Consider the following 53558-nt stretch of genomic DNA (forward strand, 5'->3'; position numbering starts at 1 on the left):
ACGTCCGAAAACGCCCGCCGAGCAGCCCTGGCAGGATGGCTGCACCAGTACAACCACCACCGGCCCCACTCAGCCCTCGCAGGCCAACCACCCATCAACCGGTTGAACAACCTGGCTGGGCATCACAGCTAGGGCGTGGGGGACGCCGGGCCCGGCGGGTAGGGCGGCGGCGGGCCCTGCGGGTACGACGGGCCCTGCGGGTACGGCCCGCTCTGCGGGTGCTGCGGTCGCATCGAGTCGGCAGCGACGACGTCCTTGTGGAAGCGCCGGTGCACGTAGAGCGGCTCGCCGAGGGACTCGCACTTCCACCACAGGCCGGACGGCGGGCCGATCGGCGTCGCACGGGGCAGCTCGGCGAGCACGCCGGTGACCTTGCTCTGCGACATCCGGGTGCCGGCCAGCACCAGGATGCGGCGGTCGGTGGCGACCACGACCCGGTAGCGGTTGGCGATCAGCAGGACGAGCGCCGACAGCATGATCCACCACTGCGTGATCTTCTGGCCGCCGAAGACCACCTGCACCTGCTCGCCCGGCTGCAGCCAGGGCTGGGCCCGCTCGCGCATCGTGTCGCGCAGTGCCATGTCGGGGCTCCTCTCGTCGCCGCGCACACTAGTTTCGACGCATGCAGCTGGGCCAGCACCCCCCACCGCGGCACGTCGTCGCGCACCTCAGCGACCCGCACCTGCTCGCCGGCGGGCGCCTGCAGTACGGCCGAGTCGACACCGAGGGCAACCTGCGACGGGCACTCGACCGGCTGGCCGGGCTCGACCCCGCGCCGCAGGCCCTCGTCTTCACCGGCGACCTCGCCGACCGGGCCGAGCCGGCCGCCTACGCCCGGCTGCGGGCCCTGGTCGAGCCGGCCGCCGCCGCCCTCGGCGCCGAGGTGGTCTGGACGATGGGCAACCACGACGAGCGGCACGCCTACGCCGACGCCCTCTTCGACGAGCACGACGGCGGCGCCCGCCCGCAGGACCGCGTGCACGACGTCGACGGCCTGCGCATCGTCGCCCTCGACACCAGCGTGCCCGGCTACCACCACGGCGAGCTCGAGCCGGCGCAGCTGGCCTGGCTGGCCGACGTCCTGGCCACGCCGGCGCCGCACGGCACGCTGCTGGCGATGCACCACCCGCCGCTGCCGGTGCCGATGCTGCGGGCCGCCGAGATCATCGAGCTGCTCGACCAGCCGGCCCTCGCCGAGGTGGTGGCCGGCACCGACGTGCGGGGAGTGCTGGGCGGCCACCTGCACCTGACGACGTGGTCGACGTTCGCCGGCGTGCCGGTCTCGGTGGCCTCGGCCACCTGCTACACCTCCGACCCGGCGCCGGTCGACCGGTTCGTCTCCGGGGTCGACGGCCACGCCGCCTTCACCATGCTGCACCTCTACGACGACCGCCTCGTGCACACGCTGGTGCCGGTCGCGGCCGCCCCCGAGCTGCACGGCTACCCGGCCGATGTCGTCGCGCAGCTCGAGGCGCTCTCGGTCGACGAGCGCCGCGACCTGCTCTCGCGCAAGGACTCCCCCTTCAACGCCGACGAGGAGGCCGCCTCGGCCGGCGAGCCGCACGGCACCTGGCCGCCGTGAGGCGCCAGCCCCGCGTCTCGCGGCTGCGCACGTACACCGACGCCGCCGCCGCGACCGGACGCAGGGTGCTCGTCGCCGCCGGCTACGACGGGCTCGACCTCGACCGGGTCGCCGAGCAGGCCGGGCTCGACGCCGCCGTCCTGCGCCACTACCTGCCCGACCGCGACGACCTCGTCGCGCTGGTGCTCGAGCGGTGGCCGGACGACGACGACCCGGCCCTGCGTCGCAGCGTCGTCGCCGAGCTGCCGGCCCACCTGCGCCCGTCGGGCTGAGCCGGCCTACTTGTCGGACGTGGCGCTGCGCTTGACCAGCCAGTAGCCGGCCGCGAGCGTGACGGCGGCCAGCAGCAGCATCACGAACAGCGCGAGCGCGAACGGCCCGCCGCCGGCCTCGATGATGCCGTCGTCGCTGAACCGCTCGTCGGGGATGCGGCCCATGCCCATCGCGCCGGCGGCGACCGCGAAGGCCCACCGCGACGGCGCGAGCCAGGCGACCTGCTCGAGCAGCACCCGGCCGTGCACCTGGAACAGCGAGCCCGAGAGCACCAGCTGCACCATGATCATGCCGACCAGCGCCGGCATCGTCTGCTCGGTGCTGGTGACGACCGCCGACAGCGCGAGCCCGGTGGCGGCCATGATGAAGGCGAGCAGCCCGATCACGAACGCCACCCGCAGCGCGCCCGCCTGCCCGTCGGGGCCGGGCAGGCCGACGGTCGCGATGAGCGTGACGAGCAGGCCCTGGGCGAACGCCGCCGTCCCGAGCACGATCACCTTGCTGGCGAAGTAGATGCCCGGCGAGAGGCCGACGGCGTACTCGCGCCGGAAGATCGCCCGCTCCCCCACCAGCTCGCGGATCGAGATCGCGATGCCCATCAGGCAGGCCGCGACGATGAGCACGATGAGCCGTTGCGTGGCCTCCTGCGGCGAGAACACCTTGAGGATGAGGTCGCCGAAGGGTTGGCCGTCCTGCACCGGCTGGCAGCGCCGCGGACCGACCGACTGGCTGGCGCCCGGGCAGCTGAGCGAGGCGTCGAGCGACAGTCCGGCCCCGCCCGGCACCAGCCGGCTCAGCAGCCCGAGGACGACGGGCAGCGCGAGCAGCATGGTCAGCAGCAGCCGGTCGGCCATGACGACGGCGACGTTGCGCCGCACCATGGTCGAGAGCTGCTTGCCGAACGACTGCCGCGGCGGCGTGGGGACGCCGGCCGCCACCGCCTGCAGCCGGCCGGTGTCGGCGCGCGGGGTCTGCGCGGGGATGCGCGACCACAGGTCGGGCTCGTCGAGCAGGTCGAAGACCTGCGGGTAGTTCGAGACGCCGAAGTGGGCGAGCACGCCCGAGGGCGGGCCGAAGTAGGCGACCCGACCACCGGGCGCGAGCACCATGACGTTGTCGCACACGTCGAGCGCGAGCACCGAGTGCGTCACCACCACGACGACCCGGCCCTCGTCGGCGAGCGTCCGCAGCTGCTTCATCACCTCGAGGTCGAGGCCCGGGTCGAGGCCCGAGGTCGGCTCGTCGAGGAAGAGCAGCGGCGGCGCGGTGAGCAGCTCGGTGGCGATCGAGACGCGCTTCTTCTGCCCGCCCGAGAGCTGGGTGCCGATGCGGTTCTCGAGGCGCTGCTGCAGCTGCAGCTGCCCGGCGACCATGTTGACCCGCTGCTGGCGCTCGGGAGCGGTGGTGTCGGGCGGCAGCCGCAGCTCGGCGGCGTAGCCGAGCGCCTGCCGCACCTTCAGCTGCGGGTGCTGGATGTCCTGCTGGGGCACCAGGCCGATCTGGAAGCGCAGCTGGTCGTAGTGCGCGTAGAGGTCGTGGCCCTGCCAGATGACCCGGCCGTGCGTGGCCGGCCGCAGCCCGGTCAGGGCGCCGAGCAGGGTCGACTTGCCGGCGCCCGACGGGCCGATCACCGCGGTCAGCGACGACGGGTCGAGGGTGCACGAGAGGTTCTCGAGCAGCCGCTTGCCGCCGTCGACGACCACCGAGAGCCCGTCGGCGTACAGCGTGAACTCGTGCTGGGTCGCCGACGAGAGCAGCTGCGCGCCGTCCCAGCGGAAGGTCTGGTTGCCGAGGATGACCTCGACGCCCGGGTCGAGGCGCGCCGAGCCCTGCACCCGCTGCCCGTCGACGAAGATCCCGTTGAAGCTGCCGAGGTCGTGCACGACGGCGACCGGGCCGACCTCGAGCCGGCCGTGGAACCGCGAGACCAGCGGGTCGTCGAGCACGATGTCGTTCGACAGGTCGCGGCCGATCGTCAGCGCCCGGCCGGGCGCCACGTTCGGCGGGAACATGGTCTGGCCGTGGGCGAGCTGGCCGGGCGGCACCACCGGCTGCGCCACCACCGGCACCGAGCCGGACGGCGGAGGCGGCTGCGGCACGTAGGCCGGCGGCGGCAGGACCTGGCCGTGCTGCGGCGCCGTCATCGCGCCCGTCGGCGGCACGGGGTGGTGCTGGGTGGCCGGCTGCGGCGGAGGCGGCGGGGGCTGCGGCGGGAGCGGCGCGGCGACCTCCACCACCTGCCAGGCCTCGAGCACCTGGCCCTGGGGGTCACCGAGCGCGAGCGGCGTCGGGCCCGGGCCGAGCGCCTGCCGGGTGACCCGGGTGCCGCCGACGTAGGTGCCGCCGCTGCTGGAGTCGACGGCGTACCAGCTCTGACCCTGTCGCTCGAGGACGAGGTGGTGGCGCGAGGCGCGTGGGTCGTCGACGACGACGTCGCAGTCGAGCTCGCGACCCACGACCACGCGGTCCTGGTCGAACTCCCTGTGGCCCTGCGGCGTGCGGACGTGCAGGCGGGCCCGGTTCTGCTCGGTCATGGTCCTCGCGGGTCGGCGACTGGTCGGAGGAACCCTAGTCACAATCGGCCGCTCCGCGGGCCGAGACGCATGACAAACCGGTGACCCCCGGACGCGGACGACGATCCGGAACTCTCCGCCGCCGACGGTGCAGACGCGCCGCCGTGCGCCGTCCTAGCGTGACGCCACCGTCGGCCGACCACCCCGGCGCCACACCACGACCCGGCGACACCCCCGCCGCGAGAGACCAGGAGGGCCCATGGCCGGCTTGCTCGGAGCCGACGTCGAGGCGCTCGAGCGCCTCGCGACCGACGTCGACCGTGGGGCGCAGGAGCTGCGCGAGCTGAGCGCCCAGGTCGCCGGCGCCATCGAGGCGGCCCGCGACTGGCACGGCCCCGACGCGGTGCGGTGCAAGGAGGAGTGGGGCAGCTTCGCCCAGCAGCGGATGACCGGCGTGGCCGACGCGCTCTCGACCGCCTCGCGGCTGCTCGCGCAGAACGCCGAGGAGCAGGAGCGGGCCAGCGGCGCGGAGTCGGTGGCGGCGGCCCCGGCGACCTACGGCGTCATGCGCTTCATCGACGACGTCAAGGCGCTGTGGAGCACGCTGAAGAAGCCGATGACCGCGTTCACCAAGGCGAAGGCGCTGCTCGCGTTCGTCAACGCCATCCGCGCGGCGGGGCTGCCGGCGGCCGCCACCTCGGTCAAGGTCGCCGAGGCGCTGCGGGTGCTCACCCACGGCGGCGCGCCCGGCTGGCTGGCCACCAAGCTCGGCCTCGGCGGCGCCATGCGCACCGCGGGCAAGGCGTTCCTCCCGATCACCTTGGCCACCGGCCTGTGGGACGGCATCACCGGCGGCAACCAGGAGGGCTGGCACAAGGTCGCCACCCACGGCTTCGGCCTGGCCGGCGCGGCCGGCGCCGGCGTGCTGCTCGCCTCGGGCGCGGGCCTGATCGCGGCGGCGCCGGTGACCCTCGCCGTCGCGGGCGGCGCCGTCGTCCTGTACTCCGCCTGGTCGGCCTACACGACCGTCCGCGACAACTGGGGCACCATCACCGACCGCGTCGGCCGGGTCACCTCGGCGATCGGAGACACCGCCGACCGCGCCTGGCAGGGCGTGAGCAGCGGCTACCAGCAGGCGATCGGGTGGGCGCGCGGCCTGCTCGGCGGACCCCGCACGGCAGGAGCAGGAGCATGACGACCGTGAGCGACGTGAAGCCCGACGCGACGAGCGGCGGGCCCGAGACCATCCCCCTCGAGGTGCTCACCGACGAGGAGCTCTCGGTGCTGACCCCCGACCAGGGCGTGGTGGTCTCACCGGCCCTCGCCGAGGTGCCGGACGCCGAGCGCGACGCGGTGCGACGCACCGCCTTCCGGGGCCTGATCGCCCGCGGCATCGTCGACCCGCCGGACGACGTGGCGCTGGCGGCCGCCCGCGGCGCCAAGAGCCCGACGGGCGACGTCGCCCTCGACCTGCCGGTGCGCACCGACGTCCTGTCGGCGCTGACGCTGCGGCAGAGTGCGTCGGCCGTCGTGGCGGTCGCCCGCACCGCGGCCACCCAGCAGGACTTCTGGTACGCCCACGTCGTCGAGGAGGTGGTGCTGCTCGAGAACGTCACCTCCGACGGGCTGCACCGCTTCGCCCTCGGCCACGGGCGTGACCTCGCCGCCCTGCTCGTCGCCGCCGTGGTGCACCCCGAGGCTGCCGACGGCACCGGCGACGACGTCGAGCTGCCCGTGGCGCCCGACTCCGAGCCGCCCGCCGAGCTGCTCGCGCACCTCGGCAGCGCCTACCTGCGCGCCGACGTCCTCGTCGTGACGCGCGAGGAGGGCCGGCCCGTCGAGCGGCCGACGATGACGGGACTGTTCACCGGACCGCAGGGGTCGTGGTCGATCGTGGCGCGGCCCGGCTCGCAGCGGGCGCACGCACAGGCCGAGACGGTCGCCTCGATCACCGAGCGCGCCCGCGCGCTGGCCGCGGAGGTGACGCCGTGATCCTGGGCATGGACACCGAGGCCGTCGCGGCCCTCGCCGGCCAGCTGGCCGACGTCGCCGAGCGGGTCCGCGGCATCGAGCAGCGCCTCACCTCCGGCCTCGCCGCCACCGAGTGGGTCGGCAACGACCGGCAGCGCTTCGACGCCGAGTGGGGCTCCCAGCACGTCGTCGCGCTCCGCCAGGCCGCCGAGGCCCTCGACGACGCCTCCCGCGTCGCCGCCGACGAGGTGCGGCAACAGGAGTCGGCCTCCCGCTGACCCACCCCGACCCACGGTCCACGGTCTCAGGCGTGAGGGCGCCTCGGGGCCGGACCCGGTCGGACCACGTCGTAGGCGCCCCGACCCCACGACGACCTGGCCACACGGCGCACGGAGCGGAGGGTCGGCCCGTGCGCCGGACCCCTCGCGATGCCGAGCCGGCGGCAGCCCTCGACGATGACGCGAGGGGGCGGCGCAGGCCGACCCGGAGCGACCAGACGACTCAGCGGGCGGCGCAGGCCGACCCGGAGCGACCAGACGACTCAGCGGGCGGCGCAGGCCGACCCGGAGCGACCAGACGACTCAGTCTCCGCCGTAGTCGGCGCCGAGCTCGGCGAGCCGGGCCCGGCCGCCGTCGAGGGCGGTCAGCACCCACGGGCCGTCGTCGGTGATAGCCACGGAGTGCTCGTAGTGGGCGGCCCACGACCCGTCGCGGGTCACGACGGTCCACTCGTCGGCGAGGACGTCGGTCTCGGCGCCGCCGAGGGTCACCATCGGCTCGACGGCGAGGGCCATGCCGGCCACCAGGCGCGGACCCCGGCCGGGGCGGCCGCGGTTGGGCACGTCGGGGGGCTGGTGCATGGCGGTGCCGATGCCGTGCCCGGTGTAGTCGTCGAGGATGCCGTAGCCGCCGCGGCTCGCGAGGTGCGACTCCACGGCGTGCGAGACGTCGCCGAGCCGGCCGCCGACGCGGGCGGCGGCCAGGCCGCGCCACAGCGCGTCGTCGGTGTCGCGCATCAGCGCCTGCACCTCGGGCGGCACCTCGCCGAGGGCCACCGTCAGGGCGGCGTCGCCGTGCCAGCCGTCGACCTCGGCACCGCAGTCGATCGAGACGACGTCGCCCTCGCGGAGCAGCCGCGCGCCCGGGACGCCGTGCACGACCTCCTCGTTCACCGAGACGCACAGCGAGCCGGTGAAGCCCTGGTACCCCAGGAACGACGGGACGCCGCCGAGGTCGCGGATGTGCTTCTCCGCGGCCGCGTCGAGGTCGCCGGTGGTCAGGCCCGGGCGGGCCAGCTCGGCGAGCATCTCGAGGGTGCGCGCCACGACGAGGCCGGCGCGGCGCATCAGCGCGACCTGGTCGGGTGACTTCAGCTCGATGCCGCGATCACGCCAGCGCATCAGGACCCACCGTCACGCCTCGCGGCGCTCATAGCCTCAGGACTCGGGGATGATGTCGAGCGCCGCGAAGATCCGCTGCGTGACCTCGTCGACCTCGCCCATGCCGTCGACCTCGACGAGCACGCCGCGGCCGCGGTAGGTCTCGATCAGCGGCGCGGTCTGGTCGGCGTAGATCTCCTGGCGCCGACGGATGACCTCTTCGGTGTCGTCAGCGCGCCCCTCGGTCTGCGCGCGCTGCAGCAGCCGCGCCACCAGCTCGTCGGCGTCGACCACGAGGACGACGGCCGCGTCGAGCTTGTGACCGGTGAAGGAGATCATCCCGTCGAGCTCGTCGACCTGGGCCGTGGTGCGCGGGTAGCCGTCGAGCAGGAAGCCGGGCTTGGCATCGGACTCGTCGATGCGGTTGCGCACCATCTTGTTGGTGATCTCGTCGGGCACGTACTCGCCGGCGTCCATGTAGCGCTTGGCCTCGACGCCCAGCGGCGTGCCCTTGGAGACGTTGGCGCGGAAGATGTCGCCGGTCGAGATCGCGGGGATGCCGAAGTGCGCGGCGACGGTGGCCGCCTGGGTGCCCTTGCCGGCGCCCGGGGGGCCCATCAGGATCAGTCTCAACGCAAGAAGCCTTCGTAGTTGCGCTGCTGGAGCTGGCTCTCGATCTGCTTCACCGTGTCGAGGGCGACGCCGACCATGATCAGGATCGAGGTGCCGCCGAACGGGAAGTTCTGGTTGGCCTCGATGAGCACGATCGCGATGAGCGGGATGAGCGAGATCAGACCGAGGTAGATCGCTCCGGGCAGCGTGATGCGGGACAGCACGTAGGAGAGGTAGTCCTCGGTCGGCTTGCCCGCCCGGATCCCGGGGATGAAGCCGCCGTACTTCTTCATGTTGTCGGCCACTTCCTTCGGGTTGAAGGTGATGGAGACGTAGAAGTAGGTGAAGAAGATGATCAGCGCGAAGTAGGTCGCCATGTAGTACGGGTGGTCGCCGTTGACGAAGTGCGCGCTGATCCAGTTGATGTACCCGGGCGGGTCGTCGTTGCCCTGGTTGAACTGCACCGCCATCGCCGGGAGGTAGAGCAGCGAGGAGGCGAAGATGACCGGGATGATGCCGGCCTGGTTGACCTTGAGCGGGATGTAGGTCGAGGAGCCGCCGAACATCTTGCGGCCGACCATGCGGCGGGCGTACTGCACCGGGATGCGGCGCTGCGCCTGCTCGATGAAGATGACGGCCGCGACGACCACCATGCCGACCGCGATGACGATCCCGAAGGTCCACCAGCCCTGGGTCTGGCCGACCTGCCACAGCGCGATCGGGAAGGTGGCGACGACCTGGGTGAAGATCAGGATCGACATGCCGTTGCCGACGCCGCGCTCGGTGATCTGCTCGCCGAGCCACATGATCACCGCGGTGCCCGCGGTCATCGTGACGACCATGACCACGAAGGTGCCGAGGCTGTTGCTGAACAGCAGCGGCTCGGGGCAGTTCTGCAGCAGGTTGCCCGACTGGGCGAGGGCCACGATGCCGGTGGCCTGCAGCAGCGCGAGGCCGAGCGTCAGGTAGCGGGTGTACTGCGTGATCTTCGTCTGCCCGGCCTGGCCCTCCTTCTTGAGGGCCTCCAGGCGTGGGATCACCACGACCAGCAGCTGCAGGATGATGCTCGCCGTGATGTACGGCATGATCCCGAGCGCGAAGATCGTCAGCTGCAGCAACGCGCCACCGGAGAACAGGTTGATCAGGTTGTAGATGCCCTGACTGTTCTCGGCCTGGTTCAGACAGGCCTGCACGTTCGCCACGTCGACACCGGGCGCGGGGATCTGCGAGCCGGCCCGGAAGATCACGATGATCATCAGGACGAACAGCAGCTTGCGCCGCAGGTCCGGGGTCTTGAATGCGTTGGCGAACGCCGTGAGCACGTGTCCTCTTTCTCCAGCGGGATGCGACCGGAACCGGCGACTCCCCCGCGTCAGGGCGGGGGAGTGCACGGCCACGTGGCCGAGATGAGCCTAACAGGCCGGGCGAGGCCTGATCGGGGCCCTCAGACGAGGGTGATCGACCCTCCGGCCGCTTCGATCTTCTCCTTGGCGGAGGCCGAGAACGCGTCGACGGTCACGTCGACCTTGACGTCGATCGTGCCCTGGCCGAGGACCTTCACCGGCTGCTTGCGACGGACCGCACCCCGGTCGACGAGGTCCTGCTTGCTGACCTGGCCGCCCTCGGGGAACAGCTTCGCGAGCCGGTCGAGGTTGACGACCTGGAACTCGACGCGGAAGGGGTTCTTGAAGCCCTTGAGCTTGGGCAGGCGCATGTGGATGGGCATCTGGCCACCCTCGAAGCCCACCGGGACCTGGCCGCGGGCCTTGGTGCCCTTGGTTCCGCGACCGGCGGTCTTGCCCTTGGAGCCCTCACCGCGGCCGACGCGGGTCTTGGCCTTCTTGGCGCCGGGCGCCGGCTTCAGGTTGTGCAGCTTGAGCGTCATCTCAGTCCTCTCCCACGACCTCGACCGTCACCAGGTGACGGACGGTGTTGACCATGCCGCGAACGTCGGGCCGGTCCTCCTTGATGACCGAGTGACCGATGCGCTTGAGGCCGAGCGAGCGGATGGTCTCGCGCTGGTTGGCCTTGCGTCCGATGGTCGACCGGGTCTGGGTCACCTTCAGCTGCGCCATCAGGAGCTCACCCCTGCGGTCGCCGCCTCGGCGGCCTCGCGACGACCCTCGGCCTGCGCCTTGAGCAGCGCGGCCGGGGCGACGTCCTCGACGGGCAGACCACGGCGCGAGGCGACGGCCTCGGGCTGCTCGAGCATGCGCAGCGCCTCGACGGTCGCGTGCACGATGTTGATCTGGTTCGAGGAGCCGAGCGACTTGCTCAGCACGTCGTGGATGCCGGCGCACTCGAGGACGGCGCGCACCGGGCCACCGGCGATGACGCCGGTACCGGGCGAGGCCGGCCGCAGGAAGACGACGCCGGCCGCCTTCTCACCCTGCACCGGGTGCGGGATGGTGCCCTGGATGCGGGGCACGCGGAAGAAGGCCTTCTTGGCCTCCTCGACGCCCTTGGCGATCGCCGCGGGCACCTCCTTGGCCTTGCCGTAGCCGACACCGACCAGGCCGTCGCCGTCGCCGACCACCACGAGGGCGGTGAAGCTGAACCGGCGGCCGCCCTTGACGACCTTGGCGACGCGGTTGATGGCCACGACGCGCTCGAGGTACTGGCTCTTCTCGGCGCCCTGACCGCGACCGCCGTCGCGGCCGCGACCGCGACCGCCGTCGCGCTGTCCGCGCTGGGGTCCACTCATGTCTGGTTCTCCCTAGTCCTTCTCGGTCTGCCGGCTCAGAACGCCAGCCCGCCGGAGCGGGCCGCGTCGGCCAGGGCCGCGATGCGGCCGTGGTACTGGTTGCCGGCGCGGTCGAAGACCACCGACTCGACGCCCTGGGCCTTGGCGCGCTCGGCGATGAGCTCGCCGACGCGCTTGGCCTTGGCGGTCTTGTCGCCGTCGGCGTTGCGCAGGTCGGCCTCCATGGTGGAGGCCGAGACCAGCGTCTTGCCGACGAGGTCGTCGACGACCTGGACGGTGATGTGCTTGGTGCTCCGCGTGACGACCATGCGAGGCCGGTCGGCGGTGCCGCTGATGCGCTTGCGACCACGCAGCTGGCGGCGCAGGCGCGAACGCAGCCGCGCGGAGGCGTGCTTCTTGTGCTGCAGGGCGATGCCCATGACTACTTGCCTGCCTTTCCGACCTTCTTGCGGACGACCTCGCCCGCGTAGCGCACACCCTTGCCCTTGTAGGGCTCGGGCTTGCGCAGCTTGCGGATGTTGGCGGCGACCTCGCCGACCAGCTGCTTGTCGATGCCGACCACGCCGAGGCGGGTGGGTCCGTCGGTGGTGAAGGTGATCCCTTCGGGGGCGTCGAAGACGATCGGGTGGCTGTAGCCGAGCTGGAACTCCAGCTGCGTGGGGCCCTTGGGCAGCACGCGGTAGCCGACGCCGACGATCTCGAGCTTCTTCTCGTAGCCGTCGGTGACACCGACGACCATGTTGTTGACCAGGGTGCGGGTCAGTCCGTGGAGCGCCTTGCTCGTGCGCTCGTCGTCGGGACGACGGACGTCGAGGACGCCGTCACCCTGCTCGACGGTGATGGGCGAGGCGACCTGGTGGCTGAGGGTGCCCTTCGGGCCCTTGACGGTCACGAGCGGACCGTCGAGGGCGACGTCGACGCCCGCGGGGACCGGGACCGGCAGCTTGCCGATGCGCGACATTTACTCGTTCTCCTTTGTCTCGAACCGGGCCGTCACCAGACGTAGGCGAGCACTTCGCCGCCGACGCCCTTGGTGTTGGCCTGACGATCGGTCAGCAGGCCCTGGCTGGTGGAGATGATCGCGACGCCGAGGCCACCGAGCACCTTCGGCAGGCCGGTGTGCTTGGCGTAGACGCGCAGACCGGGCTTGCTGATGCGGCGGACGCCGGCGATCGAGCGCTCGCGGTTGCGGCCGTACTTCAGCGTGATCGTGAGCGTCTGGCCCACGCCGCTCTCGGCGTCGGCGACGTCGAAGGAGGTGATGTAGCCCTCCTGCTGGAGGATCTCGGCGACGCCCTGCTTCAGCTTGCTGTAGGGCATCGAGACCGCGTCGTGGTAGGCCTGGTTGGCGTTGCGCAACCGGGTCAGCATGTCGGCGATCGGGTCGGTCATCGTCATGGGTGTCGAACTTCTCTCTTCTGTGGTTTCCGCAGCCGTCCGGGTGCGGACCTTCAGCGGTCGTAAGGGTGCTGGATCACCAGCTGGACTTGGTGACGCCCGGCAGCTCGCCGCGGTGCGCCATCTCGCGCAGGCAGATGCGGCACAGGCCGAACTTGCGGTAGACGGCCTTGGGCCGGCCGCACCGCTGGCAGCGCGTGTAGGCGCGCACGGCGTACTTGGGCTTCCTGGCCGCCTTGACCTTCAGCGAAGTCTTAGCCATGTCGCTTCCTCACTTCTCCGCTCGGTGCAGCTTGGTTCGCTCCGCGCTGGGCCGAGCTGTGGTTGTCGTGGGCACGCCGATCAGCGCTCCGCGAACGGGAAGCCGAGCTGCTTGAGCAGCGCGCGTCCCTGGTCGTCGTTGCTGGCCGTGGTGACGACCGTGATGTCCATGCCGCGCTGGCGGTCGACCTTGTCCTGGTTGATCTCGTGGAACATGACCTGCTCGGTCAGGCCGAAGGTGTAGTTGCCGTTGCCGTCGAACTGGCGCGGGCTCAGGCCGCGGAAGTCGCGGATGCGGGGCAGCGCGAGCGACAGCAGCCGGTCGAGGAACTCCCACATGCGGTCGCCGCGCAGCGTCACGTGGGCGCCGATCGGCATGCCCTCGCGCAGCTTGAACTGGGCGATCGACTTGCGGGCCCGGGTCACGGCGGGCTTCTGGCCGGTGATCTGGGTGAGGTCGCGGATGGCGCCCTCGATCAGCTTCGAGTCGCGCGCGGCCTCGCCGACGCCCATGTTGACCACGATCTTGACCGGGCCGGGCACCAGCATGCGGTTCGGGATGTCGAACTCGGCGGTGAGCGCCGGCACGATCTCCTCGCGGTAGCGCGTCTTGAGGCGCGGCGTCGGGGCCGGCGTGGCCTCCGTCGTCTCGGTCGCCTCGGTCGCGGTGTCGGTCATCTCAGATCTCCTTGCCGGTCTTGCGCGAGATGCGGACGCTGCGGGTGCCGAGGTAGGTCGAGCCGTCGGGACGACGCTTGGTCACCTCGTCGCGGCGGAAGCCGACCCGGGTGACGCCGTCACCCTCGACCAGCATCACGTTGGAGACGTGGATCGGGGCCTCGCTGGTGATGATGCCGCCGGTCTTGCCGTCGCGGCCGCCCTGGTTGACGACCTTGGTGTGCCGCTTGACGCGGTTGACGCCCTCGACGATCAGCCGCTGCTCCTCGCGGATCACGCGGATGACCTTGCCCTCGGCGCCCTTGTCGCGACCGGCGATCACCTTGACGGTGTCGCCCTTGCGGATCTTGATCTTGGGGGCCTTGCCGGCCTGGGCCTGCTTCTTGGCGTTCTCAGCCATCACAGCACCTCCGGTGCGAGCGAGATGATCTTCATGAACCGCTTCTCGCGCAGCTCGCGACCCACGGGGCCGAAGATGCGCGTGCCGCGCGGCTCGCCGTCGGACTTGAGGATCACCGCGGCGTTCTCGTCGAACTTGATGTAGGAACCGTCGGCGCGCCGGCGCTCCTTGACGGTGCGGACGATGACGGCCTTGACGACCTCGCCCTTCTTGACGTTGCCACCGGGGATGGCGTCCTTGACGGTGGCGACGATGACGTCACCGATGCCGGCGTAACGCCGTCCGGAACCGCCGAGCACGCGGATGCAGAGGATCTCCTTCGCACCGGTGTTGTCGGCGATCTTGAGTCGCGACTCCTGCTGGATCACTTCGCCTTCTCCAGAATCCTCACGAGCCGCCAGCGCTTCGTCGCCGACAGCGGCCGGGTCTCCATGATCAGGACGCGGTCGCCGATGCCGCACTCGTTGCTCTCGTCGTGCGCCTTCAGCTTGCTGGTGCGGCGCAGGACCTTGCCGTAGAGCGCGTGCTTGACGCGGTCCTCGACCTCGACCACGACGGTCTTGTCCATCTTGTCGCTGACCACGAGGCCCTCGCGGGTCTTGCGCGCGTTGCGCTGCGGGGTCTCGGTCTGCTCGGTGTTCTCGGTGGTCTCACTCATGCGTTTGCCTCGTTGCTCTCGGGCGCGGTGCGGATGCCGAGCTCGCGCTCGCGGACCACGGTGTAGATGCGCGCGATGTCCTTCTTGACGCTGCGCAGCCGGCCGTGGCTCTCGAGCTGTCCGGTCGCGGCCTGGAACCGCAGGTTGAACAGCTCCTCCTTGGACTCGCGCAGCTTGGTCTCGAGGTCGATGTCGTTGAGGTCGTCGAGCTCGTGGGCCTTCAGGTCGCTCGCCATCAGAACTCACCGGCCTCTCGGGTGATGAAGCGGCACTTCATGGGCAGCTTGTGGATCGCGCGGCGCATGGCCTCGCGGGCGGTCTCCTCGTCGACACCGGAGAGCTCGAACATCACGCGTCCGGGCTTGACGTTGGCGATCCACCACTCCGGCGAGCCCTTGCCGGAGCCCATGCGGGTCTCGGCGGGCTTCTTGGTCAGAGGGCGGTCGGGGTAGATGTTGATCCACACCTTGCCGCCACGCTTGATGTGACGGGTCATCGCGATACGGGCCGACTCGATCTGCCGGTTGGTGACGTAGTGACCCTGGATCGCCTGGATGCCGTAGTCGCCGAACGCCAGCGTGGTGCCGCCCTTGGCGGTGCCGCGGCGCCGGGGGTGGTGCTGCTTGCGGTGCTTGAGCCGTCGGGGCATCAACATGGCTCAGCCCTCCGTTCCGGGTGCGGTGGCGCCGGCCTCGGACGTGGGAGCCGGGGCCGCCTCGGTGGAGGGGGTGGCCTCGGCGCCGCCGTCGCGGTCGGCGCGGGTGGGACGCGAGCCCCGGGTGGGACGCTCGCCGCCGCGGCCGCCGCCGCGGTTGCCACCGCGGCCGGGGACGCCGGCGCGAGCAGCGGCCTGGGCCTGGCGCTCGGCGCGGGAGCCGGCGACCTCGCCCTTGTAGATCCAGACCTTCACGCCGATGCGGCCGAAGGTGGTCTTGGCCTCGTAGAAGCCGTAGTCGATGTCGGCGCGCAGCGTGTGCAGGGGCACGCGGCCCTCGCGGTAGAACTCGGTGCGCGACATCTCGGCGCCGTTGAGGCGGCCCGAGCACTGGATGCGGATGCCCTTGGCGCCGGAGCGCATGGTGGTCTGCATCGCCTTGCGCATCGCGCGGCGGAACTGCACGCGGCCGGCGAGCTGCTCGGCGACACCCTGGGCGACGAGCTGGGCGTCGACCTCGGGGCTCTTGACCTCGAGGATGTTCAGCTGCACCTGCTTGCCGGTGAGCTTCTCGAGCTCGCCGCGGATGCGGTCGGCCTCGGCGCCGCGGCGACCGATGACGATGCCGGGACGCGCGGTGTGGATGTCGACGCGCACGCGGTCACGGGTGCGCTCGATCTCCACCTTGGAGATGCCGGCGCGCTCCATGCCCTTGCTGAGCAGACGGCGGATCGCGACGTCCTCACCGACGTAGGACTTGTACAGCTTGTCGGCGTACCAGCGGGACTTGTGGTCGGTGCTGATGCCGAGGCGGAAGCCGTTGGGGTGGATCTTCTGTCCCATCAGGCGCCCTTCCTGTTCGAGGTGCGGCTGGAGCGGACGACGTCGGCCGGCTGGACGACGAGGGTGATGTGGCTGGTCCGCTTGTTGATGCGGGTGGCCCGGCCCTGGGCCCGGGGGCGCCAGCGCTTCATCGTGGGGCCCTCGTCGACCATGGCCTTGGAGACCACGAGCAGGCCGTCGAGGCCCTCGGTGGTCTCGGCGTTGGCGACGGCGCTCTCGAGGACCTTGAGCACCGTCTCGGAAGCCGACTGCGGGGCGAAGCGGAGCAGGTCACGCGCCTCGTCGACGGGCAGGCCGCGGACGAGGTCGACCACGCGACGCGCCTTCATCGGCGAGATGCGGGTGAACCGCGCGGTGGCGTAGGCACCGGGCTCCTCGCCCAGCAGCGAGTCGCGGCGGGCGCTGACGCGGTAGCGCTCGGAGGTGGCCATCAGCGACGACGTCCTTTCCGGTCTTCCTTGACGTGACCGCGGTAGGTGCGGGTGGGGGCGAACTCGCCCAGCTTGTGACCGACCATCGCGTCGGTGATGAACACCGGCACGTGCTTGCGACCGTCGTGGACCGCGATGGTGTGGCCGATCATGTCGGGCACGATCATCGAGCGGCGCGACCAGGTCTTGATCACGTTGTGCGAGCCCTTCTCGTTCTCGGCGTCCACCTTCTTCTGAAGGTGGTCGTCGACGAAGGGGCCCTTCTTCAGGCTGCGAGGCATGTCGGTTACTTCCTACCCTTGCCGGTGCGGCGGCGACGGATGATCTGGCTGTCGGAGGCCTTGCGCTTGCGGGTGCGGCCCTCGGGCTTGCCCCACGGCGAGACCGGGTGACGACCGCCGGACGTCTTGCCCTCACCACCGCCGTGCGGGTGGTCGACCGGGTTCATGACGACACCGCGGACGGTCGGGCGCTTGCCCTTCCAGCGCATGCGGCCGGCCTTGCCCCAGTTGATGTTCGACTGCTCGGCGTTGCCGACCTCGCCGACGGTGGCGCGGCAGCGCACGTCGACGAAGCGCATCTCGCCCGAGGGCATGCGCAGCGTGGCGCGCGAGCCCTCACGGGCGACGAGCTGGGCGCTGTTGCCGGCCGAGCGGGCGATCTTGGCACCGCCGCCGGGCCGCAGCTCGACGCAGTGGATCGTGGTGCCGACGGGGATGTTGCGCAGCGGGAGGTTGTTGCCCGGCTTGATGTCGGCGTTGGGGCCCGACTCGACGCGCGTGCCCTGGCCGAGGTCGCGCGGCGCGATGATGTAGCGCTTCTCGCCGTCGGCGTAGTGCAGCAGCGCGATGCGCGCGGTGCGGTTCGGGTCGTACTCGATGTGGGCGACCTTGGCCGGCACGCCGTCCTTGTCGTAGCGACGGAAGTCGATGATCCGGTAGGCGCGCTTGTGGCCACCGCCCTGGTGACGGGTGGTGATGCGTCCCTGGTTGTTGCGGCCGCCCTTCTTGGGCAGCGGGCGGGTCAGCGACTTCTCGGGGGTGGTGCGGGTGATCTCGACGAAGTCGGCGACCGAGGAGCCGCGACGGCCCGGGGTGGTCGGCTTGTACTTGCGAATGGCCATCAGGAAACCGGTCCTCCGAAGATGTCGATGCGGTGACCCTCGGCCAGGCTGACGATGGCGCGCTTGGTGTCCTTGCGCTTGCCGGTGCCGTAGCGGGTGCGACGGGTCTTGCCCTGCCGGTTGAGGGTGTTCACCGAGGTGACCTTGACGCCGAAGATCTTCTCAACCGCGATCTTGATCTCGGTCTTGTTGGCGTCGGGGCGCACCACGAAGGTGTACTTGTTGGCGTCGAGGAGGCTGTAGCTCTTCTCGGACACCACCGGGGCGATCAGGACGTCGCGGTGGTCCTTGTGGATCGTGCTCACTTGGCGTCCTCCGTCTCGGTCCTGGTGTCGTCCTTGGTGTCGTCGGCGTGCTGGGCGGCGCCGGTCTGGCCGGTCTGCACGGCGACGAACGCGTCGTAGGCGCCGCGGGTGAACACGACGTCGTCGGAGGCGATCACGTCGCGGGTGTTGAGCTGGTCGACCGCCACGATGTGCACCTCGGGCGCGTTGCGCAGCGAGAGCCAGGTGAGGGTGTCGGTGCGCTCGAGCACGACGAGGAACTTGCGGCGCTCGACGAGGCCGCGGAGGGCGCCGAGCGCCGTCTTGGTCGAGGGCACGTCGCCGGTGACCAGCGCGTCGACCACGTGGATGCGGTCGTTGACGGCCCGGTCGGACAGGGCCGAGCGGAGAGCCGCGGCCTTCATCTTCTTGGGCGTGCGCTGGTCGTAGCTGCGCGGCTGCGGGCCGTGGACGACGCCACCGCCGGTGAACTGCGGCGCGCGGGTCGAGCCCTGGCGGGCGCGGCCGGTGCCCTTCTGCTTGTAGGGCTTGCGGCCACCGCCGCTCACCTCGCCGCGGGTCTTGGTGGCGGCGGTGCCCTGGCGGGCCGCGGCCTGCTGGGCGACGACCACCTGGTGGATCAGCGGCACGTTGACGCGCTGGCCGAAGATCTCGGCGGGCAGGTCGACCTTCTGGGTCGTGGTCTTGGCGGCCATGCTCAGCCCTCCTGCTTCTTCGCGGCCGAGCGCAGCACGACGAGGCCGCCCTTGGGGCCGGGGACGGCACCCTTGAGCAGGATCAGGCCCTTGTCGGTGTCGACGGCGTGCACGGTGACGTTCTGGGTGGTGACGGTGTCGGAGCCCATGTGGCCGGCCATCCGCACGCCCTTGAAGACGCGGCCCGGCGTGGCGCAGGCGCCGATCGAGCCGGGCTTGCGGTGGTTGCGGTGCGCGCCGTGGGAGGCGCCGACGCCGGAGAAGCCGTGACGCTTCATGGTTCCGGCGAAGCCCTTGCCCTTGCTGGTGCCGGTGACGTCGATGGCCTCGCCGGCGGCGAAGGTGTCGACGTCGATCTCCTGACCCACGGTGTAGGTGGAGGCGTCGGCCGTGCGGATCTCCACCACGTGGCGGCGCGGGGTGACGCCGGCCTTGGCGAACTGGCCGGCGCGCGGCTTGGTGACCTTGCGGGCGTCGATCTCGCCGAAGCCGACCTGGATGGCGTTGTAGCCGTCGGGCTCGGGGAGTCGCACCTGGGTCACGACGTTGGTCGTGGCGCGCACGACCGTGACGGGGACGACGCGGTTGTTCTCGTCCCACAGCTGGGTCATGCCGAGCTTGGTGCCCAGCAGGCCCTTGACGTTGCGTTCGGTGGTCATCTGATGGCTCTCCTCGGTCTCCGGGCCCTCAGAGCTTGATCTCGATGTCGACACCGGCCGGCAGGTCGAGTCGCATGAGCGAGTCGACCGTCTTCGGCGTGGGGTCGATGATGTCGATCAGGCGCTTGTGGGTGCGCATCTCGAAGTGCTCGCGGGAGTCCTTGTACTTGTGGGGCGAGCGGATGACGCAGTAGACGTTCTTCTCGGTGGGCAGCGGCACGGGGCCGGCCACCTGCGCGCCCGTGCGGGTCACGGTGTCAACGATCTTGCGCGCCGAGGTGTCGATCACCTCGTGGTCGTAGGCCTTGAGCCTGATGCGGATCTTCTGTCCCGCCATAGGTCTCTCTCGTCCTTCTCGTCTGGTCTGCGTCCGACCCCCGCGGTCGGGCGTGTCGCCTGGTGTTCACGACGGCGTACCGCCATCCACGGGGGATTGATGGGGTTGTGTGCTCAGGAATCGGGTCTCACGGTGCGGTGCGGCCGGCGGTGCCGGGCCTCGGACCCGCACCACGCCACAGGCGCGAGGCCTCGAACGAGACGAGACCGGCGCGACGGAGACGCGATTCAGGAGTCAAGACGTGCCGCACCCCGGCAACCCGTGCCGGAGCAACCGGAACATCCTGACAGAGTTCGCAGGTCGCGCCAAATCGCACGCGCAGGCAGGGCTCAGGCCGGCATCACGCCGGCGAACCGTTCGACGAAGACTCTCACGCCGGCCCGCTCCGAGAGCTCGCGCTCGAGCCCGCGCGTGTCGGCCGGCGGCTCGGCGACCCCCACGAGCACGCCGGCACCGTCGGGGCACGCGCCGGAGATGCTGTTGACGTCCTGAGGACCCTGACCGAGGGGAATGCGCCGCATCCCGGCCTGCAGCTCGGCGCGGCCGTAGCGCGTGGCGACGACCCTGATCGGCACCTCGTCGACCACGGTGCCGTCGAGGGCGAGCACGTCGGCCGGCACCGGGTGACGCCACAGGACCGCGACGCCCAGGTCGCCGACGTGCTGCACCGCCTGCCACCCGTCGCGGTCCTGCAGCTGGGCACGCAGGCGCGCGCGGACCTGGTGCGGAGGGTCTCCGAGCAGGTCGACGTCACCGGGGCCGAGCCCGGAGACGTCGTCGCACGCCGCCGGCAGGGACGCGACCTCGCGGGCCTCGGCGACGGCCTGGCCGGCCGACCGCAGCAGGTCGTCGTCGGCGGTGCGGACGACCACGACCGCGCCGAGCGCGACGACCGGGACCAGGGCGAGCACCGTCACCAGGACGGAGCGACGGGTCGGCATCGCGCCTCCTCGGGGTCGGCGGGACGCCGACGCTACGCCGGATCGCTGGCGTCCGCAGGCTAAGGTCGCGCAGACGACCGCCACCCCGCCCGACCAGGCACGGTCACCCCAGGAGCCCGCCGGATGACGGACCACTTCCCCCCGCCGGGGTCGCCGCCGCCACCGGGCGCGGGGTCGCCGTCCGGCTACGGGCGGCCGCATCGTCCGGGGCCGTGGCAGGTGCCCGCCCCTCCCCCGCAGCTGGCCGCCCAGGCGGCGCGCGGCGGTCCCGAGCGCGGGATGCTCGGCGCCGCCCACAAGCCGGGGGCGATGCCGCTGCGCCCGCTCGGGCTCGGCGACATCTACGACGCGGCGTTCCGCATCATCCGGTTCAACCCCACTGCCACCGTCGGGTCGGCGGTGCTCGTCGCCGCGATCGCGATGCTGGTGCCGATCCTGGTCACGAGCGTGCTGACCTTCGCGGTCGGCATCACCTACGACCCGAGCAGCAGCTCGGTCGACGACAGCCAGCTGGCCGGCGTCCTGGCGACCTACGGCGCGCTCGGGGCCGGCGCGGTGCTCAACAGCCTGGGCCTGGTCTTCGTGACCGGCATGCTCGCCCACGTCACGATCGCGGCCGCGGTGGGCAAGCGCCTCACCCTCGGCCAGGCGTGGGAGGCCACCCGTGGTGCGCGGTGGCGGCTGGTGGGGCTGGCGCTGCTGCTCGGCGCGGCCACGGTGCTGCTCATCGCCGCCTACGTGCTGCTGTGGGTGGTGGTCGTGGTCACCGCCGACCTGCTCGTGGTGGTGCTGTGGGGCATCGTGTCGGTGCCCGGGTTCGTGGTGCTGCTCTGGTTCTTCTGGATCCGCGTCTACTACCTCCCGGTCTCCGCGCTCATGCTCGAGCGCACCGGCATCGGCGGCTCGATCGCCCGCGGCTGGCGCCTGACGTCCCGCGCGTTCTGGCGCACGCTCGGCATCGCGCTGCTGACCTGGCTGATCACGGTGATCGCCGGGCAGATCCTCGCCTTCCCCATCGGGCTGATCGGCAGCGGCGGCGCGCTCGCGGTCGGCCCCGACCACGCGCTCCTGGTGGTGGTGGCCGCGCAGGCGCTCGGCCAGGTGGTCTCGACCGCGTTCGTGGCGCCCTTCACCGCCGCCGTCACCACGCTGCAGTACCTCGACCAGCGCATGCGCAAGGAGGCCTTCGACGTCGAGCTGATGTCGCAGGCCGGGGTGCTCGGCTCGTGACGCCGCCCGTGGCGCTGCTCGTGCTGGCGGCCGACCCGCCGCTCGACCCCACCCCCGACGAGGCGCGCGACCTGCTGCGCCGCGAGCTGGCCAAGCCCGAGTACTACACCGACAACGTCGTGCAGCGGCTGCTCGACTGGCTCGGCCGTCAGATCGACGGCACCGTGAACGGCACCCGCGACGTGCCGGCGCCCATCTGGTTCCTGGTCACCGTGGTCGTGCTCGGCCTCGCGGCCGGCATCGCCTACCTGGCCTCGCAGGCCCGCACCACCGCACGCCGGCAGAAGGACGCCGCGGGCGACGTCCTCGACGACCGCGCCGTCACCGCCGACGAGCTGCGGGCCGCGGCCGAGCGGGCGCTGGCGGAGGGCCGCTGGTCGGACGCCGTGGTCGAGGCCTACCGCGCGCTGGCGCGCCGGCAGGTCGAGCGCGGCCGCCTGGACGACGACCCCGGCGTCACCGCCCACGAGGTGGCCCGGCTGCTGGCCCGTGAGTTCCCGCCGCTCGGGTCCCGCACCGCCGCGGGCGCCGACCTCTTCGACGCCGTCATGTACGGCGAGCGCCAGGCCACCCGCGACCAGGCGACGAGCGTCCTCGACCTCGACCGCGAGCTGGCGGGGGCCCGATGAGCACCACGAGCCCGACCGCCCCCGCGGCCGGGGCGCCGGTGCCGTCCGCGCCGTCGGCGCCGTCCGCGCCGTCGGGTGGCGCACGTCGTCCCGGACCGCTGCGGCGCTACCGCACCGCCCTGCTGCTGCTCGCCTTCCTGGTGCTCGCGGTGGTCGTCGTGCTGGCCTTCGGCCGCGACGAGTCGGGCACCGGGGTGGCCTACGACCCGCGCGGCGCCGGACCCGACGGGTCGCAGGCGGTGGCCCGGGTGCTGGCCGACCAGGGCGTCGACCTCGAGGTCGTGCGCGGCGCCGACGCCTTCGACCGCGCCGACGTCGACGCCGGCACCACCGTGGTCGTCACCTCGACCGAGCAGCTGGGCGAGAGCACCCTCGAGCGCCTCTTCGACCGCACCGTGAGCAGCACCGTGGTGCTGGTCGACCCGCCGCCCTCGCTGCTTCAGGCCCTCGACGCGCCGGAGGCCACCGGGGCCGACACCGACGGTCCGATCGCCGACGGCTGCGACGACCCCCGCTTCGACGGCCTCGAGGTCGAGGTCGACGACGCCGGCGGGTTCGACGCCCCCGGCTGCTTCGACGACACCCTGGTGACCCTCGGCGGCGACGACGGCGCCACCGTGCTGCTCGGCGCGGGCCAGCTGCTCACCAACGACCAGGTGCTGCGCGCCGACAACGCCGCCGTCGCGCTGCGGCTGCTGGGCGAGGACGACCGGCTGGTCTGGTACGTCGCCAGCTACGACGACCTCGTCGGCGACGAGGGCGTCGACTTCTGGTCGCTCGCGCCCGACGGCCTGCGCCCGGCGCTGGTGCTCACCGCGCTCGCGGTCGTCGCGCTGATGCTGTGGCGCGGACGCCGCCTCGGCCGGCTCGCCACCGAGCCGCTGCCGGTGACGGTCAAGGCCATCGAGACCACCCGCAGCCGCGGCCGGCTGTACCGCAAGGGCGGCGACCGCGCCCACGCCGGGCAGGCGCTGCGGGCCGCCGCCCGCGACCGCTGCCGCTCCCGGCTGCGCCTGGGCGCCGCCACCGACGAGCCGACGCTGCTGCGCGAGGTCGCGCGGCGCACCGGCCGACCCGAGGAGGAGGTGGGCGCGCTGCTCGGCAGCCTGGCCCGCCCCCCGTCGTCCGACCGTGACCTGGTCGCCCTCGCCGGCGCCCTGTCAGCACTCGAGGAAGAGGTACGTCGTTCATGACCGACATGTCGCTCGACAAGCCGGCCCCGGAGCCGCCCGACCGTGGTGGCCGTGGTGAGGGCGGTGACCGGGCCGACGAGCATAGGGCGCGCGAGCGCCTCGGCGCCGTCCGGCACGAGGTGGCCAAGGCCGTGGTGGGTCAGGACGCCGCCGTCTCGGGCCTGCTGGTGGCCATGCTGTGCGGCGGCCACGTGCTGATGGAGGGCGTGCCGGGCACCGCGAAGACGCTACTGGTGCGCACGCTGGCGGCTTCGCTGTCGGTGGAGACCCGGCGGGTGCAGTTCACGCCCGACCTGATGCCGGGCGACATCACCGGCTCGATGGTCATCGACTCCCACGCCGGCGAGCTGTCGTTCCGCGAGGGACCGGTCTTCACCAACCTGCTGCTGGCCGACGAGATCAACCGCACGCCGCCGAAGACCCAGTCGGCGCTGCTCGAGGCCATGGAGGAGGGTCAGGTCTCGGTCGACGGCGTCACGCACCCGCTGCCGCGGCCGTTCGTGGTGGCCGCGACGCAGAACCCCGTGGAGTACGAGGGCACCTACCCGCTGCCCGAGGCCCAGCTCGACCGGTTCCTGCTCAAGGTGGTGCTGCCGATCCCCGACCGCGCCGCCGAGATCGAGATCCTCACCCGGCACGCGGGCGGGTTCGACCCGCGCGACGTGGCCGCGGCCGGGGTGCGGGCGGTGGCCTCGGCCGCCGACGTCGAGGCCGGGCAGCGCGCGGTGAAGCGCGTGCAGGTCGCGCCCGAGGTGTCGGCCTACATCGTCGACGTCGCCCGCGCGACCCGCGAGTCGCCGTCCCTCTCGCTGGGCGTGAGCCCGCGCGGCGCCACCGCGCTGCTGCGGGCGGCCCGGGCGTGGGCGTGGCTGTCGGGCCGCGACTTCGTGACCCCCGACGACGTGAAGTCGCTGGCCCACGCCACGCTGGTGCACCGGCTCGGGCTGCGGCCCGAGGCCGAGCTCGAGGGCGTCGACGTCGGCCAGGTGCTGGCCTCGGCGCTCGGCTCCGTGCCGGTGCCCCGCTAGCGCGCCGGGTCGAGGTCGTCATGGCGCTGACCGGTCGGACGCCGCTGCTCCTGCTGCTGGGGCTGGTGGCGGTCGTGCTGCGCCCGGCCGGCAGCACGGTGTGGCTGTGGCTGCTCCTGGTGGCGCTGCTGGTCGGCCTCGACGTGCTGCTGGCCCCGAGGCCGGCGTCGCTGCGCTTCGAGCGGCGCCGCCCGCCGGCGGTGCGGATGAACCACCCCACCGAGACCGCGCTGCGCGTCACCAACGACTCCTCGCGACGGGTGCGCGGCGTCGTCCGCGACGCCTGGCAGCCCACGGCCGGCGCCACCGGCAACCGGCACCGGCTGCGGCTCGGGCCGGGCGACCGGGCGGTGCTCACCACGCCCCTGCTGCCGCGGCGGCGCGGCGACCTGCAGGCCGTCGGCGTCACGGTCAGGCTGCCCGGGCCGTTCGGCCTCGCGGCGCGCCAGCGCACCGCCGAGGTGCCCGGCACGGTGCGCTCGCTGCCGCCGTTCGACTCGCGCAAGCACCTGCCGTCGCGGCTCGCGCGGCTGCGCGAGCTCGACGGCCGCTCGGCGGTGCGGGTGCGCGGGCAGGGCACCGAGTTCGACTCGCTGCGCGAGTACGTGCGCGGCGACGACGTCCGCTCCATCGACTGGCGGGCCTCGGCGCGCACCTCCAACGTGGTGGTGCGCACCTGGCAGCCCGAGCGCGACCGGCGCGTGGTGCTGGTGCTCGACACCTCCCGCACCTCGGCCGGCCGGGTCGACGACGTGCCGCGGCTCGACTCCGCCATGGACGCCGCCCTGCTGCTCGCCGCGCTCGCGGCCCGCGCCGGCGACCGGGTCGACTTCGTGGCGGGCGACCGGCGGGTGCGCTCGCGGCTGCGGCTCGGCGCGCAGCGCGAGGTGGCGGCGCGGCTGCAGGACGCCATGGCCGACCTCGACCCCGTGATCGCCGAGGCCGACTGGGACGCGCTGGCGGGCGCCGTCCAGGGGCTGGGGCGGCAGCGGGCGCTCGTCGTCCTGCTGACGCCGCTGGAGCCGTCGGCGGTCGAGGAGGGCCTGCTCACGGTGCTGCCGGCGCTGACCCGCCACCACCGCGTCGTGCTGGCCTCGGTGCGCGACCCCGAGCTCGACCGGCTGACCACCCGGCGCGAGACCGTCGACGAGGTCTACGACGCCGCCGCCGCCGAGCAGGCGATGGCGCGGCGCACCCGCACCGGCCGGCTGCTCGAGGGCCTGGGCGTCGACCTGGTCGACGCCGACGCCGAGCGGCTGCCCCCGGCGCTGGCCGACCACTACCTGCAGCTCAAGGCGCAGGGCCTGCTCTGAGCCGGGCCGGGTGGGACCGGGCGGGCCGGGTGGGCCGGGTGGGCGTTGCCGGGTCGGCGCTCGTGGGCCCGGCTAGGGCGGGCCGCTGCCGATGAGCTCGGTCTCGTCGACGGTGCCGTCGTCGCCGAAGGTGATCTCCCACTTGTCCTCGCCCAGCACGTAGAGCCAGGTGGTGGTGCCGGCCTGGTTGACGCCACCGTCGTCGCGCGGGCCGAAGACCGCCTCGACGTCGGCCTCGGTCATGTCGTCCATGAGGCCGCACCCGGGCAGGTTCGAGGCCAGCACCAGCTGGTCGCCGAGGTCGAGCGCGCGCCACTCGGCGGCGGTGGGCACCTCGACCCGGTCGCAGTCGACCGGCTCTCCGTCGGGGATGACCGAGACGAAGACGACGAACCCGACCGCCAGCAGCACCAGGAAGCCGCCGAACACGGCCAGCACACGCATGGGCTCACGCTTCCCCCGAAGGGGGACCCGCGAATCCGGGGGTGAGCCCTACCGTCGGCGCATGCCGCGCCGTCCGCTCGCCGTCCTCGCCGCCTCGCTCGTCGTCACCGTGACCGGAGCCCTGCTCACCCCGGCCGCCGCGCCGGCGGCGCCCGGCGAGCAGGACGCCCGCGCCGAGGGCGTGCGCTACGTGGCGATGGGCGACTCCTACAGCGCGGCGTCGGGGGTGCTGCCGCTCGCGGTGCCGTCGCCGCCGCAGTGCCTGCGCTCGAGCCGCAACTACCCGCACGTCATCGCCCGGCGGATCGGCGCCCGCCTCACCGACGTCACCTGCGGCGGCGCCGAGACCGGCGACTACGCCGAGGGCCAGTACCCCGGGGTGGCGCCGCAGCTCGACGCGCTCGGACGTCGCACGCGGCTGGTGACGATGACCATCGGCGGCAACGACGGCGGTGTGTTCATCGGCGCCATCCTCAAGTGCGGGGTGGCCGGTCTCGGCACGCTGGGACGGGGCAGCCCGTGCCGCGACCAGTACGGCGCCTCGTTCGAGCGCACCGTGCGCCGCGAGACCGCCCCGGCCCTGGTGCGGGCGCTGCGGGCGGTGCACCGCGAGGCCCCGAACGCCCGGGTCGCGATCCTCGGCTACCCGTGGATCGTGCCCGAGCGGGGCGGCTGCTTCGACAAGATGCCGATCGCGCGCGGCGACGTCCCCTACCTGCGCAGCCTGCAACGCACGCTCAACGACGCCGTGCAGACCGCCGCCCGGCGCACCGGCAGCCGCTACGTCGCCATGAACCGCGCCTCGCACGGCCACGACGCCTGCAAGCCGGTCGGCGTGCGGTGGATCGAGCCGGTGCTGCAGGGCACCAACCCGGTGGTCGTGCACCCGAACGCACTGGGCGAGCGGCGCATGGCCGAGCGCACCATCACGGTGCTCGGGCTCGACTGAGCCCGACGGGTCACTCGGCCCGCGGGTGACCCTCGGGCTCGTCGTAGCGCACGGCCTCGTCGGGGAACGCCTCACCGGTGGGGTGCGGCGTGCCGGGCGACCCCTCGGCGGGGTCGTACTCGCCGGCGGCGGCCGCGCCGCCCTCCGTGTCGGACGACGGCTCCGCGGCCTCCGCGTCGTCGTCGAGGTGGCCGAGGTTCTCGTCAGGCTGCTCGCTCATGCCGTCCAGCCAAGCACGGTGCCCCACCACCCGTGGGGGTGCGGGCGCTCACGCCTGGGTCGCGACCTTGTCCTCGAGCAGGTCGGCGGAGAGGTCGCCGGTCTCGCCCTGGGCGACGGCCCGGCGTCCGAGCACGAAGACGTAGGCCAGGAAGGCGAGCTCGGCCACGACGCCGATGCCGATGCGCGCCCATGTGGGCAGCGGCGAGGGCGTCACGAACGCCTCGATGAGGCCGCTGACGAACAGCACGGCGACCAGGCCGAGGGCGATCGTGACGGCGGTGCGACCCTCGCGGGCGAGCGAGGCGGCGCGACTGAGCCCCTTCGGCTCGATCCACGACCAGAACAGCCGCAGGCCGACGCCGCCGGCGACGAAGACCGCGGTCAGCTCGAGGATGCCGTGGGGCAGGATCAGGCCGAAGAAGATCTGGCCGGCGTCGGCCCGCAGCATGATCGAGCCGATGATCGCCACGTTGAGGACGTTGCTCCACAGCAGCAGGACGACGGGCACGCCGAGGATGCCGAGGGCGATGCACAGCGCCGCCACCCGTGCGTTGTTCAGCCAGACCCGGGCGGCGAAGCTCTGGGCCGGGTTCTCGCTGTAGTAGCTCTCGAAGTCGCTGTTCACGAGGCGGTCGACCTCCTGCGGCGAGAGCAGCGACTGCTGCACCGAGGGGTGGTCGAGCAGCCAGAGGATCACCACGGCCGCGACCACCACGTTGGCGACCAGGCAGGCGATCCACCACCACCGCAGCCGGTAGAGGGCGGCCGGGAACCGGTGGGTGAAGAACCGCGCCACGCCGGCCCACGTGCTGACCCGGCTGCCGACGAGCTTGATGCGTGCCCGCGCGAGCAGGGAGGAGAGGTGGGCGATGAGCTGGCCGTCGGGGGACGACGTCCGCACGACCGAGAGGTGGGTGGCGACCTGCTGGTAGCGCTCGACGAGCTCGTCGGCCTCGGCGCCGGTGAGCCGCGACCGCCCGGCGAGCTGCTCGAGCCGCTGCCACTCGTGCGCGTGGCTGAGCACGTAGGCGTCGAGGTCCACGGGACACACCCTAGGTGTCGGCTGGGTGGCCCTGGGAGGATGGCGCGGTGACCACGGCGGGCCCGCAGCGACCGGAGTTCAGCCTGCTCACCAGCGACGACCTCGTCACCGGCGAGGCAGTGGCGCTCGACCTGCCCCCGGCCTCGCTCGGCTCGCGGTTGGCCTCCGGCCTGATCGACGTGGTCGTGACGGTCACGCTGCTGATCGTGCTCGTCATCGTCTTCGGGCTGGTCTCGCTGAGCACCGACCCGGCCGCCCGCGACGCGATCGTGATCGCGGTGACGCTGGTGGTCTTCCTGGTCGTGCCGGTGACGGTCGAGACGCTCGCCCGCGGACGCTCCCTCGGCAAGCTGGCGCTCGGGCTGCGGGCGGTGCGCGACGACGCCGGGCCGATCTCGTTCCACCACGCGATGGTGCGCACGCTCATCGGCGTCGTGGAGACCTACGTGTTCTTCGGCGTCCCGGCGTTCTTCTCGATGCTGCTCAGCAGCCGCGGCAAGCGCCTGGGCGACTACGCCGCCGGCACCTACGTGGTGCGCACCCGGGTGGCGCTGCGGCTGGCCTACCCGCCGCCGATGCCGCCGCACCTCGCCGGCTGGGCGGCACGGGCCGACATCGCCTCGCTGCCGACCGGACTGGCGCTGGGCGTGCGGCAGTACCTCGGCCGGCTGAACGACCTCGACCCCTACTCACGCGCGGCGGTGGGCGCGCGGTTGGCCAACGAGGTGAGCGAGCACGTCTCGCCGCTGCCGCCGCCCGGCACGGCCCCCGAGCACTTCCTGTGCGCGGTGGTGGCGGCCCGGCGCGAGCGCGACCTCGCGCGCCTGCGCCGCGAGCAGGGGTTCCGGCAGCGGCTCACGTCGAGCCGCTGACCGCCGTCCCCTCCTGGTCGCCCGCGCGGGCGGGGATCAGCAGGACGGCGGCCGCCGCCAGCAGGCACAGGACGCCGGCGGTGAGCCAGGCCGTCGTGTACGCGCCGATGCCCTGGCGCACCAGCCCGGCGTAGGCCGCGGCCACGCCCGCACCGACCATGTGGGCGGCGAAAACCCAGCCGAAGACGACGGCGGCCCGCTCGGGGCCGAAGTGCGCCCGGCACAGCGCCACGGTGGGCGGCACCGTCGCGACCCAGTCGAGGCCGTAGAAGACGATGAAGACGAACAGGCTGGGGTGCACGACCTCGGCGAGCAGGTAGGGCACGGCGAGGAGCGAGAGCCCCCGCAGCAGGTAGTAGACGAGCAGCAGGTAGCGGCTGTCGACGCGGTCGGTGAGCCAGCCGCTGGCGACGGTGCCGACGATGTCGAAGACGCCGATGAGCGCCAGCAGCGAGGCGGCGGTGGTCTCGGGCATGCCGTGGTCGTGCGCGGCCGGGATGAAGTGGGTTCCGATCAGCCCGTTGGTCGACCACCCGCAGACCCAGAACGTGCCGAACAGGATCCAGAACACCCGCGACCGGGAGGCCTCGCGCAGGGTGTCGATCGCGACCCGGGCGGCGCCGCGGGTCGGGGCCGGGGCCGGCACGGGCGCGGCCAGGGTGGGATCGGCGCCGTAGGCCGTGGTGCCGACGCTCTCGGGCGAGTCGGCGAGCAGCAGGAGCACGAGGGGCACCAGCAGCAGCGCGAAGGCCGCGACCAGCCCGGCCGCCCACCGCCAGCCGGGGCCGTCGGCGAGGTGGGCGATGGCGGGCAGGAAGACCAGCTGGCCGGTCGAGCTGGCGGCCGAGAAGACACCGACCACCACGCCCCGGTGGCGCACGAACCAGCGGTTCGCCACCACCGCGCCGAAGACCAGCGCGAGCGAGCCGGTGCCGACGCCGATCGCGAAGCCCCAGAGCAGCCACAGCTGCCAGGCCTCGGTCATCACCAGCGTGAGGCCGGCGCCGACGGCGACGAGGGTGAGCGAGGCGGCGACGACGCGGCGCAGCCCGAACCGCTCCATCAGGGCCGCCGCGAACGGGGCCGTGAGGCCGTAGACGATCAGGTTGAGGCTGACCGCGCCACTCGTGGTCGTGCGCGACCAGCCGAACTCGCTCTCGAGCGGCTCGAGCAGCGCGCCCGTCGACGACCGGAACCCGGCCGCCGCGATGAGCGCGCCCATCGTGATCGCCGCGACCCACCAGGCGCGGTGCACCCGCCTCGTGCGCCCCCGCGGCTCGACGGTCGTGCTCACCGCAGGAGCGTAGGACGGCACGAGCTGCCGCCGGCGGTGAACCCGAACGGCGGACGCTGCGTTGGGGAGGGTGACGGTGCCCAGCCGTCGTCCATCGACCGGGAGGAGGCGCCGTGCGACGTCACGACCTCGACGCCGAGTTCGCCCGCTACGTCGAGGCGCGGGCGACCGCGCTGCAGCGACTGGGCTACGGGCTCTGCGGCTCGTAGCCCGACGCCGAGGAGCTCGTGCAGGGCACCTTCGAGCGGCTCTACCGCCACTGGCCGCGGGTGCGGACGCTGGAGGCCGACGCCTACGCGCGGCGCACCCTGACCAACCTGTTCCTCGACGGCCTCCGCAGGCGCCGGGGCGAGTCGGTCGCACCACCGCCGGACGTCGCCGTGCCCAGCCGGGCGACCGACGTCGAGACCAGCATCGACCTCGCCCGCGCGCTGGCCGCCCTGCCGCCGCGGATGCGGGCCGTCGTCGTGCTGCGCTTCCTCAAGGACCTCCCGGTCGCCGAGGTGGCCGCCGTCCTCGGCATGGCCGAGGGCACCGTCAAGAGCCACACCCACAAGGCGCTCGCCGCGCTGCAGGCCGGTGCCACCCCCGATCACCCCGAGGTGACCCGATGACCGACCTGCGCGAGCACCTGCACGACCTCACCGCCGCTCCCCCGCCCCTGCGCGTCGACGCCACCCGGCTGATCGCCGACGGCACCCGCGCCCGCCGTCGCCGCCGGGCCACCGCCGTCGCGGGCGTGGCCGCGGTCGTGGTGGTGGCGGCGTCGACCGCGCTCGCCGTTCGCGGCAGTCGCCCGCCCGACGACTCCGCCACCCCACCGGCCACCCCACCGGCCACCCCACCGACCACCCCGTCGGCGACCGACACCGCGCCCACCGACCGCGCGTCGGTCGGGCCCGCCTCGCCCGTGGCCACCTCACCCGCCGACCTGCCCCGGGTGCTGCGCGACCTGGCCGCCGAGGCGCTGCCGGGCGCCGACGAGACGATCATGCGGGCCGCGAGCTGGACGATGACCCCCGACGTCGCCCGCGCCACCGACCCGTGGGCCGCGGCCGCGCTGCCGGCCGGGCGTCACGACGAGGCCACCGACTGGACGGCGCGCTTCGACCGCGGCACCTCGACGCTCGCCGTCCTCACCCGGCACGTGCCGCCCGACGCGCCCGTCGAGCTGACGGCGCCGCGGTGCGCGCCGCCGTCCGCGGGCTACCGCTGCGAGGTGCGCGACGTGGCCGGCGGCGTCCTGGTCGAGACCTACGACCGGGTCGACCTCGAGCCGGGGAGATCACGCGTCGAGCACACCGTGGTGCTGCTCGGCACCGACGACACCGACGACACCGACGACACCGAGCGGACGGTGCAGGAGATCCGGCGTGACGACGTCGACGGCCCGCTCACCGAGGGCTGGCAGCTCACCGGCGCCGACCTCGAGGCGATCGTGACCGATCCGCGCCTCGGCTTCCCGCTGCCCGACCCGCCCCCCCGGGCTGCCGAGCATCGAGCTCTGCCTCCACGGCACCGCGACACCCGGTCAGGACGACGGCTGCCCCGGCCTGTCGTAGCGCAGGTCGGTGGCGGCGCGGCCGGCGGCGAGGCCCTTGCGCTCGAAGCGGGTGACCGGCCGCTCGTCCCAGCGGTCGACGACGCCACCGGTCAGACCGGGCTCGGCGTCGAGCACCTCGACCATCTGCTCGGCGTAGGCCGACCAGTCGGTGGCCAGCCGCCAGCAGCCGCCCGGCTCGAGCCGCGAGGCGGCGAGCGCCGCGAAGGGCGGCGTGACCAGGCGGCGCTTGTGGTGCCGGGTCTTGGGCCACGGGTCGGGGAAGAACGTCCACAGCTCGCGCACGCTGCCGGGCGCGAGCAGGTGCTCGAGGCTCCAGGCGGCGTCGACGCCGCACAGCCGCACGTTCTCGACGCCGGCGTCGGCGAGCAGCGCGAGGGTGGAGGCGACGCCGGGGTGCCAGACCTCGAAGGCCAGCACGTTCCAGTCCGGACGCCGGGCGGCGAGGGCCGCGGTCGCCTCGCCGACGCCGGAGCCGATCTCGACGGCCAGCGGCGCCTCCCGCCCGAAGCGCTCGGCCCAGGAGAAGCCCGGCTGCTCGACGTCCGCCTCGGGCACCACCCAGGCCTCGTGGTGCGCGGCCCAGGCCTGCGCCTGCCGGTCGGTCAGCCGGCTGCCGCGGCGGGAGTAGCTGAGCACCTCGCGCATGCGACGCCCGTCGGCGCTCAGCCGGTGGTGCGGCCGCGCCGGCGAGACCTTCCCCGCTTCGTAATCCTCCACGGGCCCAGCCTCCACCACGCTTGTCCTGCCCCGATCCGAGCCCCCATGGAGGAGACCCGATGAGCAACCAGCCGCCCAGCCCCTACGGCCAGCCCGGCCCGCCCCCGCAGTACGGCCAGCCCAGCCAGCCCGGTCAGCCCGGTCAGCCCGGTCAGCCGAACCAGTACGGTCAGCCCCCGCCGTACGGTCAGCCCGGCCACGGCCCCGGCGGCCCGTCACCGGCCACCGTGTCGTCGGCGGGTCGCCTGCCCGGCTGGGTCGTCGTCGGCAGCGCGGCCCTGGTGTGCCTCAGCGCCTTCCTGCCGTGGGTGACCCTGGGCGGCGAGTCGTTCTCCGGTATCGGCGGTGACGACGTCGGCGGCGCCAAGGACGGGGTCATCACGCTGGCGCTCGGCATCGTGGCCCTGCTCGCCGGCCTCGGCCGCGCCCTGGTCAAGCGGTCCGGCGGGCTGCAGGTGACCTGCTCGATCGTGGCGCTGCTGATGGGCCTGCTGGTCGCCTTGGTCGCCGTCATCGACATCGCCGACGTCAGCGACCTCGGTGACGTGCTCGACGTCGGGGTCGGCATCGGCCTCTGGCTCACCCTGGTCGGCGGCATCGTGCTCGCCGTGGGCGGCGTCTGGGCCCTGGTCAAGCGCCGCTGACGCGCTTGTCGGGCGGCCACCGCGGACCTACCGTCGAGAGCATGGGATGGCCGCGGTGGGACCGGCGCTCGACGCCGCCTGCCGCCGCCGTCCCCGGCCGTCGTCCGGTGGAGTGCGTGGCCCGCGACGTGGCCCGCCTCGGCCCCCGGTTCCACGCCGAGGGGCTGCGCTTCACCAAGTACGAGGCGCTGCGCCGGGCCTACGACCAGGTGCTGGCCGAGGCGTGCGACGTGCTCGAGGTCGACCACCTGCTCACGGTGCTCCCACCGGGCCCCGACCGCGACCTCGAGCGTGAGCGCGTCGAGCGCCTGCTGCGCGGCACCGGCATGGTCGCGCCGGCCTGAGCGCGACGAAGGCCCCCTGCCAGCGGCAGGGGGCCTTCGTAGGGGTGGATCAGTGGGTCACTTGGTGATCTTGGTGACCCGGCCGGCGCCGACGGTGCGGCCACCCTCACGGATGGCGAAGCGCAGGCCCTCGTCCATGGCGATCGGCTGGATGAGCTCGACCGACATCTCGGTGTTGTCGCCCGGCATCACCATCTCGGTGCCCTCCGGCAGCGTCACGACGCCGGTGACGTCGGTCGTGCGGAAGTAGAACTGCGGGCGGTAGTTGTTGAAGAACGGCGTGTGACGGCCGCCCTCCTCCTTGCTCAGGATGTAGACCGAGGCGTCGAAGTTCGTGTGCGGGGTGGTGGTGCCCGGCTTGATCACGACCATGCCGCGCTCAATGTCCTCGCGCTTGGTGCCGCGGAGCAGGAGGCCGACGTTCTCGCCGGCCTGGCCCTCGTCGAGCAGCTTGCGGAACATCTCGACGCCGGTGACGGTCGACTTCTGGGCGGTCGAGCGGATGCCGATGATCTCGACCTCCTCGTTGACCTTCACGATGCCGCGCTCGATGCGACCGGTGATGACCGTGCCGCGACCGGTGATGGTGAAGACGTCCTCGACGGGCATGAGGAACGGCTTGTCGGTCTCGCGCTCCGGGGTGGGAATGCCCTCGTCGACGGCGTCCATGAGCTCGACGATCGACTCGGCCCACTTCTCGTCACCCTGCAGGGCGGGGAAGGCGGCCACGCGGACGACGGGGATGTCGTCACCGGGGAACTCGTAGTCGGAGAGGAGCTCGCGCACCTCCATCTCGACGAGCTCGATGAGCTCCTCGTCGTCGACCATGTCGCACTTGTTGAGCGCCACGACGATGGCCGGCACGCCGACCTGACGGGCGAGCAGCACGTGCTCCTTGGTCTGCGGCATCGGACCGTCGGTGGCGGCCACGACCAGGATCGCGCCGTCCATCTGGGCCGCGCCGGTGATCATGTTCTTGATGTAGTCGGCGTGACCGGGGCAGTCGACGTGGGCGTAGTGCCGGTTCTCGGTCTGGTACTCGACGTGCGCGATCGAGATCGTGATGCCGCGCTGCCGCTCCTCGGGAGCCTTGTCGATCTCGTCGAAGGCCGAGGCCTCGTTGAGGTCGGGGTGCTTGTCGTGCAGGACCTTGGTGATCGCCGCGGTCAAGGTGGTCTTGCCGTGGTCGATGTGACCGATCGTGCCGATGTTGACGTGCGGCTTGGTCCGCTCGAACTTCGCCTTAGCCACTGCGGGCTCCTCCTGGTTGTGTGTTTCTTGACTCGTGGGTGGGTGGTACGCCGAGGGTTCGCGTCGGCAGCGTGCTACTACTCGCCGCGGACCTTCTTGACGATCTCGTCGGCGATGTTCGTGGGAACCTCGGCGTACGAGTCGAACTCCATCGAGTACGAAGCCTGGCCCGAGGTCTTGGACCTCAGGTCGCCAACGTACCCGAACATCTCGGACAGCGGCACGAGGGCGTCGATGACCATGTCACCGTGACGCTCCTCCTGCGCGCGGATCTGCCCGCGGCGGCTGTTGATGTCGCCGATGACCGTGCCGAGGAAGCTCTCCGGCGTGGTGACCTCGACGGCGAACATCGGCTCGAGCAGCACGGGCTTCGCCATGCGGGCGGCCTCCTTGAAGGCCTGGTTGCCGGCGATCTTGAAGGCCAGCTCGGAGGAGTCGACGTCGTGGTAGGCGCCGTCCTCGAGCGTGAACTTCACGTCGACCATCGGGTAGCCGGCGAGGACGCCGAACTCCATGGCCTCCTGGCCGCCCTGGTCGACCGAGGGGATGTACTCCCGGGGCACGCGACCGCCGCTGACGTTGTTGGCGAACTCGTAGCCCGCACCGGTGCCGGTCTCGGGGTCGATGTTGGGGCCGAGGGAGACCACGACCTTCGCGAACTGGCCCGAACCACCGGTCTGCTTCTTGTGCGTGTAGCTGTGGTTCGTGACCTCCTTGCGGAGGGTCTCGCGGTAGGCCACCTGCGGCTTGCCGACGGTCGCCTCGACGCGGAACTCGCGCTTCATGCGGTCGACGAGGATCTCGAGGTGGAGCTCGCCCATGCCGGCGATGATCGTCTGGCCGGTCTCCTCGTCGGACTTGACCGTGAAGGTCGGGTCCTCGTCGGAGAGGCGCTGGATCGCGGTGCCCAGCTTCTCCTGGTCGCTCTTGGTCTTCGGCTCGATGGCGACCTCGATCACCGGGGCCGGGAAGGTCATCGACTCCAGCACGACCTGGTTGCTCGGGTCGCTCAGGGTGTGACCGGTCTTGGTGTCCTTCAGACCCATGACGGCCACGATCTGACCGGCGCCGACCGAGGCGATCTCCTCACGCTTGTTCGCGTGCATCTGGTAGACCTTGCCGATCCGCTCCTTGCGGCCGTTGACCGAGTTGACCACGGTCGAGCCGGCCTCGAGCTTGCCCGAGTAGACCCGGACGTAGATCAGCTTGCCGAGGTGCGGGTCGCTGGCGATCTTGTAGGCCAGGCCGGAGAACGGCTCGCTGTCGGACGGCTTGCGCTCGATCGCGGTCTCCTCGTCGCCCGGCTTGTGGCCGACGATGGCGTCGATGTCGAGCGGCGAGGGCAGGTAGCGCACCACGGCGTCGAGCAGGGGCTGGACGCCCTTGTTCTTGAACGCCGTGCCGCACAGCACCGGGTTGACCTTGTCGGCCAGCGTGGCGGCGCGGATGGCGGCGTGCAGCTCGTCCTCGGTGAAGACGTCGCCGTCCTCGAGGTAACGCTCCATGATGTCGTCGTCGGTCTCGGCGACGGTCTCGACGAGCTTCTCGCGGTACTCCGCGGCCTGGTCGGCGAGCTCGGCCGGGACGTCCTCGACCTCGTAGTCCTCACCGATCTTGGTCTCGCCGCGCCAGACCAGGGCCTTCATGCGGACCAGGTCGACGACGCCGATGAAGTCGCCCTCGGCGCCGATGGGCAGCTGCAGCACCAGCGGGGTGGAGTTGAGGCGCTCGACCATCATGTCGACGCAGCGGAAGAAGTCGGCGCCGGTGCGGTCGAGCTTGTTGACGAAGCACATGCGGGGCACCGAGTACTTGTTGGCCTGGCGCCACACGGTCATCGTCTGGGGCTCGACGCCCGCGACCCCGTCGAAGACGGCGACGGCGCCGTCGAGGACGCGCAGCGAGCGCTCGACCTCGGCGGTGAAGTCGACGTGCCCGGGGGTGTCGATGATGTTGATCTGGTGGTCCTTCCACCAGCAGGTCGTCGCGGCGGACGTGATGGTGATGCCGCGCTCCTGCTCCTGCTCCATCCAGTCCATCGTGGCGGCGCCGTCGTGCACCTCACCGATCTTGTAGCTGATGCCGGTGTAGAAGAGGATCCGCTCGGTGGTGGTGGTCTTGCCGGCGTCGATGTGCGCCATGATGCCGATGTTGCGGACGACGTTGAGGTCCGTCGTGATGTTGACAGCCACGTTCTTTGTCTCAGTCCCTTGTGGTCACGTGCGAGTAGCCCGGGCCGAGGCGGCCGGGCCGACCGTCACAACGCCGGGAGGCCCCGGCGTGTTCCGTGTCGGCCCGCGCCGCCGCGATCACCAGCGGTAGTGGGCGAAGGCCTTGTTCGAGTCGGCCATCTTGTGCGTGTCCTCACGCTTCTTCACCGCGGCGCCGAGGCCGTTGGAGGCGTCGAGGATCTCGTTCATCAGCCGCTCGTGCATCGACTTCTCGCGACGGTCGGCGGCGTAGCCGACGAGCCAGCGCAGCGCGAGCGTGGTGCCGCGGTTGCCCTTGACCTCGATCGGCACCTGGTAGGTCGCACCGCCGACGCGGCGGGACTTGACCTCGATGGCGGGACGCACGTTCTCCAGCGCCCGCTTGAGGGTGACGACGGGGTCGGTGCCGTTCTTCTCGCGGCAGCCCTCGAGCGCGGTGTAGACGATGCGCTGCGCGACCTGCTTCTTGCCGTCCTGCAGCACCTTGGAGACCAGCTGGGAGACCAGCTGGGAGCCGTAGACCGGGTCGATGTCGATCGGTCGCTTCGGAGCGGGGCCCTTGCGCGGCATCAGCTCTTCTCCTTCTTCGCGCCGTAGCGGCTGCGCGCCTGCTTGCGGTTCTTCACACCCTGGGTGTCGAGCGAGCCGCGGATGATCTTGTAGCGGACGCCGGGGAGGTCCTTCACCCGGCCGCCGCGGACGAGCACGATCGAGTGCTCCTGGAGGTTGTGACCCACGCCCGGGATGTAGGCGGTGACCTCGACGCCGCTGGACAGTCGCACGCGGGCGACCTTGCGCAGGGCGGAGTTCGGCTTCTTCGGGGTGGTGGTGTAGACGCGGGTGCAGACGCCGCGGCGCTGGGGCGAGCCCTTCAGCGCGGGCGTCTTGTTCTTCGACACCTTGTCCTGGCGGCCCTTGCGGACCAGCTGGTTGATGGTTGGCACCTGGTGGTTCTCTCTCGTTCTACTCTCAGTGCCGGCGCTCTGCCGGGCACGGTGGTGTTGCGTTGGAGCGAGTGCCGAGACGTGCGGCCGTCGGTGGGCACGCTTGACGCCTGGTTCCCCAGGCACGATTCCCGAGGCTACTCGCCGCCCGGAGGGGCAGCAAATTCCTCGGACGCCGCCCGCACCCGGCCCGCACCCGGCCCGGAGCCGGGCCTAGCGGGCGTGCGCGGCCTCGGGGACGACGTCCTCGATGGGGCGGTGGGGGCCGTGGCGGGTCTCGTCGAGCAGGACCCGCCACCCGCCGGTGAGCCGGGCGTAGACGCCGACGGCCAGCGCGACGCCGACCAGGGTGAGCAGGCCGCCGATGGCGAGGGTCCAGCGGGCGCCGTACTGCTCGCCGATGATGCCGATCAGTGGGGAGCCGAGCGGGGTGCCGCCCATGACGATGGTCATGTAGAGCGCCATGACGCGACCGCGCAGCTCGGGCGCCGAGCTGAGCTGCATGGTGGCGTTGGCCGAGTTGAGCAGCGTCATGGTGCACAGGCCGATGACCGGGGCGAAGCACGCGAACAGCAGGTAGGTGGGCAGCACCGAGGCCACCATCAGCGCGAGCCCGAAGCCGACGCCGGAGAGCACCAGCAGCCGCAGCCGGATGCGCACCCGGCGGGCCGCCAGCAGCGCGCCGGTGAGCGAGCCCACCGCCAGCGCCGAGCCGAGGACGCCGAACTCCCCCGCGCCCTTGCCGAAGACCTGGGTGGCCATCAACGCGGAGAAGATCATGAAGTTCATGCCGAACGTGCCGGCGAAGAACACCATGACCAGGATCATCATCATCCGTGGCTGGCTGCGCACGTAGCGCACGCCCTCGACCAGGGCGCCCGGACGTCGTCCGGTGGGCTTGGGCGAGTGCAGCCGGTCGGTGTCCATGCGCTGCAGCTGGGTGATCACCGCCAGGTAGGACACCGAGTTGACCAGGATGACCCAGCCGGTGGCCGCCGTCCCGTCGCCGAAGGCGTGGATGAGCAGGCCGGCCAGCGCCGGGCCGACGATGCGCGCGAGGTTGAAGCTGGCGGCGTTGAGGCCGACGGCGTTGGTGAGGTCGTCGGGCCCGACCATCTCGGAGACGAACGACTGGCGCGCCGGGGCGTCGAAGGCCGAGCCGATGCCGAAGACGAAGGCGATGACGAAGACCATCCAGGTCTGCGCGACCTCGGTGACGGCCAGGACGCCGAGCTGCAGCGACGCGAGCGCCATCGAGGCCTGGGTGAGCTGCAGCAGCCGGCGCTTGGAGAACCGGTCGGCGACGACGCCGGCGTACGGCGAGAGCAGCAGGACCGGCAGGAACTGCAGCCCGGTGGTGATGCCGAGCGCGGTGCCGCCGCCGCCGAGGGTCAGCACCAGCCAGTCCTGGGCCACGCGCTGCATCCAGGTGCCGGTGTTGGAGACCAGGGTGCCGGTGACGTACTGGCGGTAGTTGCGGATGCGCAGGGCGCGGAAGGTGGGGCTCATGGCGTCTCCGCGCCACCGCGGCGTCGTCCACCGGAGGAACGAGGCAGGGGAGGTGAGGGACGTCGTGGGGTGCTCAAGGTTCGATCAGCGTCATGACGTGGCGAGCCTTTCGAGGATGGGGGCGGCGGCGCGCAGCGCGGCGCGCTCGTCGGGCGTCAGCTCGCGCAGCCGCTGCGCGAGCCACTGGTCGCGGCGGCGGCGGTCGGCGAGCAGGGTCTCTCGGCCGAGATCGGTGAGGCTGACCACGACCTGGCGGCGGTCGGTGGGGTGGGACCCCCGGACGACGTAGCCGTCGTCGGCCAGGCAGCTGACGGTGCGGGTCATGCTGGGCGGCTGCACCCGCTCATGGCCGGCGAGCTCGCCCACGCTGAGGTCGCCGTTGCGGTAGAGCGCACCGAGCACGGCCATCGCGTTCATGCTGAGCTCGTTGGCCGGGTCGCGCTCGTTGGCGAGCCGGCGGCGCAGCCGCATGACCGAGACCCGCAGCTCGGAGGCGAGGCCGGCGTCGGTGCGCGCGACCTTCTCGACGGTGGGCATGTCGTTAGCGTAACTCATTACCCTTGCTAAGTAATTCCGCCGGTGGGGTGGCCGTCGGGGATACCCGGTTCACCGGGGATCCCTGACGTTCTCGGGCTGTGCAACGCCCGAGAAGCGGGGGGAGAAGCCGAAAAGGTGAGCGCGCGCAGCAGGAGTCACCGGATCACCGGTGACTCCTAACGTTCTCGGCCGGAGCAACGGCTGAGAAGGTCAGGAGCCGGCTGAGAAGGGCGGCCTGGGTGCCGGATCCCTCGCCGTCCCGGGCCGGCGGCAGCCCTCGGGGGGCGACGCGCGGGGGCGACCCCGACCGCCCGGAGGCGCCCCGACCCGGGCGGTACCCGACCACGGCGCGCGGAGCGCAGGGGCGGCCCGAGTGCCGGACCCCTCGCCGTCCCCGGCCGGCGGCAGCCCTCGGGGAGTGGCGCGAGGGGGCGGCAGTGGCGCCCCGGAGCGACTCAGGTCAACAGGCGCGTCAGCGGGTTGATGGCGAAGTAGATGGCGAACAGGCCGGCGACTACCCACAGCAGCGGCGCGACCATGGCGGCCTTGCCGCGGGCGACCTTGATCAGCACGTAGGCGAGGAAGCCGGCGCCGATGCCGACGCTGATGGAGTAGGTGAACGGCATCAGCACGATGGTGAGGAAGGCGGGGAGGGCGACCTCGAGGTCGGTCCAGTCGATGCCGGTGACCTGCTGCAGCATCAGGAAGCCGACGAGCACGAGGGCGGGGGCGGCGGCCTCGGAGGGCACCATCTCGACGACCGGCGCGATGAAGATCGTCAGCAGGAAGCAGAGCCCGGTGACGATCGAGGCGAGGCCGGTGCGGGCGCCCTCGCCGACGCCGGAGGCCGACTCGATGTAGGAGGTGTTCGACGAGACGCCGCCCAGGCCGCCCGCGGCGGCGGCCACCGAGTCGACGATCAGGATGCGCTCGGTGTTGGGGGGCGCGCCGTCGTCGTCCAGGAGGCCGGCCTCGGCGCCGACCGCGGTCATCGTGCCGACGGTGTCGAAGAAGTCGGCCAGCAGCAGGCTGAAGACGAACAGGACGGCGACGACGACGCCGACCTTCTCGAAGGCCCCGAACAGGCTGACCTGGCCGAGGGTGCCGAAGTCGGGCCAGCCCCAGTCGTCGATCAGCTCGGGCGTGGTCAGCGACCAGCCGGTGGGGCTGAGGAAGCCGGGGCCGGCGTCGACGACCGCCTCGACGATGATCGCCACGACGGTGGTGACGAGGATGGCGACGAGGATCGCCGCGGGGACGCGGCGCACCCAGAGCACGACCAGCAGCGCGAGGCCGAAGGCGAAGACGAGCACGGGCCAGCCTGCGAGCTGGCCGGTCTGGCCGAGCTGCACGGGGACGGTGGTGCCGGCGACGTCCGGGATGCGGCGCACGAAGCCGGCGTCGACGAAGCCGATGAAGGCGATGAACAGGCCGATGCCGACCGAGATGGCCACCTTGAGCTCGCGCGGGACGGCGTGGAAGACCGCCGTCCGGAAGCCGGTGAGCACCAGGACGAGGATGAGCACGCCCTCGATGACCACCAGGCCCATCGCGTCGGCCCACGTCATCTGGGTGGCGATGCCGACGGCGAGGAAGCTGTTGAGGCCCAGTCCGGTGGCCAGGGCCAGCGGAAAGTTGGCGTAGGCGCCCATCGCGATGGTCAGCAGGCCCGCGACCAGCGCCGTGCCGGCCGCGATGGCGGCGATGCCGCTGCCCTGCTCGGTGCCGCCGCCGAGGTACTGGCCGGTGGAGTCGGGGATGTTGCCGAGGATGAGCGGGTTCAGGACCACGATGTAGGCCATCGTGAAGAAGGTGACCAGGCCGCCGCGCACCTCGCGGGCGACGGTCGAGCCGCGCTCGGTGATGCGGAAGTAGCCGTCGACGCCGTCCACCCGGGCCGGCTGCTGGGTTGTCATGGGCGCAGCCTGGCACCGAAAGGGACCCCGATGGTTGCCCCGACGTTACGACGCGCCCGTAACCTTCAGGCGTGGAGCTGCGCGACGACCAGCCGATGAAGCACGAGATCGGCAGCAAGACCTACATCGTCGCCGACGTCGAGCCCCTGGACGTCGACGGCGTGCGCACCGTCGAGGTGGGCACCGCCGCGTTCCTGCTCGGCTTCCTCGCGCTGCTGCCGTTCTACGGCCGCCTGCAGGACGACGGCCGCACCTGGTGGCTGTGGACCTGCCTGGCCGGCGTCGGGCTCGGGCTGCTCGGCCTGGAGTACTGCCGGCGCCGGCGTCGCTACCGCCTCGAGCGCGACGAGGGCGACGACGCGGCCCTCGCGCCGGGCACCGCGCCCGACGGGTCGACCGACTAGAACGACTCGAACTCGTCGACGCTGAGGGTGTCGAGCACGTGGTCGGGCGGCGGCTGCGGGGCGTGCTTGGTGGCCAGCCGCACCTCGGAGTGGGCGCCGCAGCCGTGCTGGAAGGCCACGACACGGCCGTCGTCGTTGGCGTCGCCGTTGGCGCAGACGCCGAACGTGTCGGCCAGCGGGCCGGCCAGGCGCACCAGGAAGCCGCAGGTGTAGCAGGAGTCGGGGGCGGCCTGCGCGAGCGGCGACTCGGGGCCTCCGTCGCCGTCGTACCAGCGCTGGGCGGCGAGGTCGCGGCCCTCGGGCGAGAGGGTGCGGACCCGACCGAGACCGAGGTCGGCCGCGACGGTGCGCACCTGCGCCTTCTCGTCGGCGTCGAGCGGGTCGTCGCCGAAGGAGTAGGTGGGCACCAGGCGCGGGTCGTCGTCCTCGACCGGCAGCAGGTCGCCCGGCGAGAGGTCGCCCGGCTGGAGGCGCTCGCGGTAGGGCACCCACGGCGGCGCGACGATCGCCTCGGCGCCGGGCACCAGCACCACCTCGGCGACCGTGACCGGCTTCTGCCGGTAGGCGCGCACGAGCGTGACCGCCCAGCGCCACCCGGCGTAGCCGCGGCGGGTGCACTCGAACAGGTGCGTGACGGTGCGCTCGGCCTCGGTCTCGGCCTCGACGCCGAGGTGCGCGCCGACCTCGTCGGCGCCGACCTCCTCGAGCAGGGCCGCGCGCGCCGCGTCGACGGCGCGCGCCGCGACGGTGTCGGGCTGGGTGCGCACGAGCGTGGTCACGCGGGCAAGCATGAACCATGGGCCCGCACGCAGGCGAGTCCGGCCCGGGGTGGACGACGTCCGCGGGCGGGGAACGGGTGAGTCCCGGCTCGCTCGTCGGACGGATCGGGGAGGATGACCCCATGACCTACGGCCCCCACGACCCGCCGCCGCCGGGGCGGCGTCCGTCGGGCGAGCCGGGCCGCGGCGAGCCCCGCCACGACGAGCCCTATGACCACCGCCACGACCGAGGTGACGACCCCGGCTGGGAGACCCGTCCCTACACCCGGGCGGACGGCGATGGGCGCACCCGCACGGTCGGTCAGGGCCTCGGCACCGGCGCCAAGGCCACCGCCCGCGGCGTGCGGGCCACGGCCCGCGTGACCGGCCGGTTCGGGCGCTTCGCGGTCAGCCAGGCCAAGCGGGCCGCCAACGCCCAGGGCGCCGAGCAGTCGGGGCTGAACCGGCTGATCTACCTGCACGCCTCGAACGCCGCCGGCGACGCCGCCGTGGCGATCTCGCTGGCCACCACCGTCTTCTTCGCCGGCGCCACGAGCGACGCCCGCGGCCAGGTGGCGCTGTTCCTCGCCCTGACGATGCTGCCGTTCGCGATCGTCGCCCCGCTGATCGGGCCGTTCCTCGACCGCTTCAGCCACGGCCGCCGGTGGGCGATCGGCGCCACGTTCGCCATCCGCGGCGTGCTCTGCCTGTTGCTGGCCGGTGCGGTCGCCGACGAGTCGGCCCTGCTCTACCCCGCGGCGCTCGGGGTGCTGGTGTCGTCGAAGGCGTACGGCGTCACGCGCGCGGCCGCCGTCCCCCGGCTGCTGCCCCAGGACTTCACGCTGGTCAAGGCCAACGGGCGGGTCTCGTTGGCGGGCGTGGTGGGCGGGGCGCTGTCGGCGCCGCTGGCCGGCGCGGCCGCCTACTTCGGCGCCGAGTGGTCGCTGCGCTACGCCTTCCTGGTCTTCGCGGTGGGCACGGTGGCCGCCATCCTGCTGCCGGCGAAGGTCGACTCGAGCGAGGGCGAGCTGCAGGCGTCGCTGGGCCCGGCCTCGCTCGGCTCGGACAAGGCCTCGCGGCGCGGCACCCAGATCCCCTCGCAGGTGGCCTACGCGCTGCGGTGCAACGTCGGGCCACGGTGGGTCTCGGGGTTCTTGACGATGTACATGGCCTTCCTGCTGCGGGACAAGCCGCTCGAGGGCTGGGAGGACCGGCAGGCGATCCTCGTCGGCATCGTCATCGGCGGCGCCGCGGCGGGCAACACGATCGGCATCCTGCTCGCCTCGGTGCTCAAGCGGATCAACCCGGCGATCACGGTGACGGTCGCGCTGCTCGCCGACGCCGCCATGATCCTGGCCGGCACGCTGTTCTACGGGCTACTCGCGCTCGCCGGCCTCGGTCTCGCGGCCGGGCTGGCGCAGGCGCTGGCCAAGGTCTCGCTCGACTCCACCATCCAGAGCGGCGTGCCCACCCACGTGCAGGCCAGCGCGTTCGCCCGCAGCGACACCACCCTGCAGCTGGCGTGGGTGGTCGGCGGGTTCGTCGGCATCGCCATGCCCCAGGTGCCGCGCCTCGGCCTCGGCATCGCCTTCGGCGTGCTCGCCGCCTGGACGCTGTTCGTGCTCGCCTCACGCCCCCGCGGCCGCCGAGGTGGACGACGTCCGGCCCCCGCCGTGCACGGCGGCCCGCAGCGTCCGAGCTACCCGGCCGGCTGACCCCCGCGCCGAGCGGAGCCGGTTGCAGCCCTACGAGGGTGGCGCGAGGGGGCGGCAGACGCCGCCCCGGAGCCGACCACCAGGAGGCGCCCCGACCCGAACAGGTCGTGACCACAGGGCGCACGGAGCGAAGGGGCGGCGCATGTGCCGGACCCCTCGCGAGGACAGACCGGCGGCAGCCCTACGAGGGTGGCGCGAGGGGGCGGCAGACGCCGCCCCGGAGCCGACCACCAGGAGGCGCCTCGACCCGAGCAGGTCGTGACCACAGGGCGCACGGAGCGAAGGGGCGGCGCATGTGCCGGACCCCTCGCGAGGACAGACCGGCGGCAGCCCTACGAGGGTGGCGCGAGGGGGCGGCAGACGCCGCCCCGGAGCCGACCACCAGGAGGCGCCTCGACCCGAGCAGGTCGTGACCACAGGGCGCACGGAGCGAAGGGGCGGCGCATGTGCCGGACCCCTCGCGAGGACAGACCGGCGGCAGCCCTACGAGGGTGGCGCGAGGGGGCGGCAGACGCCGCCCCGGAGCGACCAGGAAGTCAGAGCTCGAGCTCGTCGGCGAGGGCGCGCAGGAGCTTGGCGACGGGGCGGGCGGAGGTGCGCTCGGGGTGGCGGCCGCGGCGGTAGGTCTCGCCGACGCCGTCGAGGACCCGGATGAGGTCCTCGACGATCGGGACCATCTCGTCGGGGCGCTTGCGGCGGGCCTGGGCCTGGTTGCGCGTGACCGAGGCGGGGGCGTCGAGCACGCGCACCTGCAGCGCCTGGTCGCCGCGGCGGCCCTGGGCGATGCCGAACTCGACGCGCGTGCCGGGCTTGAGCGCGGCGGTCTCGCCGGGCAGTGCGTCGGCGTGCACGTAGACGTCGGGACCGCCGTCCTGGGAGAGGAAGCCGAAGCCCTTCTCGGCGTCGAACCACTTAACCTTGCCCTGCGGCACAGCACTTGCCTTCCGTCGCGCGTGCGCTCGGGGTCGGGAGGTGCCCGAGAGCGTCGTCACCCTATGCCACGTGCGCGGCGAGCCAGGCGGGGAACTGACCGAGGTCGTCGAGGACGACGTCGGTGCCGGCGGCGAGCAGCTCGTCGCGGGTGCAGCCGCCGGTGAGCACCGAGACGCTGTGCACGCCCGCGGCCCGGGCGCCCTCGACGTCGTGCACGTGGTCGCCGACGTAGGCGAGCGCGCCCTCCCGGCGCAGCACCTCGGCCTTGCCGACGCCCCACACCCAGCCGGCCAGCGCGTCGACCTCGAGCCCGAGGTGGTCGAGGTGCAGGCGGGCGTTGGGCTCGTACTTGCCGGTGACCACGACGACCCGGCCGTCGTGCTCGCGGACGGCGTCCACGGCCTCGGCGGCGCCCGGCAGCAACGGCACGGTGGTGACGGCGAGGTCGGGGTAGAGCGCGCGGAAGCGGTCGCCGGCGGGGCCGATGCGCTCGGCGGGCAGGTAGGGCTCGAGCAGCAGCTCGAGCGGCGGGCCGAGGCGGTCGGTCATCTCCGCGACCGGGAAGCGGACGCCGAGCTCGTCGCCGAGGGCCTCGAGCACCGCCGCGAAGCCGGCGCGGGTGTCGATGAGGGTCATGTCGAGGTCGAAGCCGACCACCGGTCCGGGACTCACGGGCACCTCACGTCGGCAGCGTAGGCCCCGCTGCCTGGGGACGACGGGTGCGGCTGTTGGGGTGCATGGGCCAGAATGGTCGACTTCGCCGTCGGGAGAGAGAACATGCGCAACCAGCCGGGTCGCCGGCCGGGCCACCGGTCGCGGCCTCGCCGCGCCCGCTGGACGCTCGCGGGCACGGCCGCGATCGGCTCGCTCGCGGTCGCGGCGTCGCTCGCCGCGGCGCCCGCCGCCCCTGCCTCCCCTGCCGCCGACCGGTCGGCGGGTGCCGCCGCCTCGGCCGCCGCGCCCACCCGTCTCTACCTCGTGACGCTGCGCAGCCCGGGCACCACCGGCCTGCCCGACCGCGGCCCGGTGCCGGGGCGGGCCCGCGCCGGCGAGCTGCTGGCGCAGCAGGACGCCGTCCTCGCCGACGTCGACACCCCGCCGCCGGTCTACCGCTGGACGACGGCCCTCAACGGGTTCGCCGTCGAGCTCGACGCCGACCAGGCCGCGCTGCTCGCCGCGCTGCCGCAGGTCGCGCTCGTCGAGCCGAACGAGGTGCAACCGCTGGCCTCGGCACCCGACGCCGCGGCGCTGCCGCAGGCGCGTCGTCGTCCGGCGGCGCGCGACGCGGGCGCCGGCGTGGTCGTCGGCGTGGTCGACACCGGCCTCGACCCCGACAGTCCCCTCTTCGCCCAGCTGCGCGAGCGCGTGCCCGACCGGTTCGCCGGCCCGTGCGAGGCCGGCGACCGCTGGTCGGCCGGCTCGTGCACGAGCAAGGTGGTGGGCGCCCGCTGGTTCGTCGACGGCTTCGGCACCGACGCGCTGCGGGCGGCGTCGTCCCTCTCGCCGCGCGACACCGACGGCCACGGCACCGCGATGGCCTCGATCGCGGCGGGCAACGCCGCGGTGCCGGTGCAGGTGGCCGGCGAGCGGCTCGGCCGCTTCTCCGGCGCCGCCCCCGAGGCGCAGGTCGCGGTCTACAAGGCGTGCTGGAGCGCTCCCGACCCCGCCGGCGACGGCTGCGCGACGGCCGACGTCGTCAGCGCCGTCGACGCGGCCACCCGTGACGGCGTCGACGTGCTCAGCCTCTCCGTCGGCGGCCCCTCCGCGATCGACACCGTCGACCGCGCCCTGCTCGGCGCCGTCGAGGGCGGCGTCGTGGTCGTGGCCGCGGCCGGCAACGAGGGCGACCGTGCGGGCGCGGCCCACCCCGCCCCGTGGGTCACCACCGTCGGCGGCACCACCGACGCCGTCCGCCGCGGCCGGGTCGAGGCCGTCGGCGGCCCGCGGCTCGGCGGCGTGATGGTCTCGCAGCGCGGGGTGCCGTCGTCCCGGCTCGTGGCCGGCTCGGCGGTGCGGGCGCGTGGCGCCTCCGTCGCCGACGCCACCGTCTGCGCCCCCGGCAGCCTCGACGCCGCCCGCGTCGGCGGCGCGGTGGTGGTCTGCGAGCGCGGCGGCGTCGCGCGGGTCGACAAGTCACGCGCCGTGGCGCTGGCCGACGGCGTCGGCATGGTGCTGGTCGACGTGCGCGGCGAGGGCGTGGCCACCGACGCGCACGAGGTGCCCACCGTGCACCTCGCCGCCGGGCCCGGACGCCGGCTGCTGCGGTGGCTGGCCACCGAGCGCGCGCCGCGGGTGCGGCTCGTCCCCCGCGGGCTCGTGCGCGCGGCGCCCCGCGTCGCGCCGTTCTCGAGCAGCGGGTCGACCACGACGACGGTCGTCAAGCCCGACGTGGTGGCGCCGGGCAGCGGCGTCCTGTCGGCCACCGTCCCCTCCGGCCACGGCGACTGGGACTTCCTCAGCGGCACCTCCCCCGCCACCGCCCACACCGCCGGTGTCGCCGCCACGCTGCTCGGCCGCGGGCTGCGGCCCTCGGTGGTGCGCTCGGCGCTGGTCACCAGCGCCGCCCCCCTCGCCTCGACGCCGGTGCTCGACGCCGGCGCCGGCCGGGTGCGCCTCGCTCCGGCGCAGCGCACCGGGCTGGCCTACGTCGTCGAGCCCCGCCGCTACCGCGCCTGGCTCGAGGGACGGCGTCCGCGCCTGAACACCGCCTCGGTGCTGCTGGCCGGCGGCGCGCTGCAGGCCCGCCGCGAGATCACGAACGTCACCGGGCGCCGGCTCTACTTCTCCTCCTCGGCCCAGGGCTTCCGCCGCGACGTCACCGTGCGGCCGGCCGCCGTCCGGCTCGCACCGGGCGAGACCGCGACGTTCCGGGTGCGGGTGGCTCCCGGGCGCGGTCGCCGGCTCGACGACGGCTTCGTGGTGTGGCGCGGTGCGACCGGCACGGTGACCCGCATCCCGGTGGTCGTCGCCCGATGATCCCGGCGGGGGGCCTGCCCGTCGAGCTGCCGCTGCGCACCGAGCGCCTGGTGCTGCGGCAGGCCACCGACCGCGACGTCGACGCCGTGCTCGCCTACTGCGGCGACGACGACGTCGTGCGGCACCTGCCGTTCGGCCGGCTCGACCGCGACGGGGTCGTCGCCCGCATGCAGCGCTGGCACGACGAGCTCGCCACCGACCCCGACGACGTCCTCGACCGCGACTGGTTCATGACGCTGGTGGTCGAGCACGAGGGCGGGGTCGTCGGTGACGTCATGCTGCGCCTGGGCCCGCAGGCACGCCGGTCGGTCGCCGAGATCGGCTACGTCTTCTCCCCCGCCGTCGCCGGTCGCGGGTTCGCCACCGAGTCGGCCCGCCGGCTCGTCGACGCCGCGTTCGCCGACTTCGGCTGCCACCGGGTCACCGCGATGCTCGACCCCGCCAACACCGCCTCGGCCCGCGTGTGCGAGCGGCTCGGCATGACCCGCGAGGCCGACCTGCGCCGCGACTGGTTCGGCGACGGGGAGTGGAGCGACACCACGGTCTTCGGCCTGCTGCGCGAGGAGTGGACGCCGACCCGTCGCTTATAAGCGACGGGTCGGCGTCGTTCGCATCGACCCGTCCCTTATGAGCGACGGGTCAGCGCAGGCCGAGCTCGATCGTCGACCGCTCGCGCATCTCGACCTTGCGGACCTTGCCGGTGACGGTGAGCGGGAACTCCTCGACGACCATCACGTAGCGCGGGATCTTGAAGTGGGCGAGGCGGCCGGTGGCGTAGGCGCGGACGGCGTCGGCGTCCAGCGGCTCGGCGCCCGGTCGCATGCGCAGCCAGGCGCACAGCTCTTCGCCGTAGCGCTCGTCGGGGACGCCGACGACCTGCACGTCGTCGACGTCGGGGTGGGTGTGCAGGAACTCCTCGACCTCGCGCGGGTAGACGTTCTCGCCACCGCGGATGACCATGTCCTTGATGCGGCCGACGATGAGGCAGTAGCCGTCCTCGCGCATCACGGCGAGGTCGCCGGTGTGCATCCAGCCGTCGGCGTCGATGCTCTCGGCCGTCTTCTCGGGCTCGTCGTGGTAGCCGAGCATCACCGAGTAGCCGCGGGTGCAGAACTCGCCGGTCTCGCCGCGTGGCAGCGTCTCGCCGGTGGCGGGGTCGACCACCTTGATCTCGACGTGCGGGTGCACGCGGCCGATGGTCGCGGTGCGGCGGTCGAGGTCGTCGTCCGCGCGGGTCTGGCACGAGACCGGCGACGTCTCCGTCATGCCGTAGGCGATGGAGACCTCGCTCATGTGCATCTCGCTGACGCACCGCTTCATCGTCTCGACCGGGCACGGCGAGCCGGCCATGATGCCGGTGCGCAGCGACGTCAGGTCGCGCTCGGCGAAGCCCGGCGTGCCCTGCATGGCGATGAACATCGTCGGGACGCCGTAGAGCGCGGTGCAGCGCTCGCGCTCGACCGCGTCGAGGGTGACCTCGGGGTCGAAGGCCGGGCCGGGGATGACCATCGTGGCGCCGTGGCTGGTGCAGCCGAGGTTGGCCATCACCATGCCGAAGCAGTGGTAGAAGGGCACCGGGATGCAGAGCCGGTCCTCGTGGGTGAACCCGATGGTCTCGGTGGTGAACCAGCCGTTGTTGAGGATGTTGCGGTGGCTGAGCGTGGCGCCCTTCGGGAAGCCGGTGGTGCCCGAGGTGTACTGGATGTTGATCGGGTCGGACGGCGACAGCCCCGCCATCCGCTCGGCGACGGCGTCCTCGGGCAGGCCCTCCCCCGCCGCCACGAGCTCGTCCCAGTCGTCGGTGTCGACGAAGACGGTGCGCTCGAGACCGGGGCACTCGGGGGCGACGTCGGCGAGCATCTGCCGGTAGTCGCTGGTCTTGAAGGCGGTGGTGGCCAGCAGCCAGCGCAGCCCGCTCTGGTTCACCGCGAAGGCGAGCTCGTGGGTGCGGTAGGCCGGGTTGAGGTTGACCAGGACGACGCCGGCCTTCGCGCAGGCGTACTGCGTGATCGTCCACGCGGCGCAGTTCGGCGCCCAGATGCCCAGCCGGTCACCGGCCGCGAGGCCCGAGGCGATCAGGCCGCGGGCGAGGCCGTCGACGTCGCGGTCGAGCTCGGCCCACGTCCAGCGGCGTCCGGTGGCCACCTCGACGAGCGCCTCGCGGTCGGGCCAGGCGGCGACCGTGCGCGCGAGGTTGGCGCCGATCGTCTTCTCCAGCAGCGGGGCGTCGGTCTCACCGCGTGCGTAGGACTCCATCCCGGCAACCTAGCGCGGCCGCCGGGCGGCTCCGGCGGGTCGCGCACACCGACGCGGCGTCTCAGGACGGCTGGGTTAGATTCGCCGTCGTGCCCGAAGACGACGAGCCGCGCCGGCCCTCCCTGGACAAGCCGGCCGACGACTCCGACGGCGCCACCGAGCCGGTCGCCTCGGGCCCTGCGGACACCGAGGACGACGCGGACGCCGACCGGGACGCCGACCGGGACGACGACGCCGACGAGACCACGACGACGTCCACCACGACGACGGCGGCCACGCCCGTGAAGACCAAGCGCCGGGCACCGCTGTGGCTCGAGACCATCGTGCTGCTGGTCGTCGCGCTGGTGATGGCGCTGCTGATCAAGACCTTCTTCGTGCAGGCGTTCTACATCCCCTCGGCCTCGATGGAGCCGGGGCTGGTGAAGGACGACCGGATCCTGGTGCAGAAGCCGTCGTACTGGTTCGGCGAGCCGTCGCGCGGCGACGTCATCGTCTTCAAGGACCCCGGCGGCTGGCTGAACACCCCCGACACCGGCCCGCAGACGCTGCTGGCCAAGGGCCTGGCCAAGGTGGGGCTCTACCCCACCGGCGGCCACCTGGTGAAGCGGGTCATCGGGACGCCGGGCGACACCATCGTGTGCTGCGACAAGCAGGGGCGCCTGTCGATCAACGGCGTCGCGATCGACGAGGACGACTTCGTCGCCGACGGGCTCGAGTGCGACGGCCCGATGGTCAACTCCTGCCGCGGCCGGTGGACGGTCACCGTGCCCGACGACCGGCTGTTCGTGATGGGCGACAACCGTGCCGCCAGCGAGGACTCCTCCGCGCGGCTGTGCGCCCCCAAGGCCAGGAACTGCGACACCGACCGCGCCTTCGTGCCGATCGACCTCGTCGTCGGCAAGGTGTTCTCGCTCGTCTGGCCGCTCAAGCACGCCGAGTTCATCGGCCGGCCCGACGTGTTCGACGAGGTGCCGGACTCCTAGGTCGGCCGGGGCCGAGCGGGGCTCAGGCGGTGGTCTCGTGGGTGACGGTCATCGTGCGGTCGCCGAAGCGGACGCTGTCGCCGTCGAGCAGGGTGGAGGGTCGGCCGGGCGAGAGCGACTTCGAGACGCCCTTGCGCACGACGACGGAGCCGTTGGTGGAGCCGCGGTCCATGACGACGAGGGCGCCGTCGGGCACCACCTGGAACTGGGCGTGCGTCTTGGAGACCGACATGTCGGAGGAGCGCAGCGGGACGAGGTGGGCGACGTCCTCGCCCTGCCGGGGCTCGGGGCGGCGTCCGACGAGCGTGAGGCCCTGGACGACGAACGACTCGCCGGTGTCGAAGCTGACCCGCCAGCGCGCGGACTGCGGGGTCTGCTGCGGCGACGTGGCGGCCTGCTGGGCGCCGGCGGGCGTGCGGCGCTGGGTGGGGCCGCTGATGACGTCCTCGCCCGGGGTCTCGGGTGAGGCGACCGGCGGCGGCCCGGCGCGGTGGGACGGCGTCCGCGGCGGCGCGGCCGGGGGCATGCCGGGCGGAGGCGCCTGCGGCGGCGCCTGGGGCGGCCGGCCCTGCGGAAGTCCCTGAGGCGGGCCCGGCGGCGCACCCTGCGGTGGGCCGGACGGCGGGCCGGGCGGGCGCGGCGCGACCACCGACTCCGGCGGCGGCGAGGGCAGCAGCCGCATGGCGGTGAGGTTGACGATCTGGCGCGAGCGGGCGTCGTCGTCGCCGATCGGCTCGGGCGCGGGGCGGACGTCGACCACGACGGCGTCGGCCATGCGGTCGTGGCCGCCGCGGCGTCGTCCGGTGGGGTCCATGACCGCGGTCCAGGCCAGCGTGGCCAGGCCGAGGCCGAGCGTGGGCAGGGTGAAGATGCCCAGGACGGCGGTGCGCAGCAGCGCCCGCGGGAACCCGATCGGCTTGCCGTCGGCGTCGCGCACCACGCGCAGCCCGACCAGCTTCTTGCCCGGCGTGACCCCGGCCAGGCCGAGCATCAGCGCGAAGACCACCGAGACCAGGACGACCGTGCCGACGATGGCGCCGATGCCGGCCCACAGCTGGTCCTCGTCGATGAGGAACCGCCACGCCGCGTAGGACGCCCCGCCGAACAGCGCCCAGGCGATGAGCCGGTCGATCACGAGCGCGTAGAAGCGTCGGTCGAGCTCGGCGGCGGGGTAGGTCACCGCCTCCTGGGGAGGGGAGGTCGTCATGCGGGGTTCTCTGACGGTCGCAGGGTCAGGGGTTGGTCACCGAGATGGTGACGCCGTCGCCGAGGTTGATGGTGGCG

66 protein-coding genes and 1 pseudogene (1 of these 67 running past the window's edge) are annotated in these 53558 nt (G+C 72.9%); 21 read left to right on the forward strand and 46 right to left on the reverse strand.

The features are described 5' to 3' along the window. Positions 1-132, forward strand: a 132-nt coding sequence (locus ABEA04_RS19845) for an integrase core domain-containing protein (RefSeq protein ID WP_345463665.1), incomplete at its 5' end; no start/stop codon positions are given. On the opposite strand, the gene ABEA04_RS19850 is transcribed toward ABEA04_RS19845, so the two are convergent. Beyond that, positions 129-581 (reverse strand): hypothetical protein, encoded by a 453-nt coding sequence (locus ABEA04_RS19850; RefSeq protein ID WP_345462923.1) that lies wholly within the window; start codon positions 579-581, stop codon positions 129-131. The two genes, ABEA04_RS19845 and ABEA04_RS19850, sit on opposite strands and share 4 nt — an antisense overlap. Before the next feature lie 41 nt (positions 582-622). Here ABEA04_RS19850 and ABEA04_RS19855 point away from each other — a divergent pair, with 41 nt between their 5' ends. Both ABEA04_RS19855 and ABEA04_RS19860 read left to right on the forward strand, forming a co-directional pair. Beyond that, entirely contained in the window at positions 623-1582 is a 960-nt protein-coding gene (locus tag ABEA04_RS19855) for a metallophosphoesterase (RefSeq protein WP_345462926.1), read from the forward strand. Next, complete coding sequence (locus ABEA04_RS19860) at positions 1579-1854, forward strand: TetR/AcrR family transcriptional regulator (RefSeq protein WP_345462929.1); 276 nt, start codon at positions 1579-1581, stop codon at positions 1852-1854. Before ABEA04_RS19855 ends, ABEA04_RS19860 begins: the two co-directional genes overlap by 4 nt. Before the next feature lie 6 nt (positions 1855-1860). Here the strand turns inward: ABEA04_RS19860 and ABEA04_RS19865 are convergent, their stop codons facing one another. Then, positions 1861-4389: an FHA domain-containing protein gene (locus ABEA04_RS19865; RefSeq protein WP_345462932.1), complete on the reverse strand. Its 2529-nt coding sequence runs from the start codon at positions 4387-4389 to the stop codon at positions 1861-1863. A 238-nt stretch (positions 4390-4627) separates the two neighbouring features. Between ABEA04_RS19865 and ABEA04_RS19870 the strand changes: the two genes are divergently transcribed. The 3 genes from ABEA04_RS19870 to ABEA04_RS19880 are packed head-to-tail and all read left to right on the forward strand — an operon-like array spanning position 4628 to position 6617. Next, entirely contained in the window at positions 4628-5563 is a 936-nt protein-coding gene (locus tag ABEA04_RS19870; protein WP_345462935.1) for a WXG100 family type VII secretion target, read from the forward strand. Continuing rightward, on the forward strand, positions 5560-6360 hold the full coding sequence (locus ABEA04_RS19875; protein WP_345462938.1) for a hypothetical protein: 801 nt from the start codon (positions 5560-5562) through the stop codon (positions 6358-6360). Before ABEA04_RS19870 ends, ABEA04_RS19875 begins: the two co-directional genes overlap by 4 nt. Further along, entirely contained in the window at positions 6357-6617 is a 261-nt protein-coding gene (locus tag ABEA04_RS19880) for a hypothetical protein (protein ID WP_345462941.1), read from the forward strand. The genes ABEA04_RS19875 and ABEA04_RS19880 overlap by 4 nt, the downstream gene beginning before the upstream one ends. A 303-nt stretch (positions 6618-6920) precedes the next feature. Here the strand turns inward: ABEA04_RS19880 and map are convergent, their stop codons facing one another. The 25 genes from map to ABEA04_RS20005 all read right to left on the reverse strand — a co-directional run bounded on the left by map (position 6921) and on the right by ABEA04_RS20005 (position 20397). Further along, the gene (map, locus tag ABEA04_RS19885) at positions 6921-7739 is read right to left on the reverse strand and encodes a type I methionyl aminopeptidase (RefSeq protein WP_345462944.1); all 819 of its coding nucleotides are present in this window, start codon (positions 7737-7739) and stop codon (positions 6921-6923) included. A 36-nt stretch (positions 7740-7775) separates the two neighbouring features. Further along, positions 7776-8351 carry an adenylate kinase gene (locus tag ABEA04_RS19890; protein ID WP_345462946.1) on the reverse strand — a complete coding sequence of 192 codons (576 nt, stop codon included), beginning with the start codon at positions 8349-8351 and terminating at the stop codon, positions 7776-7778. Then, positions 8348-9652 carry a preprotein translocase subunit SecY gene (gene secY / locus ABEA04_RS19895; protein ID WP_345462949.1) on the reverse strand — a complete coding sequence of 435 codons (1305 nt, stop codon included), beginning with the start codon at positions 9650-9652 and terminating at the stop codon, positions 8348-8350. Before secY ends, ABEA04_RS19890 begins: the two co-directional genes overlap by 4 nt. 122 nt (positions 9653-9774) lie before the next feature. Then, entirely contained in the window at positions 9775-10215 is a 441-nt protein-coding gene (rplO, locus tag ABEA04_RS19900; protein ID WP_345462952.1) for a 50S ribosomal protein L15, read from the reverse strand. Between the two features lies 1 nt (position 10216). Continuing rightward, positions 10217-10405 carry a 50S ribosomal protein L30 gene (gene rpmD, locus ABEA04_RS19905; RefSeq protein WP_345462955.1) on the reverse strand — a complete coding sequence of 63 codons (189 nt, stop codon included), beginning with the start codon at positions 10403-10405 and terminating at the stop codon, positions 10217-10219. After that, on the reverse strand, positions 10405-11034 hold the full coding sequence (gene rpsE / locus ABEA04_RS19910) for a 30S ribosomal protein S5 (protein WP_345462958.1): 630 nt from the start codon (positions 11032-11034) through the stop codon (positions 10405-10407). Before rpsE ends, rpmD begins: the two co-directional genes overlap by 1 nt. A 35-nt stretch (positions 11035-11069) precedes the next feature. Beyond that, entirely contained in the window at positions 11070-11453 is a 384-nt protein-coding gene (gene rplR / locus ABEA04_RS19915; RefSeq protein WP_345462960.1) for a 50S ribosomal protein L18, read from the reverse strand. 2 nt (positions 11454-11455) lie between these two features. Beyond that, a complete protein-coding gene (rplF, locus tag ABEA04_RS19920) occupies positions 11456-11995 on the reverse strand; it encodes a 50S ribosomal protein L6 (RefSeq protein ID WP_345462962.1) in 540 nt (179 codons plus the stop codon). 32 nt (positions 11996-12027) lie between these two features. Next, the gene (gene rpsH, locus ABEA04_RS19925; protein WP_345462965.1) at positions 12028-12432 is read right to left on the reverse strand and encodes a 30S ribosomal protein S8; all 405 of its coding nucleotides are present in this window, start codon (positions 12430-12432) and stop codon (positions 12028-12030) included. A 76-nt stretch (positions 12433-12508) separates the two neighbouring features. Then, on the reverse strand, positions 12509-12694 hold the full coding sequence (locus ABEA04_RS19930) for a type Z 30S ribosomal protein S14 (protein ID WP_345462969.1): 186 nt from the start codon (positions 12692-12694) through the stop codon (positions 12509-12511). 80 nt (positions 12695-12774) lie between these two features. Then, a complete protein-coding gene (gene rplE, locus ABEA04_RS19935; protein ID WP_345462972.1) occupies positions 12775-13371 on the reverse strand; it encodes a 50S ribosomal protein L5 in 597 nt (198 codons plus the stop codon). A 1-nt stretch (position 13372) separates the two neighbouring features. Then, positions 13373-13771: a 50S ribosomal protein L24 gene (gene rplX / locus ABEA04_RS19940; RefSeq protein WP_345462975.1), complete on the reverse strand. Its 399-nt coding sequence runs from the start codon at positions 13769-13771 to the stop codon at positions 13373-13375. Continuing rightward, entirely contained in the window at positions 13771-14139 is a 369-nt protein-coding gene (rplN, locus tag ABEA04_RS19945) for a 50S ribosomal protein L14 (protein WP_345462978.1), read from the reverse strand. The genes rplX and rplN overlap by 1 nt, the downstream gene beginning before the upstream one ends. Beyond that, complete coding sequence (rpsQ, locus tag ABEA04_RS19950; RefSeq protein WP_345462980.1) at positions 14136-14429, reverse strand: 30S ribosomal protein S17; 294 nt, start codon at positions 14427-14429, stop codon at positions 14136-14138. The genes rplN and rpsQ overlap by 4 nt, the downstream gene beginning before the upstream one ends. After that, complete coding sequence (rpmC, locus tag ABEA04_RS19955) at positions 14426-14665, reverse strand: 50S ribosomal protein L29 (RefSeq protein WP_345462983.1); 240 nt, start codon at positions 14663-14665, stop codon at positions 14426-14428. The genes rpsQ and rpmC overlap by 4 nt, the downstream gene beginning before the upstream one ends. Further along, the gene (rplP, locus tag ABEA04_RS19960; protein WP_345462986.1) at positions 14665-15084 is read right to left on the reverse strand and encodes a 50S ribosomal protein L16; all 420 of its coding nucleotides are present in this window, start codon (positions 15082-15084) and stop codon (positions 14665-14667) included. The genes rpmC and rplP overlap by 1 nt, the downstream gene beginning before the upstream one ends. A 3-nt stretch (positions 15085-15087) precedes the next feature. Beyond that, positions 15088-15927, reverse strand: a complete 840-nt coding sequence (gene rpsC, locus ABEA04_RS19965; RefSeq protein ID WP_345462989.1) for a 30S ribosomal protein S3 — start codon at positions 15925-15927, stop codon at positions 15088-15090. Next, positions 15927-16358, reverse strand: a complete 432-nt coding sequence (gene rplV / locus ABEA04_RS19970) for a 50S ribosomal protein L22 (RefSeq protein ID WP_345462992.1) — start codon at positions 16356-16358, stop codon at positions 15927-15929. The genes rpsC and rplV overlap by 1 nt, the downstream gene beginning before the upstream one ends. After that, a complete protein-coding gene (gene rpsS / locus ABEA04_RS19975; protein ID WP_345462995.1) occupies positions 16358-16639 on the reverse strand; it encodes a 30S ribosomal protein S19 in 282 nt (93 codons plus the stop codon). Before rpsS ends, rplV begins: the two co-directional genes overlap by 1 nt. Before the next feature lie 5 nt (positions 16640-16644). Continuing rightward, positions 16645-17481 (reverse strand): 50S ribosomal protein L2, encoded by an 837-nt coding sequence (gene rplB / locus ABEA04_RS19980; protein ID WP_345462998.1) that lies wholly within the window; start codon positions 17479-17481, stop codon positions 16645-16647. After that, a complete protein-coding gene (gene rplW / locus ABEA04_RS19985) occupies positions 17481-17786 on the reverse strand; it encodes a 50S ribosomal protein L23 (RefSeq protein WP_345463001.1) in 306 nt (101 codons plus the stop codon). The genes rplB and rplW overlap by 1 nt, the downstream gene beginning before the upstream one ends. Continuing rightward, the gene (gene rplD / locus ABEA04_RS19990; RefSeq protein ID WP_345463003.1) at positions 17783-18460 is read right to left on the reverse strand and encodes a 50S ribosomal protein L4; all 678 of its coding nucleotides are present in this window, start codon (positions 18458-18460) and stop codon (positions 17783-17785) included. Before rplD ends, rplW begins: the two co-directional genes overlap by 4 nt. A 2-nt stretch (positions 18461-18462) precedes the next feature. Next, positions 18463-19119 (reverse strand): 50S ribosomal protein L3, encoded by a 657-nt coding sequence (rplC, locus tag ABEA04_RS19995; RefSeq protein ID WP_345463006.1) that lies wholly within the window; start codon positions 19117-19119, stop codon positions 18463-18465. Positions 19120-19147: 28 nt separating this feature from the next. Then, positions 19148-19456 carry a 30S ribosomal protein S10 gene (gene rpsJ / locus ABEA04_RS20000; protein WP_026877498.1) on the reverse strand — a complete coding sequence of 103 codons (309 nt, stop codon included), beginning with the start codon at positions 19454-19456 and terminating at the stop codon, positions 19148-19150. 329 nt (positions 19457-19785) lie between these two features. Further along, positions 19786-20397 carry a hypothetical protein gene (locus ABEA04_RS20005; protein ID WP_345463009.1) on the reverse strand — a complete coding sequence of 204 codons (612 nt, stop codon included), beginning with the start codon at positions 20395-20397 and terminating at the stop codon, positions 19786-19788. Between the two features lie 123 nt (positions 20398-20520). Between ABEA04_RS20005 and ABEA04_RS20010 the strand changes: the two genes are divergently transcribed. From ABEA04_RS20010 to ABEA04_RS20030, 5 genes are read left to right on the forward strand one after another with little or no spacing between them, the layout of a single operon-like run. Further along, positions 20521-21627, forward strand: a complete 1107-nt coding sequence (locus tag ABEA04_RS20010) for a hypothetical protein (RefSeq protein ID WP_345463012.1) — start codon at positions 20521-20523, stop codon at positions 21625-21627. Beyond that, positions 21624-22256: a DUF4129 domain-containing protein gene (locus ABEA04_RS20015; RefSeq protein ID WP_345463015.1), complete on the forward strand. Its 633-nt coding sequence runs from the start codon at positions 21624-21626 to the stop codon at positions 22254-22256. Before ABEA04_RS20010 ends, ABEA04_RS20015 begins: the two co-directional genes overlap by 4 nt. After that, positions 22253-23449: a DUF4350 domain-containing protein gene (locus ABEA04_RS20020; RefSeq protein WP_345463018.1), complete on the forward strand. Its 1197-nt coding sequence runs from the start codon at positions 22253-22255 to the stop codon at positions 23447-23449. The genes ABEA04_RS20015 and ABEA04_RS20020 overlap by 4 nt, the downstream gene beginning before the upstream one ends. Continuing rightward, positions 23446-24477 carry an AAA family ATPase gene (locus tag ABEA04_RS20025; protein WP_345463020.1) on the forward strand — a complete coding sequence of 344 codons (1032 nt, stop codon included), beginning with the start codon at positions 23446-23448 and terminating at the stop codon, positions 24475-24477. Before ABEA04_RS20020 ends, ABEA04_RS20025 begins: the two co-directional genes overlap by 4 nt. Before the next feature lie 20 nt (positions 24478-24497). Beyond that, positions 24498-25790 carry a DUF58 domain-containing protein gene (locus ABEA04_RS20030; protein WP_345463022.1) on the forward strand — a complete coding sequence of 431 codons (1293 nt, stop codon included), beginning with the start codon at positions 24498-24500 and terminating at the stop codon, positions 25788-25790. Between the two features lie 72 nt (positions 25791-25862). On the opposite strand, the gene ABEA04_RS20035 is transcribed toward ABEA04_RS20030, so the two are convergent. Next, positions 25863-26234 carry a hypothetical protein gene (locus tag ABEA04_RS20035; RefSeq protein WP_345463024.1) on the reverse strand — a complete coding sequence of 124 codons (372 nt, stop codon included), beginning with the start codon at positions 26232-26234 and terminating at the stop codon, positions 25863-25865. A 61-nt stretch (positions 26235-26295) separates the two neighbouring features. Here ABEA04_RS20035 and ABEA04_RS20040 point away from each other — a divergent pair, with 61 nt between their 5' ends. Then, entirely contained in the window at positions 26296-27183 is an 888-nt protein-coding gene (locus tag ABEA04_RS20040; RefSeq protein WP_345463026.1) for an SGNH/GDSL hydrolase family protein, read from the forward strand. Positions 27184-27193: 10 nt separating this feature from the next. On the opposite strand, the gene ABEA04_RS20045 is transcribed toward ABEA04_RS20040, so the two are convergent. After that, positions 27194-27403, reverse strand: coding sequence for a hypothetical protein (locus ABEA04_RS20045; RefSeq protein ID WP_345463029.1), 210 nt, complete (start codon positions 27401-27403; stop codon positions 27194-27196). Between the two features lie 48 nt (positions 27404-27451). Beyond that, a complete protein-coding gene (locus ABEA04_RS20050; protein WP_345463032.1) occupies positions 27452-28447 on the reverse strand; it encodes a stage II sporulation protein M in 996 nt (331 codons plus the stop codon). Positions 28448-28494: 47 nt separating this feature from the next. On the opposite strand from ABEA04_RS20050, the gene ABEA04_RS20055 reads away from it, so the two are divergent. Next, a complete protein-coding gene (locus ABEA04_RS20055) occupies positions 28495-29319 on the forward strand; it encodes an RDD family protein (protein ID WP_345463035.1) in 825 nt (274 codons plus the stop codon). Here the strand turns inward: ABEA04_RS20055 and ABEA04_RS20060 are convergent. Next, complete coding sequence (locus tag ABEA04_RS20060) at positions 29303-30613, reverse strand: MFS transporter (RefSeq protein WP_345463038.1); 1311 nt, start codon at positions 30611-30613, stop codon at positions 29303-29305. The genes ABEA04_RS20055 and ABEA04_RS20060 overlap by 17 nt on opposite strands. A 224-nt stretch (positions 30614-30837) precedes the next feature. Between ABEA04_RS20060 and ABEA04_RS20065 the strand changes: the two are divergent. Next, a pseudogene (locus ABEA04_RS20065) lies at positions 30838-31227 on the forward strand (sigma-70 family RNA polymerase sigma factor); the annotation flags it as partial. 671 nt (positions 31228-31898) lie between these two features. Here ABEA04_RS20065 and ABEA04_RS20070 read toward each other — a convergent pair. Together ABEA04_RS20070 and trmB are read right to left on the reverse strand one after the other, a co-directional pair. Continuing rightward, the gene (locus ABEA04_RS20070) at positions 31899-32111 is read right to left on the reverse strand and encodes a hypothetical protein (protein WP_345463041.1); all 213 of its coding nucleotides are present in this window, start codon (positions 32109-32111) and stop codon (positions 31899-31901) included. Between the two features lie 33 nt (positions 32112-32144). Beyond that, the gene (gene trmB, locus ABEA04_RS20075; RefSeq protein ID WP_345463044.1) at positions 32145-32894 is read right to left on the reverse strand and encodes a tRNA (guanosine(46)-N7)-methyltransferase TrmB; all 750 of its coding nucleotides are present in this window, start codon (positions 32892-32894) and stop codon (positions 32145-32147) included. 59 nt (positions 32895-32953) lie between these two features. Here trmB and ABEA04_RS20080 point away from each other — a divergent pair, with 59 nt between their 5' ends. Further along, entirely contained in the window at positions 32954-33538 is a 585-nt protein-coding gene (locus ABEA04_RS20080) for a hypothetical protein (protein ID WP_345463047.1), read from the forward strand. 41 nt (positions 33539-33579) lie between these two features. Continuing rightward, on the forward strand, positions 33580-33882 hold the full coding sequence (locus tag ABEA04_RS20085) for a hypothetical protein (protein WP_345463050.1): 303 nt from the start codon (positions 33580-33582) through the stop codon (positions 33880-33882). Positions 33883-33939: 57 nt separating this feature from the next. On the opposite strand, the gene tuf is transcribed toward ABEA04_RS20085, so the two are convergent. The 7 genes from tuf to ABEA04_RS20120 all read right to left on the reverse strand — a co-directional run bounded on the left by tuf (position 33940) and on the right by ABEA04_RS20120 (position 42249). Continuing rightward, positions 33940-35133, reverse strand: coding sequence for an elongation factor Tu (gene tuf / locus ABEA04_RS20090; RefSeq protein ID WP_345463053.1), 1194 nt, complete (start codon positions 35131-35133; stop codon positions 33940-33942). 77 nt (positions 35134-35210) lie between these two features. After that, positions 35211-37325: an elongation factor G gene (fusA, locus tag ABEA04_RS20095; protein ID WP_345463056.1), complete on the reverse strand. Its 2115-nt coding sequence runs from the start codon at positions 37323-37325 to the stop codon at positions 35211-35213. 117 nt (positions 37326-37442) lie between these two features. Beyond that, positions 37443-37913 (reverse strand): 30S ribosomal protein S7, encoded by a 471-nt coding sequence (rpsG, locus tag ABEA04_RS20100; protein ID WP_345463059.1) that lies wholly within the window; start codon positions 37911-37913, stop codon positions 37443-37445. Then, positions 37913-38287 (reverse strand): 30S ribosomal protein S12, encoded by a 375-nt coding sequence (gene rpsL, locus ABEA04_RS20105; protein ID WP_179517431.1) that lies wholly within the window; start codon positions 38285-38287, stop codon positions 37913-37915. Before rpsL ends, rpsG begins: the two co-directional genes overlap by 1 nt. Before the next feature lie 213 nt (positions 38288-38500). Then, complete coding sequence (locus ABEA04_RS20110; protein ID WP_345463069.1) at positions 38501-39796, reverse strand: MFS transporter; 1296 nt, start codon at positions 39794-39796, stop codon at positions 38501-38503. 90 nt (positions 39797-39886) lie between these two features. Next, positions 39887-40333 carry a MarR family winged helix-turn-helix transcriptional regulator gene (locus ABEA04_RS20115; protein WP_345463071.1) on the reverse strand — a complete coding sequence of 149 codons (447 nt, stop codon included), beginning with the start codon at positions 40331-40333 and terminating at the stop codon, positions 39887-39889. 455 nt (positions 40334-40788) lie between these two features. Next, positions 40789-42249, reverse strand: coding sequence for an NCS2 family permease (locus ABEA04_RS20120; RefSeq protein WP_345463074.1), 1461 nt, complete (start codon positions 42247-42249; stop codon positions 40789-40791). A gap of 71 nt (positions 42250-42320) precedes the next feature. Here ABEA04_RS20120 and ABEA04_RS20125 point away from each other — a divergent pair, with 71 nt between their 5' ends. Further along, a complete protein-coding gene (locus tag ABEA04_RS20125) occupies positions 42321-42653 on the forward strand; it encodes a DUF2530 domain-containing protein (RefSeq protein ID WP_345463077.1) in 333 nt (110 codons plus the stop codon). Here the strand turns inward: ABEA04_RS20125 and ABEA04_RS20130 are convergent. Then, the gene (locus tag ABEA04_RS20130) at positions 42650-43432 is read right to left on the reverse strand and encodes a DUF3027 domain-containing protein (RefSeq protein ID WP_345463079.1); all 783 of its coding nucleotides are present in this window, start codon (positions 43430-43432) and stop codon (positions 42650-42652) included. The genes ABEA04_RS20125 and ABEA04_RS20130 overlap by 4 nt on opposite strands. 122 nt (positions 43433-43554) lie before the next feature. On the opposite strand from ABEA04_RS20130, the gene ABEA04_RS20135 reads away from it, so the two are divergent. After that, complete coding sequence (locus tag ABEA04_RS20135) at positions 43555-45126, forward strand: MFS transporter (protein WP_345463082.1); 1572 nt, start codon at positions 43555-43557, stop codon at positions 45124-45126. Positions 45127-45662: 536 nt separating this feature from the next. Here ABEA04_RS20135 and ABEA04_RS20140 read toward each other — a convergent pair. Both ABEA04_RS20140 and ABEA04_RS20145 read right to left on the reverse strand, forming a co-directional pair. Beyond that, positions 45663-46058, reverse strand: coding sequence for a cold-shock protein (locus ABEA04_RS20140; RefSeq protein WP_345463084.1), 396 nt, complete (start codon positions 46056-46058; stop codon positions 45663-45665). Between the two features lie 61 nt (positions 46059-46119). Further along, a complete protein-coding gene (locus ABEA04_RS20145) occupies positions 46120-46731 on the reverse strand; it encodes an HAD family hydrolase (RefSeq protein ID WP_345463086.1) in 612 nt (203 codons plus the stop codon). Between the two features lie 105 nt (positions 46732-46836). Between ABEA04_RS20145 and ABEA04_RS20150 the strand changes: the two genes are divergently transcribed. Continuing rightward, the gene (locus ABEA04_RS20150; RefSeq protein WP_345463089.1) at positions 46837-49035 is read left to right on the forward strand and encodes a S8 family serine peptidase; all 2199 of its coding nucleotides are present in this window, start codon (positions 46837-46839) and stop codon (positions 49033-49035) included. Next, positions 49032-49625: a GNAT family N-acetyltransferase gene (locus tag ABEA04_RS20155; RefSeq protein ID WP_345463092.1), complete on the forward strand. Its 594-nt coding sequence runs from the start codon at positions 49032-49034 to the stop codon at positions 49623-49625. The genes ABEA04_RS20150 and ABEA04_RS20155 overlap by 4 nt, the downstream gene beginning before the upstream one ends. A 49-nt stretch (positions 49626-49674) precedes the next feature. Here ABEA04_RS20155 and ABEA04_RS20160 read toward each other — a convergent pair whose 3' ends face one another. Further along, positions 49675-51291, reverse strand: coding sequence for an AMP-binding protein (locus tag ABEA04_RS20160; RefSeq protein ID WP_345463096.1), 1617 nt, complete (start codon positions 51289-51291; stop codon positions 49675-49677). 89 nt (positions 51292-51380) lie between these two features. Between ABEA04_RS20160 and lepB the strand changes: the two genes are divergently transcribed. Continuing rightward, entirely contained in the window at positions 51381-52274 is an 894-nt protein-coding gene (gene lepB, locus ABEA04_RS20165; RefSeq protein WP_345463098.1) for a signal peptidase I, read from the forward strand. 22 nt (positions 52275-52296) lie between these two features. On the opposite strand, the gene ABEA04_RS20170 is transcribed toward lepB, so the two are convergent. Beyond that, a complete protein-coding gene (locus tag ABEA04_RS20170; RefSeq protein WP_345463100.1) occupies positions 52297-53481 on the reverse strand; it encodes an RDD family protein in 1185 nt (394 codons plus the stop codon). 25 nt (positions 53482-53506) lie between these two features. After that, positions 53507-53558 carry the final stretch of an FHA domain-containing protein gene (locus tag ABEA04_RS20175; protein ID WP_345463102.1) on the reverse strand. It continues 1529 nt past the right edge of the window, so only the last 52 of its 1581 coding nucleotides appear in the window; its start codon lies off the right edge, out of view; the stop codon is at positions 53507-53509.

It is taken from the genome of Nocardioides marinquilinus (genome assembly GCF_039543705.1).
Classification (GTDB): domain Bacteria; phylum Actinomycetota; class Actinomycetes; order Propionibacteriales; family Nocardioidaceae; genus Nocardioides; species Nocardioides marinquilinus.

What these genes read in the sequence shown, in the direction of transcription:
- map (WP_345462944.1), bottom strand. Translation starts at nt 7,739, where the DNA reads ATGCGCTGGCGTGATCGCGGCATCGAGCTGAAGTCACCCGACCAGGTC.
- ABEA04_RS20045 (WP_345463029.1), bottom strand. Translation starts at nt 27,403, where the DNA reads ATGAGCGAGCAGCCTGACGAGAACCTCGGCCACCTCGACGACGACGCG.
- rplV (WP_345462992.1), bottom strand. Translation starts at nt 16,358, where the DNA reads ATGGCCACCTCCGAGCGCTACCGCGTCAGCGCCCGCCGCGACTCGCTG.
- ABEA04_RS19875 (WP_345462938.1), top strand. Translation starts at nt 5,560, where the DNA reads ATGACGACCGTGAGCGACGTGAAGCCCGACGCGACGAGCGGCGGGCCC.
- ABEA04_RS19855 (WP_345462926.1), top strand. Translation starts at nt 623, where the DNA reads ATGCAGCTGGGCCAGCACCCCCCACCGCGGCACGTCGTCGCGCACCTC.
- rplB (WP_345462998.1), bottom strand. Translation starts at nt 17,481, where the DNA reads ATGGCCATTCGCAAGTACAAGCCGACCACCCCGGGCCGTCGCGGCTCC.
- ABEA04_RS20040 (WP_345463026.1), top strand. Translation starts at nt 26,296, where the DNA reads ATGCCGCGCCGTCCGCTCGCCGTCCTCGCCGCCTCGCTCGTCGTCACC.
- ABEA04_RS19870 (WP_345462935.1), top strand. Translation starts at nt 4,628, where the DNA reads ATGGCCGGCTTGCTCGGAGCCGACGTCGAGGCGCTCGAGCGCCTCGCG.
- ABEA04_RS20080 (WP_345463047.1), top strand. Translation starts at nt 32,954, where the DNA reads ATGAGCAACCAGCCGCCCAGCCCCTACGGCCAGCCCGGCCCGCCCCCG.
- ABEA04_RS20070 (WP_345463041.1), bottom strand. Translation starts at nt 32,111, where the DNA reads ATGCTCGGCAGCCCGGGGGGGCGGGTCGGGCAGCGGGAAGCCGAGGCG.
- ABEA04_RS19930 (WP_345462969.1), bottom strand. Translation starts at nt 12,694, where the DNA reads ATGGCTAAGACTTCGCTGAAGGTCAAGGCGGCCAGGAAGCCCAAGTAC.
- ABEA04_RS19865 (WP_345462932.1), bottom strand. Translation starts at nt 4,389, where the DNA reads ATGACCGAGCAGAACCGGGCCCGCCTGCACGTCCGCACGCCGCAGGGC.
- ABEA04_RS20030 (WP_345463022.1), top strand. Translation starts at nt 24,498, where the DNA reads ATGGCGCTGACCGGTCGGACGCCGCTGCTCCTGCTGCTGGGGCTGGTG.
- ABEA04_RS19850 (WP_345462923.1), bottom strand. Translation starts at nt 581, where the DNA reads ATGGCACTGCGCGACACGATGCGCGAGCGGGCCCAGCCCTGGCTGCAG.
- rpmC (WP_345462983.1), bottom strand. Translation starts at nt 14,665, where the DNA reads ATGGCGAGCGACCTGAAGGCCCACGAGCTCGACGACCTCAACGACATC.
- rplD (WP_345463003.1), bottom strand. Translation starts at nt 18,460, where the DNA reads ATGGCCGCCAAGACCACGACCCAGAAGGTCGACCTGCCCGCCGAGATC.
- rplC (WP_345463006.1), bottom strand. Translation starts at nt 19,119, where the DNA reads ATGACCACCGAACGCAACGTCAAGGGCCTGCTGGGCACCAAGCTCGGC.
- rplR (WP_345462960.1), bottom strand. Translation starts at nt 11,453, where the DNA reads ATGGGCATCGCCCTGCAGCACAAGAAGCACGCCTCCGCGCGGCTGCGT.
- ABEA04_RS20120 (WP_345463074.1), bottom strand. Translation starts at nt 42,249, where the DNA reads ATGACAACCCAGCAGCCGGCCCGGGTGGACGGCGTCGACGGCTACTTC.
- ABEA04_RS20085 (WP_345463050.1), top strand. Translation starts at nt 33,580, where the DNA reads ATGGGATGGCCGCGGTGGGACCGGCGCTCGACGCCGCCTGCCGCCGCC.
- rplE (WP_345462972.1), bottom strand. Translation starts at nt 13,371, where the DNA reads ATGACCGACACCGCGACCGAGGCGACCGAGACGACGGAGGCCACGCCG.
- ABEA04_RS20135 (WP_345463082.1), top strand. Translation starts at nt 43,555, where the DNA reads ATGACCTACGGCCCCCACGACCCGCCGCCGCCGGGGCGGCGTCCGTCG.
- ABEA04_RS20110 (WP_345463069.1), bottom strand. Translation starts at nt 39,796, where the DNA reads ATGAGCCCCACCTTCCGCGCCCTGCGCATCCGCAACTACCGCCAGTAC.
- ABEA04_RS20025 (WP_345463020.1), top strand. Translation starts at nt 23,446, where the DNA reads ATGACCGACATGTCGCTCGACAAGCCGGCCCCGGAGCCGCCCGACCGT.
- ABEA04_RS20155 (WP_345463092.1), top strand. Translation starts at nt 49,032, where the DNA reads ATGATCCCGGCGGGGGGCCTGCCCGTCGAGCTGCCGCTGCGCACCGAG.
- rplX (WP_345462975.1), bottom strand. Translation starts at nt 13,771, where the DNA reads ATGGCTGAGAACGCCAAGAAGCAGGCCCAGGCCGGCAAGGCCCCCAAG.
- ABEA04_RS20160 (WP_345463096.1), bottom strand. Translation starts at nt 51,291, where the DNA reads ATGGAGTCCTACGCACGCGGTGAGACCGACGCCCCGCTGCTGGAGAAG.
- rpsJ (WP_026877498.1), bottom strand. Translation starts at nt 19,456, where the DNA reads ATGGCGGGACAGAAGATCCGCATCAGGCTCAAGGCCTACGACCACGAG.
- rpsG (WP_345463059.1), bottom strand. Translation starts at nt 37,913, where the DNA reads ATGCCGCGCAAGGGCCCCGCTCCGAAGCGACCGATCGACATCGACCCG.
- rplF (WP_345462962.1), bottom strand. Translation starts at nt 11,995, where the DNA reads ATGTCGCGCATCGGCAAGCTGCCGGTCCCGGTCCCCGCGGGCGTCGAC.
- rplO (WP_345462952.1), bottom strand. Translation starts at nt 10,215, where the DNA reads ATGACGCTCAAGCTGCACAACCTGAAGCCGGCGCCCGGCGCCAAGAAG.
- ABEA04_RS20005 (WP_345463009.1), bottom strand. Translation starts at nt 20,397, where the DNA reads ATGCCGACCCGTCGCTCCGTCCTGGTGACGGTGCTCGCCCTGGTCCCG.
- ABEA04_RS20115 (WP_345463071.1), bottom strand. Translation starts at nt 40,333, where the DNA reads ATGCCCACCGTCGAGAAGGTCGCGCGCACCGACGCCGGCCTCGCCTCC.
- ABEA04_RS20020 (WP_345463018.1), top strand. Translation starts at nt 22,253, where the DNA reads ATGAGCACCACGAGCCCGACCGCCCCCGCGGCCGGGGCGCCGGTGCCG.
- ABEA04_RS20150 (WP_345463089.1), top strand. Translation starts at nt 46,837, where the DNA reads ATGCGCAACCAGCCGGGTCGCCGGCCGGGCCACCGGTCGCGGCCTCGC.
- rpsH (WP_345462965.1), bottom strand. Translation starts at nt 12,432, where the DNA reads ATGACGATGACCGACCCGATCGCCGACATGCTGACCCGGTTGCGCAAC.
- ABEA04_RS20010 (WP_345463012.1), top strand. Translation starts at nt 20,521, where the DNA reads ATGACGGACCACTTCCCCCCGCCGGGGTCGCCGCCGCCACCGGGCGCG.
- rpsE (WP_345462958.1), bottom strand. Translation starts at nt 11,034, where the DNA reads ATGAGTGGACCCCAGCGCGGACAGCGCGACGGCGGTCGCGGTCGCGGC.
- rpsC (WP_345462989.1), bottom strand. Translation starts at nt 15,927, where the DNA reads ATGGGACAGAAGATCCACCCCAACGGCTTCCGCCTCGGCATCAGCACC.
- rplP (WP_345462986.1), bottom strand. Translation starts at nt 15,084, where the DNA reads ATGTTGATGCCCCGACGGCTCAAGCACCGCAAGCAGCACCACCCCCGG.
- rpmD (WP_345462955.1), bottom strand. Translation starts at nt 10,405, where the DNA reads ATGGCGCAGCTGAAGGTGACCCAGACCCGGTCGACCATCGGACGCAAG.
- rpsS (WP_345462995.1), bottom strand. Translation starts at nt 16,639, where the DNA reads ATGCCTCGCAGCCTGAAGAAGGGCCCCTTCGTCGACGACCACCTTCAG.
- ABEA04_RS20035 (WP_345463024.1), bottom strand. Translation starts at nt 26,234, where the DNA reads ATGCGTGTGCTGGCCGTGTTCGGCGGCTTCCTGGTGCTGCTGGCGGTC.
- ABEA04_RS20170 (WP_345463100.1), bottom strand. Translation starts at nt 53,481, where the DNA reads ATGACGACCTCCCCTCCCCAGGAGGCGGTGACCTACCCCGCCGCCGAG.
- rpsQ (WP_345462980.1), bottom strand. Translation starts at nt 14,429, where the DNA reads ATGAGTGAGACCACCGAGAACACCGAGCAGACCGAGACCCCGCAGCGC.